Below are 56,639 nucleotides of genomic sequence, written 5' to 3' on the forward strand. Positions count from 1 at the left end.
ACTCCTGCGCCGCACCCCCCAGCACCCGCCGCGACCCGACCCCCTCATCCAGACCGAAGTCGGCCTTACCGGTGAAGGTACTGCTGTCCAGCCACGCGGCGATGTTGTCGGTGCGGGCCGCGGTGGCACTGTCGCCCTGTCCGGACTGGCCCAGGCAGCCGGTGTGGTCAGCGAGGCTCTGCACCGCCGTGATACGGCCGTTCGCGTCGAGGACCGGACCGCCCGCGTCGCCCTTGCAGATCCGGCCGCCCGTCAGCGTTACGCTCGTCGCGCTGGTGCTGCTCTGGGTGACGTTGCTGTGGTGAGGGCCGGTGGGCACCCATGCCTTGTCGGTACGACCGTATCCGGCGGCGACCAGCGCCGCTCCATCGGCGGCCGCCCCTCCGGCGAGGGTGGCGGGGGCGACGTCGGTGAGCGGAGCGGCCAACCGGGCCAGCACCACGTCACGGTCATCACGCGGCACCAGGTAGTTGATCCTCACCGGGGCCTTGCCCGCGAAGACAGCCGTGGCCTCGCGCGTCGGCTCACCCGCCGGCACGGGCTTGGCCGGGTCGTCGGAGAAGCAACTGGCCGCGGTCAGTACCCAGGTCCTGTCGACCAGGGCACCACTGCACCCCCGGCCCTCCACCTGACCGGGCCTGCCCACGACGACACGGGCCAGCCACGGACGGGCCGAGTCGCCGGTCACCACCGCGGGCTTGCCCTCACCGACGCTGAGCTCCAGCACCGTGGACGTGAGAGCGGGATCGAGCCCCTCCCCCACCGACTTCCAGGTCCCGGGCTCAAGCTCGATCTCCTCGACCTTGCTCTCGTTGGTCCTGGGATCCTCCGTGCGCACCGTCGCCGTAACGCCGTCCCGGGAATCGGACTTCGCCAGGTAGGCCTTCTCGATCTCCAGAGCCAGATAGCCCACCGGCCCGGAGACCGCGAAACACACATCGCCGCTGCTACGACTGTTGATCCGCAACAGGTCACCAGCCCCTGAGGCGCAGTCGGCCAGCATGATGTTCCCGTCACCGGAGATGAGCTTCAGGCCCTTCTCGGCCAACAGCTTGTCCCGATCCGGGTAAGCGAAATCCTCGACCAGGGAGCCCGTCCCATCACCAGGCGCCGCCTGCGAAACACCGGCCATCGGACCGGTGCTCAGGCCCGTCGCCGCGGCCAACGCCGCAAGAGTCACAGCCGTCGGCCGCCAGGGCATGCCGCGCCGCACCATAAACGAACTCCCCCCATGAATGAACATTCAACGATCAGGCATGCCGCAAAGAGGTCGGGCACGCGTTGACCGGGTGTTACCGGACGGCGGGTCAGGCCGTCTGCCACAAAGCGCCACACACTTGACAAGTCTTAGCGTGAGCAACTCAACGGAGCCTCACCCATCACTCCACAATTGTCAAAGGAAATCCACAACCTTCACTCATGCCTCAGTCGTCCGTCGGCAGCCCGAGACAACGGCCGGGCACGTACAGGGCGTGGTCTTCATGGCACCGGACGGGGACGCCGTCGGGGGCACGCAGGGGTGTTTTATTGCAGGCCGCGAGGGCCGTGCCGTGTCGCCCAGACCGTGTCGTGCGGTTCGCCGATCACGTGGAGCAGTGCCGCATGATGGAGCGGTCATGTGGCGTTGGCCACAGGGCCGGTGTCGACGGATATCCGGAGTTGATCGCGATCTTCGGCTTGCACCCGCACCCGCAGGAGTTGGGTGGTCTGGGAGCACGGGGACAGGTCCTGCGCACCCTGCCCCGCTCCAACAGCGCCGTGGTGCGGCTGGTGAGGACGGATCTGCTGACGGTGCGTGGGGATCTGGAGGACTGAGGAGGAGCTACCCAGCGAGAGGTGTCGCGGCCCGCCGGGCCGCGTGCGATGACCGCCGAGGCGTCCCGGACCACTGCCCGCTCCCCCTCCGTGAGGTCGCCGTACGCCTTCCTGGCGGGCTCGGCCTCCTCCAGCGGGACCTCACTCATCCGCCGCCACCCCCGGAGCGGGCCTCTTCGAGGGCTGCCATGATCTCCGGCGAGTTCCTGATCCGGACCCGGTGGCGACAAGCCCTGACCACGGCGGCGGCACGCTCGAAGTCGTCCGTCGGGGAGGTCCCTATGGCCGCCGCCAGTTCCTCCTCGAAGCGCTCCCGGTCGCCGGGGAACCCGTACCGGCTGAGCACGCTACGCAGGTCGTCCACGGTCCGGATCTCCGGGAGGGCATGGCTCCCCAGCCGCGCCCACGCTGTGCGCTCATGGCCTGCCCCTGGTGAACGGGCATCGCTCCACCTCCCAGCATGGTGCCGGGCGTCCACGACGGGCACCGCACGCCGTCCCCCACGATCCGCGCCGCCCCGCACTGGGCCCACAACAGCTTCCCGCCCTTGGAAGCACCCCACTCCCACCCGGCGGACACCCCCAACGAGTCCGCACACGCCCGTACGAGGTGCAGCCCGCGACCGTGTTCGGCGTCTTGTTCCGGTACGGCGACCGAGGCACCCTCCTTGAAGGCGTCCGGGACGGTCGGATCGGCGTCCCACACCGCGACCACGAGCCGGTCGGGCTCCACGGACCGGATCCGCAGGGCGTACGGCCCCTCGGTGTGAGCGTGGGCGTTGGTGAGCAGCCCGGTGGCCAACAGCTCGGCCGTGGGCGCGAGTTCGGTCATTCCGTGTGCGGCCAGGACGAGCCTGAGCGTTCCTCGGGCGACGCCGGGAGCTCTGACGTCTCGGGGAAGGTGCAGGGTGTAGTTCCAGGGTGGGGATACGGTTGCCATGAAAGTCTCCGGTTACAGAGGGGAGTTGGACGGTTGGTCTGCGTTGTCTGCGTGCAGGGGTTGCCCAGTGACCGCGTCGCTCCGTCGAGCGGGGCACTTCTGGGCGGGGCGCCTGAGTACAAAGATAGGGCGCTCACAAATAACTTTTGCCAATTCCCCGAATACTTCGACAGACTTCCCTCCTGTGAGTGACAACCCAACTCGGTCTGGGGCGAAAGGAGTTCACATGGCCCCGAAGCCCGTCGCCTCGGCACGCCGCCTTCGGCTCGCCGTGGAACTGCGCAAAATGAGGGAACGATCGGGCATGACCGCGACCGAGGCAGCACGCACCCTCGGGGTCAGCCAGGGTCAACTCAGCAACATCGAGTCGGCCAGGTTCGGCGTCAGCCCTGACCGCCTCCGCGCGATGGCCCGTGCCTACGCGTGCTCGGACCAGGCCTTCGTTGAAGCCCTGGTCGATATCACGGAGGACAAGACTCGCGGCTGGTGGGAAACGTTCCGAGACGTCCTCCCTCCCGCCCTCATCAACATCGCCGAGCTGGAGCACCACGCCACCATGCTGTGGTCGGCGAACACAGCACACGTTCCTGGACTGCTTCAGACCACGGACCATGCCCGTGAGATCTTCCGGCAGGTCGTCCCCGAGTTCTCACGAGCGGACATCGAGCACCGGGTGAGCCATCGTCTTCGGCGCCAGGCGCTGCTGGACGGAGAGGCCTCGATCCCGTACCGCGCGATCATCCACGAGGCGGCCCTCCGCGTGCCGGTCGGCGGTGTCTCCGTCGCCAGGCGCCAGTTGGAACATCTTGTGGAGCAGAGCGAACGTGAACACATCACCATCCAGGTGATCCCGTTTGCCATCGGCGCGTACCCGGGAGCAGGGCAGAACATCCTCTACGCGTACGGCCTCGTTCCTCAGCTCGACACGATCTCGCTGGACCAGTCACACGGGCCTGTACTCCTGGACGCTGCCGCCCAGTTGGAGATGTACCGCATCCTCTTGAACCGCATGGAGCACGTGGCCCTGAAGCCGTCCAAGTCTCGCGACTTCATTCACGACCTCATCCGCGACCTGTAAAGGGGTACCAATGCCGACCCACACCTGGCAGAAGTCGTCCTACTGCGGGCAGGGCGAATCCTGCGTCCACATATCCGCCACCCGCACAAGCGTCCACCTCACCGAGAGCGCCGACCCCACCCAGGCCGTGCTCTCAGCAACACCCACCGCCTTCGGCGCCCTCCTCAATACTCTGAAAGCGAGCCCGAGCCTCGGCTGACGTACCCCAGACACCTCGTAGCGCCCGGCACTGCCCCTTTCCTTGGGATCATCCCCAACAACGCCAGGTAACGAGTCCCCGACGATCTGACTGGACGAGGACAGCGGTGACCTGCTGATCCAGTCGTACAAGGCCACGAATGCTGAGGTGAAAGCGTGCCAGGAGATCGGCTCGATCCCCGGTCACGGGACGGACGTTCCGGACCACGAGACGATCATCCGGCTCCCGAAAGTCGGGTTGCAGTACATCCCCCGGCCCGAAAGCGAGGGTGAGTCGAGCAGTGTCAGGGAAGTCGCTTGAGGAAGAGTGGGCCAGCGTTAAGAGGAGCGCTGTCCACCTGGAGATGAGGGACGGCTACATGCGGGACGATCCGGGGTTCATCGCCTGGCAGCAAGGGCGATTCGCCGATGCCGCCGCTGAGTATCAGGCATGGACGAAGCTCATGAAGCAAGCGACAGTGCGCGGGGTGGTTGTGCGTCGCGCACGGATCGTCAGCGAACCGCTGTCGGACTATTGCCGGTTCGAGTACGACGTGACCCGCCCGGTGAACGTCGCTGGGGGCGAACAGGTGCGCTGGCTGCCCCGGCGACACGCCTCTGACATTGCCCTGCCCGGTAACGACTTCTGGGTCTTCGACGGAATGTACGGGAAGTTCAACCACTTCACCGGCGAAGGGGCATCGGCGGGCCCGGAAGACTTCGATGAGGCGCGCGTGGTGAAGCTGTGCGCTGACGCGTTCGAGGCCGTTTGGGAACGGGCCATCCCCCATGAGGAGTACAAGCCCGCCTGATCCATGGCAGTTTCATCATCGTCCAGCGTCCAGGCGGCCCGGCAGGCTCTTGCGGATCGTCTCCGCGAGTTGTGCCGGGACGCCGGGCTGGAAGGTAAGCAGCTCGCTGCGGCGTGCGGGTGGCACCAGCAGCTCGCTGCGGCGTGTGGGTGACCCGCTCCAAGGCGTCCCGGACAGCCACCGCGAAGGCCTCACCGTCCGCCGAGGACATCCGCGCATGGTGCCGTTCCTGCGGTGCGGAGGTCCAACCTCTGTTCAACCGCCAGCAGTCCGCCACCTCTTGGGGTTTGGCCATGCTCACTTGCCGTTTCTGCCGTTCCGGAATGCTGTCGGTCATGCGCCGGCCACGTGACCAACCCTCCATACAGTGCAGCTCAGAGTGCATCTGCCCGTGACTCACGCCCACCGTTCTATGCGACTACGTGACTAGACGGCGGGCCGCCCTTGTAACTGAGGTAACACGGTCCGTAGCTTGCTCACCACCACAGACCGAAGGGGGCTCAGTGGACGAACTACGGATCATCGCTGGTGGGCCGTGCAGGAGCGACGGCGATGACAAGTGCGGGAACGGCGACTGCCCAACCGTGTACACGACGCCGGAACCCGGCATGCTGGCCATCCAGGGCTACGACGTGGCCCACCCGACGCCGACCGGTGAGTCGGTCGTACTCATCCCGGAAGAAATCCTGAAGGAGGCCGCCCGTGCCCGAGGATGGCTCTAGCCCCGTTTATCTGGACGGGGAGGAGTGGCAAGCGTACTTCCGCACCTTCAAGCACTCCGCGTTCCGGCTGGAAGTGCACCAGACGTACACCATGCCCGGAGAGGCGGAGGCAGTCCGCGCGTTCCTCGCAGGGGAGCCGAAGCCGGAGGACTTCAACGCGCCGTGGCACGAGACCATCCGGGTTCACGCGGCAGCGGGACGAACCATGACCCGCGCCAAGATCACCCGTAGGCCGCTCACGCCCTACAGCCGCTATCTCTTCGAGTGGTGCATTCCTGGAAATGTTGCGGCTGGAGAGGACTACCAAATCGTTGATTTGACCGACCGACCGAACCCCGGACTGCCTGAGCAAGATTTCTGGCTCTTCGACGAAACAACCGTCGTTCACCTCAACTACCGCCCCAATGGAACTCAGATCAATCGAGAGCTGATCCAGGGGCCGGACATCGGTAAGTATCTCGCCTGGCGGGATATCGCACTAGAGAGCGCCGTGCCGTTCAGTGCCTATCGAACCTGAAACGCGAGCCCGGGATCGGAAGGACTTGGCGGAGGCTCTTCGGGGTCTCCGTCGCGCTTCCGGCCTCAGCGGCGAACGTCTGGCGCTTCGCTGCAACATGAGCCAAACGAAGATCAGCCGCATTGAAACAGGAAGAGCACTGCCGACAGTTATTGACGTCGAACGCATCCTCAAAGCGCTAGCTGTGCCTGACGAGGTTGCCGAAGAGCTGCTCAGTTTGGCCCGAAGGGCGAATGTTGACTATGCGTCTTGGCGCACCCACGCGCGTGTCGGCCTCCACCACAAGCAAGCCGAACTACAGGCACTTGAGTCTTCGTCGCGGGTGATGCGGCACTTCCTGCCTGCCGTCCCCACCGGGCTCCTGCATGTTCGCGAGTACGCCGTCGAGACGCTTTCACCGACGGTGGCCAGTGACCCGGCCAGGGATGTTGCACGGGCTGTCCAGGCTCGTATGGACCGTCAGGCCATCTTGGACGACAGGTCACGTTCCTTCTGGTTCCTGATGACCGAGCAGGCCGTCAGGTGGCAGCGTGCCAGTACTGAGGCCATGGCGGCGCAGTGCGCCCATATGGCCGAGGTCAACAGGAAGCCCAACGTCGAGATTGGAATAGTCCACCAGGGTGTACAGATTCCCGGCACTCCCATGAACATCTTTGTCGTCTATGACGACCGCCTTGTGACCATTGAACTGTTCTCCGGGGAAGTGGTGTTGCGCGACCCCAGGGACATAACCCAGCACCTCAATTTGTTCGATCTCTTCTGGTCGCACGCTCTCACTGGCGATGAACGCTTCCGCATTTCTGGAGGAAGTCGCAGACGGGTTTATGCGTCATCGCAACTAGCACTCCACAAGGCCGTGTTGAGGCGCGAAGATGAGGTCATGGAGAGCGAACGAAAAACCGCGGAATCAGGGGACCTGACCTCAAGAGATACTCCCCTGACCGAACTGCCGCGCGAGCCATCCGCCGTGCCGGGCTGCGCCACGTGCCTGTCACTCGTCAACGCCAGACGGAATGCGCGTTCCACCGGTGACTACAGCTCCGTGTCCGACTGCAACGTGGAGCTTCGCGAGCACCAGGCGGAGGGCCACTGATGGACATGCAAACGTGGCGGAACAGCCGTAGCCGGGCGGACGACGCCACGAACGCACTGCGTGAAGCGCTGGCCGCTCTCGGCATTCCCGAGCGCGTACAGCAGCGCCTGCGGCCGACGGTCACTCACCGGGGGACGCCCCTCGTGTACCTGGGAATGATCCACGCTGAGCACATCGAGCAGATAGCGGAAGCGCTTCGTATCGCGGCCGAGGTACGGAGCCTCACAGCCGCTGCTCAAGAAGCCGGGTCGTAGCTCCGGGCATCAGGCGCCTTCGTCTCCGCCCTCCCACGAGACTCCCGCCCTGTATGGGCGGCGGCGGTCAGCCATGACCGCGATCAGTTGAGCTGGAGGTGCAGTGATGCTGAACGGAACCGACCTGTACGCACTCGACATCGACAGGGCCTCGTTCGTGAAGGCGTGTGGCGGCCCTTGTACCGAGGGGTGTGTGACCCTGGCCCGGATCGCCGACGACGCCTGGGCCCTCGGGGACAGCAAGCGGCCGGACGCCGAGCCGCTGCGGTTCACCACGGAGGAGCTGGACGCGGCCGGTATCGATCCGGCGCGGTTCGGTCTGTCCGTCTGATCCCCCTCCCCCCACCCGCCGGTCCCGGCCCGTGCACCTGCGTGGATCGGGACCGGCCGGTCTTTCGACACCAGGACCGACACCGAACGGGAACCAGCGGTGCACCATCACGGCTACCTGTGGACGGGCCCGAAAGAGCGTTTCGACAACGAGGCCCTACGGCGGCCCCCACATCCCGACCCGCCCCCGGCCGGAAGCAAACCGGAACTGATCCAGCGTTACCGCGAGGTGGCGGCGGAGTTCCCCACCGCTGACCTGCCTCCACTGGAAACGGCCTACTGGCTCATCAAGCCGCATTCCCTGATTCGAGGCACGTGGCATGAAGCGAAGGAAGCGGCGGCGTGGGTCGGGGACCGGTTGACCGAGTACGCGCCCCGGTTCGCCTCCGAGGCACAGCGGGACATCGTCCGGCTCGCCGTTCTCGTCAACTCTGCTGCGGAGCGGCTGGAGTCCGGAACTGATGTGACGCTGGGCTTCTACCTCGAACGACCCTCGTTTCTGTCCCTCTCGGTGGTGACGTGTTCCCCGAACCGTTCGAGACCTGAACTGGCCTGTCCTCTCAAGGGATGAGGTTCCGTCCCTTCTCACCGCGTGCACGGATCGTCAAACGACTGTGGTCTCTCAGTCAACAATCGGGCCGCGCTGTCGCACATCCTGATGCCCAGCAGGGGAACAGAGGATGACCACGGAGGGGACATGAACAAGGCAACTTCGAGGTTCGCCCGCGGCGCGCTCGCCGCCGTCGCGGCAGGCGGTCTGGTGCTCGGGCTGGCCGGCTCGGCGCACGCGTCGTCGAACGCGACGGCGTACGTGTACGGCCCCAACGGCGCCCGCCTGGGCGCGGCCTACTTCCAGGCCGACCCCTATGACATCCCCGACCCCAGCAGGCCCGACTACCCGGGCGACGCGATCAGGGCCTGCGACCAGGTGCCCGGGGACGGCTACGGCGTCCAGGCCCAGCTCGACATCGGCCGTGACAACACCATCGACCGCCGCGCGAACGGGACCGGCGCACAGTGCTCCGACTGGGCGACGGGCAACCTCGGCGAGGAGACACCGGTGCGGGTTCGCGCCTGCCAGATCCTGAACGGCACCGTGCGAGAGTGCGGCTCCTGGAGCAACGGGGTGTCCTGAACGGGCGGAAATTCGGCAGACACGCCCGCCACGCGCCCGCCATGATCCGCCCATGGATCGCCGACGCATCAGCGCCCTCGCCCACGCCGACCACCCCATCGCCGCGCCCCTGAGCGACACCTCCGTGGCCCGCCTCCTCGATCGCGCCCTGCGGGACGGGACCGAGCCGGACGGGGCCGTGCCGGACGGAGCCGAGCGAGACAGGGACGTACGAGACCGGGACGTGCGGATACTCGATCTCGGGTGCGGGGAAGCGGCCTGGCTGGTACGGGCCGTGGAGGGGCGGCCTGGGGTCAGGGCCCACGGGGTCGATCTGGACGCCGGCACCGTCGCCAGGGCCCGCGACGGGATCGCCGCGCGCGGGTTCGGTGACCGGGTCACCCTGTACGCCCAGGACGCCCGCGCGTTCGTCGCCGAGGAGCCGTTCGACGTGGTGCTCTGTGTCGGCGCGGCGCATGCCTTCGGTGGTCTCCTGCCCACCCTCGAAGCGGTCCGGCGCCATCTCGCCCCGGGCGGTACGGCCCTGATCGGCGACGCCTTCTGGGAGCGTGAGCCCCGTCAGGGCACGCTCGACGCCGGGTTCGAGGCCGACGACTACACCGACCTCGGGACGACCGTCGACAGGATCGTCGCGGACGGGTGGACGCCCGTGTACGGGCACATCAGCACCACCGAGGAGTGGGACGAGTACGAGTGGTCGTGGACCGGGTCCCTCTCCCGCTGGGCCCTCGACCATCCCGACGACCCGGACAGCGGCGAGGCGCTCAGGGCCGCCGCCGAGCACCGCTCCGGCTGGCTGCACGGCTACCGCCGCACCCTCGGCTTCGTCACGCTCGTACTGCGGCGAACGCCCGGCCGCGTGCGATGAGGGCCCGGCCCCACCGCAGCCTCACCCCGGCCACACCACCGCCTGCACCTCGCTGTACGCGTGCAGCGCGTACGAGCCCACGTCCCGCCCCACCCCGCTCTTCTTGAAGCCGCCGAACGGGGCCTCCATATTGCGGCCGACCGTGTTCACGCCCACTCCGCCGGCCCGCAGGCGCCGTGCGACCCGGAAGGCGCGGGCCACGTCGCCGGACCAGACGTAGTCGATGAGGCCGTAGTCGGAGTCGTTGGCCAGGGCCACGGCCTCCTCCTCGTCCTCGAAGGGGAGGACCACCACGACCGGGCCGAAGATCTCCTCGCGGACCACCCGCATGTCCGGGGTGCAGTCCGCGAGGAGGGTGGGGGCCACGTAGAAGCCGTGGTCCAGGGGCGGGCGTTCGCCGCCCGCGACCACCCTCGCGCCCTCCTTGCGGCCCAGTTCGACGTACGACTCCACGCGGTCCCGGTGGGCGGCCGAGATCACCGGGCCGACGATCGTGCCCGGGTCGCGCGGGTCGCCCACCGGCAACCGGCCCGCGTACGCCGCGAGGTGCGCGACCAGCGCGTCGTACACCCCGCGCTGGGCGAGCACCCGCGTGGGGGCCGTGCAGATCTGGCCGCTGTAGAACGAGAACGTCGTGCCGATGCCCGCCACCGCCGAGCCGAGGTCCGCGTCGTCGAAGACGACGGCCGCGCCCTTCCCGCCCAGCTCCATCAGCTGCCGTTTCATGCCCCGCCCGCACACCTCGGCGATGCGCTGTCCGACGGCCGTCGAGCCGGTGAAGCTCACCATGTCGACGTCGGGCGAGTCGACGGCCGCCTCACCCACCTCCGCACCGGAGCCGCTGACCACGTTCACGACGCCCGGCGGGGCGCCCGCCTCCTGGAGGGCCTCGGCCAGACGGTAGACGGACAGCGGGTCCTGGGGGGCGGGCTTCACGACCACCGTGTTGCCCATGGCCAGCGCGGGGGCGATCTTGCCGGCCGGGTTCGCCCACGGGTTGTTGTAGGAAGTGATGCAGGTGACGACGCCTACGGGCTGACGTATCGCCAGGGCGCCCGTCACGGCGGCCTTGCCCAGGGGGCCCGCCTCGTTGATCTGCGGCGGCAGGGGCTGTTCGACGGGTTCCAGCGCGCCTTTCGCGTACCGCCGGAAGCGGGAGGCGCCCACCGCCACCTGCATCGCCCGCGCCGTCCCGGTCGTCGCACCGCTCTCGGCCTGCGCGAGTCCGGCGTACGGCACGAGGTGGCGCTGGATCTGCTCCGCCGTACGGGCCAGGATCACCGCCCGCTCCTCGGGGGACGTGCGCGACCACGGCCCGAACGCCTCGCGGGCCGCGGCGGCGGCCTCGTGCACCTGATCCCGCGACGCCTCCGGCGCCCACCCGACGACCCCCTCGGTCGCCGGGTCGATCACCTCGTAGTGCCCGCCGTCCGGCTCGACCCACGCGCCGCCGATGAACAGCCGCTGCGGCCCGGACGATGGGGACGCCCCCGCGGAACTCACCTCGTACTCACCGTCCGCGTGTCCCGCCCGGAGCGCAACACCCTGCCCGGTACGGCACCCGTCACCACGTCGTCCCGGATCGCCTCGACGCCGTTGACCCAGACCGCCCGTACACCGATGGCCTTGGAGTCCAGCCGCGGGCTGTCTCCCGGCAGGTCGTGCACCAGGGTGGCCTTGCCGGCGTCGATACGCTCCGGGTCGAAGAGGACCAGGTCCGCATGGAAGCCCTCCTCCACCCGGCCCCGCTCCCGCAGACCGAACAGCTGCGCCGGGTCGTCCGTCAGCATCTTCACCGCCTGCTCCAGCGGCACCAGCTTCCGCCCGCGCAGACAGTCACCGATGAAGCGCGTGGTGTACGGGGCGCCGCACATGCGGTCCAGGTGCGCGCCCGCGTCCGAGCCGCCCAGCATGACGTCCTCGTGCCGCCAGGTCTCGGAGCGCAGGGCCCAGGAGTCGGGGTCGTTGTCGGTGGGCATGGGCCACAGGACCGTACGGAGGTCGTCCGCCGCACAGATCTCCACCAGGCACTCGAAGGGTTCCTGGCCGCGTTCGGCCGCGATGTCCCGTACGACACGGCCGGTCAGGCCCTCGTTGGCCGCGCTGTAGGTGTCCCCGATGACGTACCGCCCGAAGTTGGTCAGCCGCCGCAGGACACCCGCCTCCTTGGAGTGGGCGCCCTTCAGCATCTCGGCCCGCACCTCTGGGTCGCGCAGCCTGGCGATCCTCTCCGGGACGGGCAGACTCAGGATCGGCCCCCATCCCGGGATCAGGTTCAGCGCGCAGAACGTGCCCAGCGACATGTTCATGGGCGTGAGGATCGGCATGGTCAGCGCGACGATCCGGCCGCCGGCCTTGCGGGCGCGCTCGCTGGCGAGGAGCTGCCGCGGTACGCGCTCGGGGACCGCCGCGTCGATCGTCAGCACGTTCCAGTTCAGGGGGCGGCCGGCGGCCGAGGTCATCTCCACGAAGAGGTCGATCTCCTCGTCGCTGAACTGGTCCAGGCAGCCCGCCACGATCGCCTCGATCTGGGTGCCCTCGTACTCACCGACGGCCCGCGAGAGCGCCAGCAGCTCGGCGGGCTTCGCATGCCGCGACGCGACCGGCTTCCCGTCGCCGTCGGAGTGCGAGCGCGACTGGGTGGTGGACAGCCCCCAGGCGCCCGCCTCCATCGCCTCGCCCAACAGCCGTACCATCGCGTCGAGTTGCTCCGCCGACGGCTGCCCACCCACCGCGTCCGGACCCATGACGTACCGCCGCAGCGCACAGTGCCCCACCATGAAGCCCGCGTTGACGGCGATACGGCCCTCCAGGGCGTCCAGGTAGTCCCCGAAGGTGTGCCAGCTCCAGGGCGCGCCCTCCTCCAGGGCGACCAGCGACATGCCCTCGACCTTGGACATCATGCGACGGGTGTAGTCGGCGTCCTCGGGGCGGGAGGGGTTGAGCGGGGCGAGCGTGAATCCGCAGTTCCCGCCCGCGACCGTGGTCACCCCGTGGTTCAGGGAGGGGGTGGCGTACGGGTCCCAGAACAGCTGGGCGTCGTAGTGCGTGTGCGGGTCGACGAAGCCGGGGGCGAGGACGAGACCGCTCGCGTCCTCGACCGTGCGGGACTCCTCGGTGACGGACCCGACGACGGCGATCCGCCCGTCGCGTATCCCCACGTCGGCGGTGTACGCGGGAGCGCCGGTGCCGTCGACAACGGTCGCACCTTTGATGACGTGGTCGAGCATGACGCACATACCTCCTCGGGCGCCTGATCAAAGTGCGGTGCGTGCACGCCCCTGAAAGGGGCGCGGGACTGTATCGATATGCGGCTCCGCCGCGTGGGCGCGAGCAACCACAACCAACCCGCAGCCGCCAACCAACCTCAGGCAGCCCCCCGGAACCGCGACGTCCGATGAACCGGATCCGTATCGATCTTCGGAATCACGTGCTCCCCGACCAACCTGATCGTCTGCAACGTGTCCTCCCGCGAGATCCCCACCGGCAGCCCGAAGCTCAACTGATCCGCCCCGGCCTGCTCCCACCGCTTGCACTGCGTGAGCACCTCGTCCGGATCACCGCAGATCAACAGCTCCTCGGCGATCAGCAGTTCGATGATCTCCTCGGTGTACTCGGGCAGCGTCTCGGGCCACACCGGGAAGCCCTCGGGCCGCGGGAACGTGTCGTGGTACCGGAAGACGAGCGAGGGCAGATAGTGCAGCCCCCCGCCGGCGGCGATCCGCACCGCCTCCGCGTGCGTCGGCGCGCAGATCGCGGTCGACGTCACCATGACGTTGTCGTTGACGAAGGCGCCGATCGGTTCGGCGTCCACGATCGCCGTCTTGTACTGCTCCAGCACCCACTCCATGTCGGAGACCTTCTGCACGCTGAAGCCGAGCACGCCCAGGCCCTTGCGGGCGGCCATGGCGTACGAGGGCGGGGAGCCGGCCGCGTACCACATCGCCGGGTGCGCCTTCCCGTACGGCTTCGGCAGCACCTTGCGCGGCGGGAGCGACCAGTGCTTGCCCTGGAACCCGGTGTACTCCTCCTGGAGCCACATCTTCGGGAACTCGGCGATGGTCTCTTCCCAGATCTCCTTGGTGTAGTTCATGTCGGTGACGCCGGGGATGAAGCCGAGGATCTCGTGACTGCCCGCGCCCCGCCCGCTGCCGAACTCGAAACGGTTCTCACTGAGGTGGTCCAGCATGGCCACCTTCTCGGCGACCTTCACCGGGTGGTTGACCTGGGCGAGGGGATTGAAGATGCCGGAGCCGAGGTGGATGCGCTCGGTGGCGTGCGCCAGATACCCCAGGAAGACGTCGTTGGCGGAGAGGTGGGAGTACTCCTCCAGGAAGTGGTGTTCGGACGCCCAGGCGTACTTGAAGCCGGACTTGTCCGCCTGGATGACGTACTCGGTCTCCTCCATCAGCGCCTTGTGCTCCGCGAGCGGGTCGGTCTCGGCCCGCTTGCCCACGTATCCCTGTACAAAGACCCCGAATTCCAAGGAGATTCACCGTCCCCAGTTCAGCTTCCCGTTTCCTGACACATCGTCAGGTTCAGCAGTATGCCGCCGACTGTGGCACCGCACGCACGCACCGTCAATAGCTGACGGGGTGTCAGACGACACTGACGCCGGCCAGCCAGCCCCCGTCGATCACGAACGGCTGCCCGGTGATGTAGGAGGAGTCGTCGCAGGTGAGGAAGAGCGCGAGCCGGGCCACCTCCTCGGGCTTTCCGACCCGCCCGAGCGGCACGAGCTTGCGGTAGTACTCATCGAGGGCCTTCGCCGCCTTCTCGGGGTCGGCGTCCGGGTCGAGCTGCGCCGGATTGGTCATGGCGGTGTCGATGGCGCCCGGACAGACGGCGTTGACCCGTATCCCCTTCCCGGCCAGCTCCAGCGCCGCCACCCTCGTCAGCCCGACGATCGCGTGCTTGGTCGCGCTGTAGGCGCCCACGTACGCCATGCCGGTCACTCCCGTGTACGAGGCGGTGTTGACGATCGTGCCGCCGCCCGCCGCCGCGATCTCCGGAGCGAGGGTCCTGATGCCCAGGAACACCCCCACCTGGTTCACCTGCACGACCTGCTGGAACTCCTCCAGGGGTGTGTTGACCAGCTTGTTGAAGCGCAGGATGCCGGCGTTGTTGACGAGCCCGTCGATCCGCCCGTACGCGCCCTTGGCGACGGCCACGGCGGCCCGCCAGTCGTCCTCACGACGCACATCGAGGTGCACGTACAGCGCACCCGCACCCAGCTCCTTCGCGAGCGCCTCACCCTTGTCATCGAGCACGTCGGCCACGACGACCTTCGCGCCTTCCGCCGCGAACAGGCGGGCCTCCTGCTCCCCCTGGCCGCGTGCCGCGCCGGTGACGAGGACGACACGGCCGTCCAGCTTGCCCATGGCCACTCCTTACGGATCGGATGACAGATCGGGGTACGAACCGGGTCACGGGCCGAGCAGGGGCGCCACCTCGGCACCGAACGCGGTCATCTGGTCGATGAGTTCGCCGAGGCCGCGGCTGCGGAACCGCACCTGGATCTGGTCCACGCCCATCGCCCGGTAGGCCCGCAGCGACTCGGCGAGCACGTCGGGGGTGCCCGTGAGGGTGCGCCGCCCGACGTCCCAGCCCGGCGCCCCCACGTACAGGGGTTCGGTGATGGCGCCGACGGTGAACGGGCCCTCGGCCCCCGCCTGCTCGCGCAGGTCCCGGAGCCTGGCTATCTGCCCCGGCAGCCGGTCGCGCGGGTCGCCCTGCGGGAGCCAGCCGTCCCCGCGTACGGCGGCCCGTCGCACGGCGGCCGGTGAGGAACCCCCCACCCAGACGGGCACATGGCGCTGGGCGGGCCGCGGGCGCTGGCCGAGCCCCTCGAAGTCGTACGCCTTCCCGTGGTGGGCCGGGAACTCCTCCGGGCCGAGGGCGGCCCGGAGCGCGTCGACGCACTCGTCCAGGAGGGCACCCCGGGCGGCGAAGTCGACGCCCAGCACCTCGAACTCCTCCCGTACGTGCCCGGCGCCGACGCCGAGGATCAGCCGCCCTCCGGAGAGGTGGTCGAGGGTCGCGTACTGCTTGGCGGTGAGGAGGGGGTGCCGGAGCCCGACGACCGCGACATGGCTGAGCAGCCGTACGCGCTCGGTGACCGCGGCGAGGAAGGCGAGCGTGGCGACCGGGTCGTACCAGACGGTGCTCATCGCGGCCGCGAGGCGGCGCGGGATGGCGACGTGGTCGCAGCTCGCGAGGTACGCGAAGCCGCAGCGGTCGGCGGTGCGGGCGATCTCGGCCAGGTCGTCCGGCCCGGCGCCGGCCTCCCACGGCTCGGCGTAGAGGGTGGACTGGGACTGGACGGGAAGCTGCATCCCGTACAGCAGGGGTTTACGACAGGGCCGCCGCTGTTTCGGGGCGCTCACGAGGTACCGCCCCCCGGTCCGGGCCACAGACCGTCGTCCGTCAGCCCCAGCAGGTCGATGGCGTTGCGCCGGACGATCCGGTCGACCACGTCCGGGTCCAGGTGGCCCATCTGGGACTCGCCGACCTGGCGGGACTCGGGCCAGGTGGAGTCGGAGTGGGGGTAGTCGGTCTCGTACAGCACGTTGCCGACCCCGATGGAGTCCAGGTTGCGCAGCCCGAAGGCGTCGTCGAAGAAACAGCCGTACACGTGCTCGGCGAACAGCTCGGACGGCGGCCGGTGCACCTTGTCGGCGACACCGCCCCAGCCGCGGTTCTCCTCCCAGACGACGTCCGCGCGCTCCAGGATGTACGGAATCCAGCCGATCTGGCCCTCGGCGTACATGACCTTCAGGTTCGGGAAGCGTTCGAACTTGCCGCTCATCAGCCAGTCGACCATCGAGAAGCAGCAGTTGGCGAAGGTGATGGTGGAGCCGACGGCGGGCGGCGCGTCGGCGGATGTCGACGGCATCTTGCTGCTCGAACCGATGTGCATGGCGATCACGGTGCCGGTCTCGTCGCAGGCGGCGAGGAAGGGGTCCCAGTCCTCGGTGTGCACGGAGGGCAGGCCGAGATGCGGCGGGATCTCGGAGAACGCGACGGCGCGCACCCCGCGTGCGGCGTTGCGGCGGACCTCGGCGGCGGCCAGTTCGGCGTCCCAGAGGGGGATGAGGGTGAGCGGGACGAGGCGGCCCTGGGCGTCGGGCCCACACCATTCCTCCACCATCCAGTCGTTGTAGGCCCGGACCCCGAGCAACCCCAGTTCGCGGTCCTGCGCCTCGGTGAAGGTCTGGCCGCAGAAGCGGGGGAAGGTGGGGAAGCACACGGCCGACTGCACGTGGTTGACGTCCATGTCGGCGAGGCGCTGCTTGACGTCGTACGAGCCGGGGCGCATCTGCTCGTAGGTGATGACCTCCAGCCTGATCTCGTCCCGGTCGAACCCGACGGCGGTGTCGAGGCGGGTGAGGGGCCGGTGCAGGTCCTCGTACACCCACCAGTCGCCGACGGGGCCGTCGTCGCCGGGGGCGCCCATGACCGGGGCGAACTTCCCGCCCAGGAAGGTCATTTCCCTCAGGGGCGCGCGGACTATACGGGGGCCGATGTCCCGGTACTTCCTCGGCAGGCGGTCCTGCCAGACGTTCGGGGGCTCCACCGTGTGGTCGTCGACGGAGATGATCTTCGGGAAGGGGGTGCCCATGGTGTCCATACGGGGCACGGTAGCGCTGATCTGACGATGCGTCAGCTACCGTGCCGCATGGCCGAACCCCGTCCTGGACGTGACCGGATCACGTACGACCGCACGAGGAGAGGGTGTGTAAACGTTGTGCCGTCCCGTGTGACGGCCTGTGATCAGTGCCCCCCATGGCTGACGCATCCGCCATGAACAAGGCAAACTGGCCTAGGTGTCAGGAGACCAGGGGGCAGCGATGGACGACGTTGTACCGCGAGCACCTGAGCAGCGCGGCCCTGAGGACGCACGGCAACCCGCTGCCGAGGCGTCCGCGGCGCTGCGCTTCAGCGTGCTCGGCCCGGTGCGCGCCTGGCGCGGTGCGCAGCCCCTGCCCACCGGTTCGCCACAGCAGCGCGCCCTGCTGGCTGCCCTGCTGCTGCGCGAGGGCCGTACGGCCACGGCGGGCGAGCTGATCGACGCGCTGTGGGGCGACGACCCGCCGTCCCAGGCCCTGGCCGCCGTCCGCACCTACGCCTCACGTCTGCGCAAGGTCCTCTCCCCCGGCGTACTGATCAGCGAGTCGGGCGGCTACGCCATCCGCCTCGCCGACCAGCACACCGGGTCCTCCGGTTCCTCCGACATGAGCGGTTCCCTCGACCTGTCCCTGGCCCAGGAGCTGGCGGCCGACGCGGAGAAGGCGAGGGCGACCGGAGACCTCTGCCACGCCCGCGCGCTGCTGAACAAGGCGCTGAGCCTGTGGGACGGCGAGGTCCTGGCGAGCGTCCCGGGCCCGTACGCGGAGACCCAGCGGGCACGGCTGGACGAGTGGCGCCTCCAACTCGTCGAGACCCGCATGGACATGGACCTCGAACAGGGCTACCACGCGGGGGCGGTCTCGGAGCTCACGGCCCTGACCGCGGCACACCCCCTCCGGGAACGCCTGCGCGAACTGCTCATGCTGGCCCTGTACCGCAGCGGGCGCCAGGCCGAGGCCCTCGCCGTGTACGCGGACACCCGGCGACTACTGGCGGACGAGCTGGGCGTGGACCCGCGCCCCGGGCTGAAGGAACTCCAGCAACGCATCCTCCAGGCGGACCCCGCCCTGGCGGAACCCTCGGCCCCGCTGACCCCGGAGCCCGCCGCCGCCCCCGTCCGCCCGGCCCAACTCCCCGCCACCGTCCCGGACTTCACCGGCCGGACCTCCTTCGTCTCCGAACTGAGCGAGGTCCTCGCGTCGGCATCGGCGGCCGAGGGCCGCGTCATGGCCGTGTCCGCGCTGGCGGGCATAGGTGGCGTGGGCAAGACGACGCTGGCGGTCCATGTCGCCCACCAGGCGCGGGGAGCCTTCCCCGACGGACAGCTGTACGTGGACCTCCAGGGAGCGGGCACACGGGCCGCGGAACCCGAAACAGTCCTGGGCGCCTTCCTGCGCGCCCTGGGCACCGCCGACGAGGCCATCCCGGACTCCCTGGAGGAGCGGGCGGCCCTGTACCGCTCGGTCCTGGACGGCCGCCGCGTCCTCGTCCTCCTGGACAACGCCCGGGACGCGGCCCAGGTACGGCCCCTGCTGCCCGGCACGGAGGGCTGCGCGGCGCTGGTGACCTCCCGGGTACGGATGGTGGACCTGGCCGGGGCGCAGCTGGTCGACCTGGACGTGATGTCCCCCGAAGAGGCCCTGCAACTGTTTACGAAGATCGTGGGCGAGGAGCGGGTGGCCTCGGAGCGGGAGGCGGCCCTGGACGTGGTCGCGGCGTGTGGTTTCCTCCCGCTGGCGATCCGCATCGCCGCGTCCCGCCTGGCGGCGCGCCGCACCTGGACGGTCTCGGTGCTCGCGGCGAAGCTGGCGGACGAGCGGCGCAGGCTGGACGAGCTCCAGGCCGGGGACCTGGCGGTGAAGGCGACGTTCGAGCTGGGGTACGGGGCGCTGGAGCCACCGCAGGCCCGCGCCTTCCGGCTGCTCGGCCTGGCCGACGGCCCGGACATCTCGCTGGCGGCGGCCGCGGCCGTACTGGACCTGCCGGTGAGCGAGACCGAGGACTTGCTGGAGTCCCTGGTCGACACCTCCCTGGTGGAGTCGGCGGCGCCGGGGCGCTACCGCTTCCACGATCTGGTGCGCCTCTACGCGCGTGCCTGCGCGGAGCGGGACGAGCAGCCTCCGGGTGAGCGGGATGCGGCGTTGTCGCGGTTGCTGGACTTCTATCTGGCTACGGCGGCCGGGGTGTACGCGATCGAACGGCCGGGGGATCGGCTGGTGGACGACCTGGAGGGGACGGAGTACGGGGGGCTGCGGTTCACCGTCGGTTCCGCGGCCCTGGACTGGCTGTACAGCGAGGCCGCGCCCCTGCTGGCCTGCGTACGGCAGTCGGCGGGGACGGAGCGGCTGCGGCGGGCGGTGGATCTGCTGTGGGCGTCCAAGGACCTCACCGAGTCGGGCGCCAACTCCCACCAGTACGAGACAACCGCACGGGCGATGTGCGAGGCCACGCGGGCGTCCGGGGACGCCCGGGCGGAGGGCAGGGCACGGACGGTCCTCACCGACGTCCTCCTGGTGTCCGGCCGCATCGAGCAGGCGGAGGAGGAGGCGCGGCTCGCCATGGAGCTGGCGGACTCGGCGCAGGACACGACCGCCGCCAGTTGGGGGGCCAACAACCGGGGCCTCATCTGCCTGCACCAGGGCCGGTACGCGGACGCCAAGCCCTTCTTCGACCAGGCGATCGCGGGTCTGCGGGCGGCCGGCAACCGGCCTTTCGAGGCGACCAGTCTGTGCAACCTCTCGCGTGCCCACCTGGGCATGGGGAGCATCGCGAAGGCGGTCGAGTTCGCCAAGCGTGGTGTCGCCATCCACGCCGAGTTCGGGCGCACGGTGCGCCTCGCCAACAGCCACTACGCCGTGGGCATTGCTCTGAACCGGGCCGACCGGCACACAGAGGCGCTCGGTCAGTTCTCCGAAGCCCTGGGCATCCTCAGCGACCACCGGCAACGGCTCTGGGAGGGCACGACCCACTTCCGTATCGCCGAGGTGCACCTGGCCGCCCGTCGCCCCCCGCAGGCAGCCCAGCACGCCGAGCAGGCCCTCGCCCTCGGCTGCATCGGCGGCGACCGGATGCGGGGTAACGTCCTGACGCTCCTGGGACGTGCGCTGTCCGTACTGGGTCAGGTGGACCGGGCCAGGGCCTGCTGGCGTGACGCGCTGAGCCTTTACGAACAGAACGGGGCCGAGGAGGCCGACGTGGTGCGTGCGCTGCTGACGCCCGCCAAGGCGGCGTGAACGACGCCACTCCCGGCAGTCGGTTGCGGACGTTCAGCATTCGTTTATCTCCACCTGGCACTCTCTTATCTGTCACACCGTCGCGTCGGGGGGCAGGCGGTCTGATCAGGAGCCCGACCAGTTAAGGTGCGGCTCCGAACGCCCGTCCAGCGGCCCTCGGGGGAGCTTCTGGACGGGCGTTCCTCACTCGTCACCACAGCAGAGGAAGTCAAGCGCATGACGGACAAGAAGAAGGACGTGGAGACCGCCCAGGGGGACGTCCAGACCGCGGACGAGAACATCACCACGCTCGACAACCCGATGCCCACGCCGAAGCCGACGGCGGATCCGGACGTCACCACGCTCGACAACCCGATGCCCACGCCGAAGCCGAACGTCACCACGATGGACAACCCCATGCCGGCCCCGCCCGCCCTGAAGCTGGACGGCAAGTAAAGACCTTCATCCCAACGGGGATCGGCCGCGGCGGCGCGGAGGGGGAGCCGCCGCGGCCGAGGCATGTCCGTACCCACCCTGGCGCGAGACGCTCCCGCAGGCACTGCTCTCAGACGGGTGGCCAGTTTCGCAGCGACGCGTCGGCAACCTGCTGGAGTTCGGAGCGGGTGGCGCCGCCGGCAGCCTGGACGGCGATGCCGTTTGCCACGGTCATGAGGTATCGGGCGAGCAGTTCCGGGTCCGCGCCCGGAGGCAGATCACCCTCGTCGACAGCCCGCTGGAACCGGTGGCGGAGGCGGGCGCGGGCGTCGTCGCGCCAGGCGATCAGGGCGTCCTGGGCGACCCGTCCGGAGTCGCCGGAGGCCAGCGAGCCCTGCACACCCAGGCATCCGGCGGGGCAGTCGGGGCGGGTCGTCGTGCTGACGGAGCCGGCGAGGAACGCTGTGGCCACCTCCCGGGCGCTCGGCTTCTCCAGCGCGCGGGCCGCATAGGCGGCGGGGCCTTCGGTGTAGCGCTCCAGGGCCTTGCGGAACAACTCCTCCTTGTTGCCGAAGGCCGCGTACATGCTCTTGCGGGTGATGCCCATGGCACTGGTCAGGTCGGTCAGGCTGGCGCCTTCGTAGCCCTGCTCCCAGAAGACCAACATCGCCCGCTCCAGGGCCTCGTCGGCGTCGAAGCCTCTCGGCCGGCCGATCGGCGCTTTCCGGGTGTTCTCCACGGCCCCATCCTATCGGCTCGATACCGATCGGTGCAGAAGTGCTACGGTTCTTTCTGCACCGATCGGTATCTAAGTCTCGGAGGTTCAAGCAATGGGACAGCTGGAAGGCAAGACCGCCGTCGTCACCGGCGGGAGCACAGGAATCGGCCTGGCCACCGCCGCGCGACTGGCGTCCGACGGCGCCCATGTGTTCATCACCGGCCGACGCAAGGACGCGCTCGACAGGGCCGTCGAGTCGATCGGTTCAGCAGTCACGGCGGTGCCGGGCGACATATCGGAGCCGGCTGACCTGGACCGGCTGTACGACGCGATCCGTGACCGAGGGCGGGGCCTGGACGTGCTCTTCGCCAACGCGGGTGGGGCCACGCTCGCACCACTGGCGCAGGCCACCGGGGAACAGTTCGACCAGATCTTCGGCATCAACGTCCGGGGCACACTGCTCACCGTGCAGAAGGCGCTGCCGCTGCTCAACGACGGCGCCTCGGTGATCTTCAACGACTCCATCCGCGCCGACGACGGCCGGGAGAACTTCGGCCTGTACGCGGCGTCGAAGGCCGCGGTCCGGTCCCTCGCGCGCACCTGGGCCAACGAGTTGAAGGGCAGGGGCATCCGGGTCAACACGGTCGCGCCGGGCGCGATCGACACCCCGGGAGTCGACATCGCCATCGGCGAGGAGAACGCGGCCGCCGTCAAGGCGGAACTCGCGGCGGGAGTGCCGATCGGCCGGAGGGGGCGCCCGGAGGAGGTCGCCGCCGCCGTGGCCTTCCTCGCCTCCGCGGACAGCAGCTTCATGCTCGGCACCACCTTGCACGTCAACGGCGGCGAGAACCAGTTCTGACCCCACCACGCGGAGCCCCGGCCTGTCGCGGGCGAGTCGCCGCCCGCGGCAGTCCGACGGAGCTCGCCTCTGGTGGGCCGGAGCCGACAGGCACCGTGGGGGCCGCCCGCTTCTTGGCCAGTGTCGTGCTTCCGCGACCCGAGTAAAGGGCGCTCCGCTGTCGCTCCGCGTCGCCTTCGGCGATGGCCCTGCGGGCCACCCTTGACTCGGCTCGCTCCAGCACGGGGAAGAAGCGAGCGGGCAGCCCGGAAAGGCGGGGGCCCAGCGAGTTTGCGCTTGAACTGGGGCGAGAAGTGGACCGAGGCGGACGGGCGCGACCGCGTCTCGCATGCACGCCGGGCGGGTTTGGCGGCTCACGGCCGGCGAGAGCGGGGCGCGGCAGCGGACCGGGGGCACGCCGGGCGAGTTTGGCGGCCAACGGCCGGCGAGAGCGGGGCGCGGCAGCGGACCGGGGGCACGCCGGGCGAGTTTGGCGGCCAACGGCCGGCGAGAGCGGGGCGCGGCAGCGGACCGAGGGCACGCCGGGCGAGTTTGGCGGCCAACGCCCGTCACCAAGAGGGCCACACCACCCGCCGCACAGCCGCGATCCCGTCCCCAAGGAGCACCCGCACATCCCCGCAATGGGTAATTGGCAGACTTCGGCCACCCGGAACAGGTAAGGCCAGGAGCGGGCAGTTCGGCGGTGTCTCAAAGCTGCCAATTACCCTTCCCGACACTACTCGTGAGGCTGGTGTGACTGGGGAGGTGCTCCCGCCCCACCCGCCGTACGCCGCTAAACCCGCCCGGCGTGCATGCGAGACGCGGCCGCGCCGTCAACTCCGGCCGGCAATGCAGCCCACGGTACGCGCCCACCACCCGGGGCCCCGCCTTTCCCGGGCCGCCCGCTCGCTTCTCACCCGTGCTGGAGCGGCCCGGGTCAAGGGTGGCCCGCAGGGCCATCGCCGAAGGCGACGCGGAGCGACAGCGGAGCGCCCTTGACGCGGGTCGCGGAAGCACGACACTGGCCAAGAAGCGGGCGGCCCCCTTCCCGCCCCTCCACCTCCCGGCCCCAGGCCCGGCGTTATCCACAGGGGCGAGCGGAGTCGGCGGCTCCTTCGGCACCCTGGGGGCGTGGAGCGCACGGAGCTGAAGCGGCTGGTCGAATGCGGCGTTCTGCTGACCTCCCGTGCCCTGGATGCCGGGTGGTCCCAGCGGTCGCTCAACCGGGCGCTCCGTAAGGACGGGTGGACCCAGGTCCGGGCCGGGGTCTGGGTCGAGCCCAGGCGGGAGGTGGACTGGAGGACGCGGTTGTGGGTCGTGCAGGTGCTGAAGCCGGAGTTGGTCGTCAGTCACCGCGCCGCGGCGGCCCTGTGGCGGATCGAGACGCTGAGCCCGGCACGGGGCGCGGCACGGGGCGCGGCACGGGGCGCGGCGCTGGGCGTGCCGTTGGAGTTCACCGACCCACGCCTCGGCACCCGGCGGGAGGGCGGGGGCGTACGCGTCCACCGGATCCCTCTCGCTGCCCACGAGGTCGTGGAGCGGGGCGGCCTGCGGGTCACCGCCGTCAACCGCACGCTCGCCGACCTCCTCCGGGCCGGGCCGAGGGACGAGGCGCTCGTCGCCGTGGACTCGGCGCTCTCCCGGCGTACGGTCGGACGGGTGCGGCGGGCTCCCCTCACCACGCCGGCTGCCCTCGCCGCCGCCCTGGACGCTCCCCTTCAAGGCGCGCTCAGGGCCCGCCGTTGGCTGGAGCTGGCCGACCCGCGCGCCGGATCGCCTGCCGAGACGATCGCCCGCCTCCGGATGCGGGACGCGGGCCTCCGCCCCGAGAGCCAGGCCGAGTTGCGCACCCCCGACGGGCGACTCCGCTTCCTGGACTTCCTCTTCCGTGCCGAGGGGCTCGCCGTGGAGATCGAGGGCTACGCCTACCACGGCACCCGGGAGTCCCACCGCCGGGACGTGGACCGCTTCAACCAGGTCCTCCAGTGCCCGGAGGTCCGTACGCTGTTGCGCTTCACCGCGGAGGACGTCTTCCTCCGTCCCGCGAAGATGCTCGCTGAGATCCGCGCGGCTCTCAGCCGTCGCAGAGCTGTCCTCCCGGCTTACGGAGCGAACCCCTCCGCCCTCCCCCACGTCCCAGTACCGATCCAGACGGACACGGACACAGAGCAACAGGGGGAGACTTGAGCAAGCGCAAGGTCACCAGGGGCGCCACGGGTGCCGTCGTCACCGTGCTGGCGCTCGGGGCGCTTCAGGGGGCGAGTGCCGCCGGGGACGACAGCGAGAGCAAGGAGAGGGCCGCCTCGTCCGCCTCGCCCGCCGCGCCCTCCAAGGTGTGCGTGGGGACGCAGCCCGAAGGGCGGTTGCCCAGTTGGGGGCCCAAGGGGAGCTACCCCGACGACACGCCGCTGTACCGGGTGCTGGCGTACATCGACAAGACGACCAAGGCCAAGGCCAAGGGCAACGGCAACGGCAACGGCAACGCCTACCGGGACAGCTTCACCGGGTGGTCGGTCGATGACGCGAACCAGGCCGCGAACGTCTACCGCATCCCCGGCAAGGACGCCGACCAGCTCGACGCCGACCTCTGCGGTGCCGCCGAGCAGGGCGTGACGATACGGCTGTACGACACCGACGTCACCGAGGGCGAGCTCAAGAAGCTCCACGGCCGCATCAGCGGTGACATGGGGCGCTGGAAGGGCACCTTCATGATCTGGACGGTCGGGATGACCAGCCACTCCGTGAACGTCGGCGTCTCCGACCCCGAGAAGGCCGAGCCGATCCTCCGGGAGGCCTACGGGGAGGAGGCCATGCGGCATGTCACGATCGAGCGGTCCGAGCAGCCCACCATCCTCCTCCCGGGCAAGTAACCGGACAGGTAACGGTGACAGGTCGGCGGCGCGCTCAGGCTCCGCCCCGCAGCTTCCCCTTCACCACTTTCCCGCTGGCGTTCCGCGGCAGTTCCCTCAGGAACTCCACCGACCTCGGCACCTTGTAGTTCGCCATCTCGCGGCGGGACCAGGCGATCAGGTCGTCCGCGGTGGTCGGGGACCCCGGTCGCCGGACCACGAACGCCTTGCCGACCTCGCCCAGCCGGGGGTCGGGGACACCGATCACGGCCACGTCGGCCACGTCGGGGTGGAGCATGAGGAGTTGCTCTATCTCGGCGGGGTACGCGTTGAAGCCGCCGACGATGAACATGTCCTTGATCCGGTCGGTGATGCGGAGGTTGCCCGCCTCGTCCAGCACGCCCACGTCGCCCGTCCTCAGCCAGCCGTCCGGGGTGAGCGCCCTCGCGGTCTCGGCCGGGTCCTCGAAGTAGCCCCGCATGACGTTGAAGCCGCGGACCAGGACCTCGCCGGGCACGCCCACGGGCCGCGGCGCGCCCGACGGGGCCGCCACCCTGACCTCCGTCCCCGGGATCGCCCGGCCGGACGTCGACGCGATCGCCTGGGCCTCGTCCCCGCGTCGGCACATCGTCACGATGCCGCTGGCCTCGGACAGCCCGTACGCGGTGAGGACCGTGTCGACCCTCAGTTCCGACCGCAGCCGTTCGACCAGTTGCAGGGGGACGACCGCCGCGCCCGTCACCACCAGCCGCAGCGCCGACAGGTCGTGGTCGTCACGGGACGGGTGGTCCAGGAGCGACTGGTGGAGGGTCGGGGGGCCGGGGAGGACCGAGATGCGTTCCGAGGCGATGTTCGCCAGGGCCGTGTCCACGTTGAACACCGGCTGCGGGATCATCGTCGCGCCCCGCATCAGACAGGCCAGCACGCCCGCCTTGTAGCCGAAGGTGTGGAAGAAGGGGTTCACGATGAGGTAGCGGTCGCCGTGGCGCAGGCCCGCCAGGTCGCTCCACACCTCGTACGCGCGCAGTGTCTGCGCGTGGGTGATCACCGCGCCCTTGGGCCGGCCGGTCGTGCCCGAGGTGTAGACGATGTCCGAGGGCGAGTTCCCCGAGAGGGACCTCTCGCGGTCGCGCACCCGCCCCGCCGCCACCGCGTCGCCGCTCGCCAGGAAGTCCTTCCAGGTGCGGAAGTCGGCCGGTGCGTCGTCCGCGAGGACCACCACCTGCTCCAGGTGCGGGAGCGCGGGAAGCGGGCCGGGCCCGTGCCCCTGCCGGGCGGCCCGCCGCAGCGACGCCACGTACGAGGTGCCGAGGAAGGTGCCCGTGACGAAGAGCAGCTTCGCGCGGCTGCGTTCGAGGACGTACGCCGCTTCCGTGCCCTTGAACCGTGTGTTCAGCGGGACCAGGACCGCGCCCGCCGAGACCGCGCCCAGGGCCGAGACGATCCAGTCGAGGGTGTTGGGCGCCCAGATCGCCACCCGGTCGCCGGTCCGGACACCGTTCGCGACGCAGGCCGCCGCGGCGCGTTCGACGCGGGCGCCGAGTTCCGCGTACGTCAGGCGCGTACGGCCCTCCACCACCGCCTCGGTCGGCCCGTACCGCTCGGCCGCCGACCGGACCAGTCCGGGAATGCTCCCCCACTCCACGTCACCGCGCACGACAGGCCTCCCGAAGCCGTGGCACCGAAGCCGGAACAGCCGGCCGCACCTGCTGACCGCCTATTGACCGCCTACTAGCTGACTGTCCGTCAGATTAGCTGTAACCTGACGGGCTGTCAGTACGTAGCGGCATCAGGGGCACTCAGGGCACACCCGTGGAGGTGCGTGCGCATGGCCACCCTCAAGGACGCGACCGCCGTCGTCGGGATCGGACAGACCGCCTTCGCCAAGCAACTCCCGGAGAGCGAGAAGGCGTTGGCGTGCCGCGCGATCCTCGCCGCCCTCCATGACGCCGGGATCGACCCGGGCGAGGTCGACGCGCTCGCCTCGTACACCATGGAGGAGACGGACGAGGTCGAGATCGCGAAGGCGCTGGGGCTCGGGGATCTGACCTTCTTCAGCAAGGTCGGGTACGGCGGGGGCGGTTCGTGTGCCACCGTCGCGCATCTGGCCGCCGCCGTCGCGACGGGGCAGGCGAGCGTCGGGGTCGCCTGGCGGTCTCGGAAGCGGGGGTCGGGGCCGCGCCCCTGGAAGAACACCGCCGTCCAGCTCCCCACGCCCGCCCAGTGGACACGCCCCTTCGGCCTCCTCAGGCCGGTCGACGAGATCGCCATGCTGGCCCGCCGCCATATGCACGAGTACGGCACCACACGGGACCACCTGTTCAACGTCGCGCTCGCCTGCCGCAACCGCGCCAACCAGAATCCGGCCGCCATCATGTACGAGCGTCCCCTCACCCGGGACATGTATATGACCTCCCGGTGGATCAGCGAGCCCCTCTGCCTCTTCGACAACTGCCTGGAGACGGACGGCGCGCTGGCCTGCGTCATCGTCTCCGCCGAGCGGGCGCGGGACTGCCGCCACCGGCCCGTGTACGTCCACTCCGCCGCCCAGGGCCTGCCCGCCCAACACCACGGCATGGTCAACTACTGGAACGACGACCCCCTGACCGGCCCCGCCTGGACCGCCGCCCGGCACCTGTGGAAACACGCCGACTTCGGCCCCGAGGACGTGGACGTCGCGCAGATCTACGACGCGTTCACCGCGCTGATACCGCTGTCGCTGGAGGGTTACGGATTCTGCCGGCGCGGCGAGGGCGGCGCCTTCACCGAGGGGGGCGCGCTGGAGATCGGCGGCCGGCTGCCCCTCAACACGAGTGGGGGCGGGCTGAGTGAGGCGTATGTGCACGGCTTCAACCTCATCAACGAGGGAGTGAGGCAGTTGCGGGGCGCCAGTACGGCCCAGGTCCCGGACGCCGCCACGTGCCTGGTCACGGCCGGTGAGGGAGTGCCCACCTCCGCCCTGCTGCTGCGGACCTGAGTACCTGTGGACCTGAGTACCTGAGGAGTCGAGTGATGCTGACACCTGTCGTGGACGACGACGGCGCCCCCTTCTGGGAGTACACCCGCCGGGGCGAGCTCCGGATCCAGGCGTGCGCCGACTGCGGTGAGCTCCGCTTCCCGCCGCGCCCCTGCTGCCCGCACTGCCAGTCCTTCGCGAGCGAGTGGCGCGAGGTGAGCGGGCACGGGCGCGTCTGGTCGTACGTCGTCCCTCACCCGCCCCTGCTGCCGGACTACGCGGAGCAGGCGCCCTACCCCGTGGTCCTCGTCGAACTGGCCGAGGCGCCCCGCATACGGCTCGTCGGGAACCTGGTCACCGAGGCGGGCGCGCGGCTCGACTCCGTCGAGAGGGAGCGGGTGCGGATCGGGGCGAGGGTGCAGGTGGTCTTCGACGCGGACGGTCTGCCCCAGTGGGTACTGGAGCGGGCGTGAGCGCGAGCGGCGGTCTGCGGAGAAGCGTCGACGAGGACACCGGCGTCGCCGTCCTCACCCTCGACCGGCCCGAGCGCCTCAACGCCATCGATCTGGAGATGGCGGGTGAACTGGCGGCGGCCTGGAGGGAGTTCAGGTTCGACGACAGCATACGGGCCGTGGTCCTCACGGGTGCGGGAGAGCGGGCCTTCTGTACGGGGCTCGACCGGAGCGCCGAGGTGCCGCAGCCCGGCTCGCCGTACATGGTGGACGACCCGCTCATCGCGGTCGGGCCGAAGGCGAACGACCTGTGGAAGCCGGTCGTCGTGGCCGTGGGCGGGATGGCCTGCGGTGGGGCGTTCTATCTCATCGGCGAGGCGGAGTTCGTCGTCGCGGACGAGACGGCGACCTTCTTCGACCCGCACACCACGTACGGGATGGTCAGCGCGTACGAGTCGATCTACCTGGCCCAGCGCATGCCGTTCGGGGAGGTGGCGCGGATGGCGCTCATGGGGACGGCCGAGCGGGTCTCCGCGCGGCGGGCGTACGAGGTGGGGCTGGTGTCCGAGGTGACCGCGCCCGGCGAGGCGCTCGCGGCGGCCGTGCGGTGCGCGTCCGTCATCGCCTCGTATCCGGCCGAGGCGGTGCAGGGGACGGTGCGGGCGTGCTGGGCGGCGCAGGAGGCGTCCCGCGCGCAGGCGCTCGCGCACGCGGGGCATCTCGTGGCCCTCGGCAACCTGCCCCCGCAGCGGCAGGCGGAGCTGTTCTCCGCCCGCCGCCCGGACTTCAGGACACGTTGAGACGGTGCGCGGAGCTACTCGGAGGTCCGCGTCACGCCGCTCAGCCGGCATGTGCTGCCGCTCACGTTCTCCCCGTCCGCCGGGACGTAGGCGGCGGCGACGTCCAGGGTGCCGGAGGAACCGGCGGTGACGTACGGAATGGTGGAGTTGCTGGTGCGTACGACCGAACCGCTCGGGTCCTCGAAGGTGACGTTGAACTCGTAGGTGTACGTCGTGGCCGCGCTGCTGTTGGTGGCGCGGACGCGGGCGACGATGCCACGGGCGGCGTCGAACTCGCAGGACTCGATCTTCACGTCCTTGGCGGCGCGGCCGGAGTTGCTGCCGCCCGTGGAGCCGGAGGAGAGGCCGGAGCCCGAGGTGCTCGTGCCGCCCGTCGTCGTACCGTCGCTGTAGTCGTCGTCCTTGCCGACGTCACCGGTGGTGCCCCCGGTGGAGCCGCCGCTGCTCGAACTCGACGACGAGGAACCGGAGTTGTCACAGCCACCGCCATGGGAGCCGCGGGCGCCGGTGAGGGCGATGACGGCTATGCCGAAGACGGCGACTGCCCGGACATGACGAAGTTTCACGTTCTTCAACCCCCGTTGAGAACTACGGTGAGGACCGTTGTGTTGACGTTGCTTGGCGCAGCTGGGCATTGCTCGGCGCTGCTGGGCACTGCCTGGCATTGCACCCGCATACGAGCAACTGCTGGATGACAGGTGCACGCCACCCTAGCAGCGCTCCGGAGGCGTCCCGGCCACATCCCACAACCGTCCACACGGCCTCTACGTGGTCCGAGCCGTCCCCGTCCCCTTCTCCGCGTCCAGCGCGTACACGCACCGGTCCTTGCTGCACGCGTACACGACCCCGTCCTTCACCACGGGAGGGCCCGTGATCTCGCCGCCCGTGGCCAGTTTCCAGCGGAGGCGGCCGTCGTCGGACTTGAGGGTGTAGAGGAGGTGGTCGGTGGAACCGAAGTGGATACGGCCCTCGGCGACGGCGGGGGCGCCCACGATGTCGCCGCCCGCCTGGAAGCGCCACTTGGGCGTGCCGGTGACGGCGTCCAGCGTGTAGAGGCCCTTGCCGCTGCCCACGTGGACATGGCCCGCGGCGACCAGGACCGGGTCGATGGACGAGCGCGCCTCCGTCGCGATGCGCCAGCGGTCACGGCCGTCGGCGGCGTCGAGGGCGTAGACCGTGCCCAGGTAGTCGGCGAGGTAGATGCCGCCGCCCGTGACCGCCGGTCCGGGCACGAAGGTCGGTGCGCACAGGAACACCGCCGGGGCCTCGAAGTGCCAGCGGACATGGCCGCCCGCGATGTCGATGGCCAGCACGCGCGAGCCGGCCGAGACGTAGACGTAGCCGTCCGCGACGGGCGTCAGACGCACCGGGACGCCGCCGCAGGAGGCCGCGTCGCCGATGGGGTACGACCAGCGCTCCTCACCCGTACGGGCCTCCAGGGCGCGCAGCCGGGCGTCCTTCCAGACGAAGACCGTGCCGTCCTGGACGAGGGGGCCCGCCTCAGGGGACTCGAAGTCGGTCTGAGCGCCGGTGATCTCCCACAGCTTCTGACCGTTCGCAGCATCCCAGGCCTGGACGCCGCCGCCGCGCGTGCCGGTGACGACGGTGCCCCGGTCGGCCTTCAGCGAATACACCCAGGCGTCCACCGAGAGCCGCCACAGGTCGTTGCCCTCGCGGGAGTCCAGGGCGAACAGGGTGGGTCCGTCGGAGGCGTGGATGCGGCCGTCCGCGACCGCCATCGACCAGGCCACGTCGCGTGTCTTGAAGCGGCGGCGGCCGGTCGCCACGTCGAGCGCGTGCACCTCGAAGGAGGTGACGTAGACCAGGTCGTCGGCGACTGCCGGGGTCCCCCAGACGTCGTTCGACATACGGAAACGCCAGGGGCGCCAGCCCGCCCCCGCCTCCGGGGGCACGGGTGGTGCGGTGGTCGCGTGGTGCGCGGGGTCGGCGCCGTTCACGCCGGGGCGCGGGCGCGCCCAGGAGGCCACGAGGCCCGCCTCCGGAGGGGGCGCCTTCACGGCGGCGGCGCGGGCGTCGGCCACGCGCGGGCCGGGCCCGATGGGCACCTGGGCGCCCGCGAGCCGTACGGGACCGGTGTCGGGGGCGCCGGCGGGTGCGGGCGCGGGTACGGGCACGGGTACGGGTACGGGGTCGTACGACGGCGGGGGCGGGATCTGCGGCCCGGGCCTGGCTCCCCCGCCACCGCCACCGCCGCTACCGCCTCCGACACCCGTGGTGGTTCCCGGATGCGTCACCGAGCGGCCGCCGCGGCGTGCCTCGATGAGGGTGACCGCCTTCTCGGGCAGCCACGCGGAGGCCGTACCGCTGTCGTCGGAGCCGGAGCCGAAGAGATGGGGCGCCAGCTGGGCCTGGAGGTCGGCCGGGTTGGGGCGCGCGGTCGGGTCCATCTGCATACAGGACTCGATCAGCGGCCGCAGCTCATCGGGGACCCCGGAGAGGTCCGGTCCCTCCCTGAGCAGCATGAACACGGTCTCGACGGGATTCGCGCCGTGGAAGGGCGCGTGCCCGGTCGCCGCGAAGACGAGCATCGAACCGAGCGAGAACACATCGCTCGCGCCGGTCACGCTCCGTGAGTCCTTCGCCTGTTCGGGCGACATGTAGGCGGGTGTGCCGACGGCGACGTTGGTCATGGTCAGCCGGGTGTTGGACACACCGGAGGCGATACCGAAGTCGATCACCCTCGGCCCGTCCTCGACGACGAGCACGTTGGAGGGCTTCAGGTCCCGGTGGACCAGCCCCGCCCCGTGGATCGACTGGAGGGCCTCCGCGACGCCCGCCGCGAACCAGCGCACCGCCTGGGCCGGGAGCGGCCCGCACTCGGTCACTATCTCTTCCAGCGAGGGCGCGGGCACGTACGCGGTCGCGAGCCACGGCACGGCGGCGCGCGGGTCGGCGTCGACCACGGCCGCCGTGTAGAAGCCGGAGACGGCCCGCGCCGCCTCGACCTCGCGTGTGAAACGAACCCGGAACAACTGGTCCTCGGCGAGTTCCGTCCTGACCGTCTTGATCGCCACTCGCCGGCCCGACGCCGACCGCGCGAGATAGACCAGCCCCATGCCGCCGGCACCCAGCCGTCCCAGCACCTCGAACGGCCCGATCCGCCGCGGATCGTGCTGCGTCAGCTGATCCACCACTTGCCCTGCCACCTCCCCGTACGGGCCGCGTCGCCCTCGAATGAACACGACCCCGTGCAGCGTCTCACCACGGCACCGCCGCGGCGGCACGCCCCCCGATTCTTCCTGCCCGCGCCACCGGTTGCGAACCCGGAGGCGGATCGGGGTGTCTCAGGACAAAACCACGGGATACACCCTCAGGGGAAGCCGCCGCCCGGATCCTGGGACGGGTTCTGGTGACTTCTGGGAGTTCTTGAGACTTCAGAAAGCATAGAAGGCGGCCGGGAGTGGCTGATACTGGCGGTTGGAAGGACCGGTATCAGCGGTAGCCGTAGTCAGCGCCAGCCGTAGGTAGCCTTAGGTGGCCGTAGGTGGGCCGCCTTCAGCGCTGAAGCAGCGCGAACGACGCCCCCTGGTCGTCCGTGACCACCGCCACACGCCCGTACGTGGCGTTGAACGGCGGTACCTGCACGCGTCCGCCCAGCCGCTGCACGGTTCCGAGCGTTTCCTCGGCGTCCGTCACGCCGAAGTGGACGAGGAAGTGGGGCGGCATCTCGGGCGGAAAGACCTCGACGAGTTCGGCGCGGCCGAAGTCGGGGGAGGCGCCGGGGCCGAAGAGGGCGTCGTGGAAGAGGGCGCCGTAGAAGTCGTTGGCGACCTTGGTGTCCCGGGCGTACAGCTCGGCCCAGGCGAAGGTGCCGGGTGCGTGGCGGCGGCCGAAGCCCTGGTGGGTGCCGGGTTGCCAGAGGCCGAAGACGGCGCCTTCCGGGTCGATGGCGAGGGCCGTGGCGCCGAGGGGGCCAAGGCGGGTGGGGTTGGTGATGAGACGGCCGCCGTAGGACTCGATCCGCTCGGCCAAGGCGGTGGCGTCGGGGGTCGCGAAGTGGAGGGTCCAGACGGTCGGCATGCGGCCGTTCACCTTGGGCGCCAGGGCGGCGACGGGCTCGCCCTCCTTGTACGCCCACACAGAGGTGCCGTACCCCTCGCCGTACGTCCACCCGAAGAGGCCGCCGTAGAACCGCTTGCCCGCCTCCACGTCGGGCAACTGCGCGTCCACCCAGCAGGGGACGCCCTCTGGGTACGGTCCGACGTGTGGTGCCGTATCGGCCATACGGCCAACGTAACGGGCTTTGAGGCGGGGCGCGCGAACGGGTAGCCCAACCGGTGCGCGTCGGGGAGGTCGTCGCCCCCGCCGCCCCTACCCGTCCCATCCCCAGGGGCTCCGCCCCTTCAACCCCACCCGAGGGGCCTCCGCCCCCTGCCCCCCGAACACCGAGGCTCCGCCCCGCCCCCGCACTTCAGAACCCCGCACTCCGAGGCTCCGCCCCGGGCCGTGCACTTCAGGGCTCCGCGCTCCGAGGCTGGCACCCCGGACCCCGCACTCCAGGGTGCGCCCCCCGGCCTCACGCTTCAGGGTTCCACGCTTCAGGGCTCCGCCCCAGCCCCCCGCTTCAGGGCTCCACAGCTTCAGGGCTCCACCCCGGGCCCGCGCTTCAGGGCTCCATTCCGGACCCGCCTCACGGGGCCGCACCCCCGGCAACCGCAGCTCGGGGCACCACCCCGGCCCCACGCTTCAGGTCTCCACGCTCCGAGGCCCCGCCCCAGGCCCCGCACTTCAGAGTCCGCCCCCGGCCCCACGCTTCAGGGCTCCACCCCGGACCCGCACCACAGGGCCGCACCCCCGGCCACCGCACCTTCGGGCTCCACCCCGGCCCCGCGCCCCAGGTTCCGCCCCCGCCCCGCGCCTCAGGCTCCACCCCGGACCCGCACCACAGGGCCGCACCCCCGGCCACCGCACCTTCGGGCTCCACCCCGGCCCCGCGCCTCAGGTTCCCCCCGGCCTCCCCGCTTCAAGGCTCCACCCCGCCCCCGCACCACAGGGCCGCACCCCGCCCCTGCACCTCGGGGCTCCAGCCCGCCCCCGCACCCCACGTTCCGCCCCCGCCCCGCGCCTCAGGCTCCACCCCGGACCCGCACCACAGGGCCGCACCCCCGGCCACCGCACCCCCAGCCACCGCGCCTTCGGCCCCCCGGACCGCCCCACGGGGCCGCGCACCTAGGCCCTGCACCTCGGGGCTCCGCCCCGGCCCTTCCCCTCAGCCCCCCGGCGCCATTTCCGGGGGCGCCCCCGGCTCCTCAATCGCCGGAGCGGCGGGGTTTCTGCTGGGCGGGGCTGAAAGATCCAGCTCGGCCGGCGTTTGAGGACGGGCCGTTCAGGCCGGCAGCGGGGGTCTGGGGGCGCAGCCCCCTGGGATGGGACGGGTAGGGGCGGCGGGGGCGAAAGAAACTCGCCATTCACGTCGACCCCCGCCCCACGAACCCCTTGGTGAAAGCCGTACGCCCCATTTGCAGTCGGCCGAATCGCGCTCCCATCACCCCTCGGTAAGCTGACGGCATGACAGGACAAGTGCGTACCGTCGACGGCCGCGTGGCCGGCCGACGTGGGCAGGCGACCCGGCAGAAGCTGCTCGACTGCCTCAGCGAGATGCTCAGCTCCTCCCCGTACCGGGACGTCAAGGTCATCGATGTCGCCCGGAGGGCGGGGACTTCGCCCGCGACCTTCTACCAGTACTTCCCGGACGTCGAGGGCGCCGTCCTGGAAATCGCTGATCAAATGGCCGCCGAGGGCGCCGGGTTGACCGAGTTGCTCGAAGGACGGTCCTGGGTCGGCAAGGCCGGCTGGCAGACCGCACAGGAGCTCGTCGACGGCTTCCTGGACTTCTGGCGCAGGCACGACGCGATCCTGCGCGTCGTCGACCTGGGCGCGGCCGAGGGCGACAAACGTTTCTACAAGATCCGTATGAAGATCCTGAACTCCGTGAACAACTCCCTCGCGGACGCGGTCGCCGAGCTCCAGGCGAAAGGCAGGGTCGACAAGGACGTGAACCCGGCGGCGATCGCCGGTTCGATCGTCGCCATGCTCGCCGCCGTGGCCTCGCACCAGAAGGGCTTCCAGAGCTGGGGCGTCAAACAGGCCGAACTGAAGCCGAATCTGTCCCTGTTGGTGCACCTCGGCATCACGGGCAGGAAGCCGACCAAGTAGCGAAAGATTTCGAGAGATTCGCTTCGCTTGCAAGTCCTGTCATACAGGCGGCAGTTGACCCGTTCCCCGGGAGGCTGCCGCCTGTCGACGTATGGGGGCGTCAGCGCCGTACGATCCGGAACACCCGGATCTCCCGCTCCACCCTCCCCTGGTACGTCGCGTACGGCGGCCAGAACGCCAGCAGCGCCTGCCACGCGGCCGCCCGCTCCTCCCCCTCCAGCAGCCGCGCCCTGACCGGTATGTCCTCGCCCTTCCAGCTGATCTCGGCGTCGGGGTGGGCGAGGAGGTTGGCGGTCCAGGCGGGGTGGCTGGTGCGTCCGAAGTTCGAGCCTATGAGGAGCCAGCTCGCGGGGCGCCCGCCGGACACGGACTCCGGCATGCAGGCCAGTGGCGTACGGCGAGGCTGACCGCTTCTCGCCCCGGTGGCCGTCAGGATCGCACCGGGCAGCAGCTGCGCGCTGAGCAGCACCCTCCCGCGGGTCAGCCGGTGGGTCGCGCGGTCGAGCGCGGGGATGACGTGCGGCGCGATCCGCGCGAACGTCCGCGTGGACGACATCCTCTGCACCAGCCGGACACCCAGATCGCTCCCTTTCCTCATGGCTTTCCTCGGGGCTTTCCTCGGGGCCGCCATCAGACCGCCACCTCCCCGTCCTCGAAGAGCCTGGCCGCGTCGGCCGCGTGTGAGCGCAGCCGGTGCACGGGGCCGAAGAGCAGCTCGTCCCCGGCGGCCCGTTTGAAGGACAGGTGCGCGTCGTGTTCCCAGGTGAACCCGATACCCCCATGCAACTGGATGCCCTCGGCCGCCGCCACCCGCAGCGCCTCCAGCGCCTGGGCGAGCGCGAGCCCGCCCACCCGCTCCCCAGGGGGGACGGTGTGGGCCCTGCGGGCCGTCGCCCAGGCCGCGTAGTACGCCGCCGACCGCGCCGCCTGCACCCGTACGTACACGTCCGCCAGCCGGTGCTTGACCGCCTGGAAGGACCCGATCGGCCGCCCGAACTGCTCCCGCTGCCGTACGTGGGCGACCGTTCGCTCCAGCGCCCGGCCGGCCACGCCCACGGCCTCGGCGGCCAGGACGGCGGCGACGGTGTCCCCGGTGCCGGCCAGCGCCTGGAGTACGTCGTCCGTCTCCTCTCCGGGACCGAGTAACTCCGCGGCCACGTCTCGCAGTTCCAGGCGGGCCCGCGGCCGTGTCTCGTCCAGGGCCGTCTGCCGTACGCGCGTCAGGCCGTCCGCCGGGGCGCGTACGGTGAACAGCAGCGTGCGCGACCGCGCGTACCCTCCGGTGTGCGCGGCCACCACCAGCAGCTCCGCGCTGTGCCCGTCGAGCACCTGGTCCACCTGCCCGTACAGCCGCCACCCGCCGTCGACGCGCCTCGCCTGCACTCCGCCCGCGCGCCCGCCCCCGGCCCAGTCCCCGTGGTTGTCGCCGGTCAGTCCGAGGGCGGCCCCAAGGCGCGGACCCGGCACGGCCAGGGCAGCGGTCGCCCTGCCACCGGCCAGGCGCGGCAGCAGGTCGGCGCGCTGCTCCCGCGTGCCGAGCGCGAGAAGCAGCGGGGCGACCACGACACAGGTCGCGAGGAACGGGCTGGGGGCCAGCGCGCGACCCAGCTCCTCCCCCGCCAGTGCCAGTTCGGTCGCCGAGCACCCGATCCCGCCGTACGCCTCGGGCACGGCCAGTCCGGGCAGGCCCAGTTGGTCGGCGAAGGTGGTCCACAGCCCGCCGTCGTACCCCTCCTCGGTCCGCAGGGCCGCGCGCACCTCCTCCGGGCCGCAGCGCTTGAGGAGCACCTCCCGTACCGTGCGCCGGATGTCTTCCTGTTCGGCGGTGAAGCGGGCGTCCATGGGCGGTCCCCTCTTCCTCACTGAGGCCTGACCTGACGCTCCGTCATATTAGGCCCGGCGCACCCGGCTGCACACCCCCACCCCTCCCCCGGCGCACACTGATCTGATGTACCGTCAGATTCATGACTGCTGCTGTGACCGGTCGAAGGGTCGCGATCGTCGGCGTCTCCCTCTCCGACTGCGGCCGCGTGGACGACGCGACGCCGTACGCTCTGCACGCCCAGGCCGCCCGCCGGGCCCTGACCGACTCGGGTCTCGGCCGCGAGGTCGTCGACGGCTTCGCGTCGGCGGGGCTGGGCACACTGGCCCCCGCGGAGGTAGCCGAGTACCTGGGGCTGCGGCCGACGTGGATGGACTCCACCTCCGTGGGCGGCTCCACCTGGGAGGTCATGGCGGCCCACGCGGCGGACGCGATCGCGGCGGGCCACGCGAACGCGGTGCTGCTCGTGTACGGCTCGACGGCCCGCGCGGACATCAAGGCGGGACGCAGGACGGGCAACCTGTCCTTCGGAGCCCGCGGCCCTCTCCAGTTCGAGGTCCCCTACGGCCACACCCTCATCGCCAAGTACGCCATGGCCGCCCGCCGCCACATGCACCAGTACGGCACCACGCTGGAGCAGCTCGCCTCCGTCGCCGTCCAGGCCCGCGCGAACGCCGGGCCCAACCCCGAGGCCATGTTCCGCGAACCGATCACCGTGGACGACGTCCTGTCCGGCCCGATGATCGCGGACCCCTTCACCAAGCTGCACTGCTGCATACGGTCCGACGGCGGGGCGGCGGTGCTGCTGGCGGCCGAGGAGTACGTACGGGACTGCCGCCCGACCCCGGTGTGGATCCTCGGCACCGGGGAGCATGTCTCGCACACCACCATGTCCGAGTGGGCCGACTTCACCGTCTCCCCGGCGGCGGTGAGCGGGCGCCTCGCCTTCGAGCGGGCGGGGGTGCGCCCGCAGGAGATCGACTTCGCCGAGATCTACGACGCCTTCACGTACATGACGCTGGTGACGCTGGAGGACCTCGGCTTCTGCGGGAAGGGCGAGGGCGGGGCGTTCGTGGAGGAGGGGCGGCTGACGCTGACCGGCGACCTGCCGGTGAACACCGACGGGGGTGGCCTGTCGGCCCAGCACCCGGGGATGCGGGGACTGTTCCTGCTCGTGGAGGCCGTACGGCAGTTGCGCGGGGAGGCCGGCGAGGGACGGCAGGTCCGCGCGGCGGACGGCGGCACGCCCCGGCTGGCCGTCGCGTCCGGGACGGGCGGCTGGTTCTGCTCGTCGGGGACGGTGGTGCTCGGCCGGGGCTGAGTCCGCTACGGCGACGTCGTTGATCGGGGTACGACAGTGCGCCGGGACTGCGACCGCTTGTCGGCGACCACGACAGCGTGTCGGGACTACAACAGCGTGTCGGGACTACGACAGCTTGTCGGCGACCACGGAGGCCGCTTCCGCGATCAGTTTGTTGTCGTGGGTGTCGTCCGCCTTGCCGCGGTTCGTCAGGATCGCCATGACGATGGGGGCCGAGTCGGGGGGCCACACGACGGCGATGTCGTTGCGGGCGCCGTAGCCGTTGCCGCTTCCGGTCTTGTCGCCGACCACCCAGCCCTCGGGCACCCCGGCCCGGATGACCTCGTTCCCGGTGGTGTTGGTCTTCAGCCACGTGGTGAGCTGGGCGCGCTCCCGCTTGCGGAGGACGTCCCCGAGAACGTACGCCCGCAGGTCCTTGGCGAGTGCCCGCGGGGTGGTCGTGTCCCGGGTCTCGCCCGGCACCCAGTTGCTCAGGTCGGGTTCGATGCGATCCATCGAGGTGACCTGGTCGCCCAGCTTCCTGAGCTCCGCTTCGAGAGCCTTGGGGCCGCCGAGCTCCTCGTACAGCAGGTTTGCCGCGGTGTTGTCGCTGTACCGGACGGCGGCGTCGCACAGCTCGCTCAGCGTCATCCCGGTCTCGACGTGCTCCTCGGTGATCGGGGAGTTGGCGACCAGGTCGTCCTCGGAGTACCTGACCACCTTGTCCATACCGCTCAGGGAGTACTTCCGCAGAACGGCGCCGGCTTCGAGCGCCTTGAACGTGGAGTGGTAGCCGAACCGCTCGCCGTCCCGGTAGGCCACCTCGCGTCCGGTGCCGGTGTCGATCGCGTAGACGCCGAGCCGGGCGTCGAACTTGCGCTCCAGTTCCTCCAGTTCGTTCAGTTCGTTCAGTTCATTTGACGCGCCGGTGATCGGCCTCGCCGCCGCGACCGGGGACGCCGACGCGGCCGACGAGGTCGCGGAGCCCTCCTGGCCGCAGGCGACGAGCGGCACGACGAGCGCGAGCGCGGCGAGCGCGCCGCGCAGACCTCGGCGGGCAGGGGTGTGGCGGGCAGGGGTGTGGCGTGTGATCCGCATGGTCCAGCCTCCTGGGTGTCATGAGTGCGGAGATCCGGAGATCCCGAGATCCGGAGATCCCAAGGCCCCGAGATCGCAAGACCCCGAGATCCGGAGATCCGGTGATCACCCTCACCGCCGTGCCGCCATGCGGTCCAATACCCGAACGCTCCGTTCCATGCTGATTCAGCATGGGGCCGAGCCGTGGATCTGGCATAAGGTTCCGGCCGTGGACTTGGTGGCAGCGTGTCGTGCGTTCGTCAGCGTCAGCGAGCACGGCAGTTTCACGGTCGGCGCGGCCGCCGCCCGGATGTCGCAGTCCGTGGCCAGCCGTCGCGTCGCCGCGCTGGAGGAACGCTTCGGCGAGCCGTTGTTCGAGCGCACGTCACGGCGGGCCGTCCTCACCCCCTTCGGCCGGGAGATGCTGCCGACGGCCAGACAGCTCGTGCAGGCGGCCGACGTGCTGCTGCACGAGGCGGAGGCCGCCAAGCGCAAGCCGTGGCGGCTCGCGGTGCCCGGCATCTGCTCCACGGCCGGTCTCGCCCGCCTCGTCGCGGAGGCACGCGGGCACGGCGTCACCCTCGATCTGCGCGTCGCGGGACCGGCGCAGCGCAGGGAACTCCTCCACGCGCAACAGGTGCGGGCCGCCCTGCTCGCGGTGCCCGCCGACGACGCGAGGTGGTCCGTGCCGCTCGGCCTCGCCGGTGCCCGGGATCCGGGCGTGAACCGCGTCTACCTCGAAACACTGCGGGTCGGACGAGCCTCCTCCGGCCCCGCCCGCCGCGTCTGGATCCAGCCCGAGGACGACGTGCCGCACATCCGCGACCCACTGACACGACTACGCGACGCGGTCGGTCTGCGGCCCGCACAGCTCGTCGCCGCGCCCGACCTGACGACCGCCGCGGCGGAAGTCCTGTGCTCACGCGACCTGTTGCTGTGCTCGCCCGTCCAGGCCGAGGAACTCGCCCTGGCCTGGCGGCCCGTCGGCGAGATCACGCTCGGCCGGGGCTTCGCCCTGGCCGCCGTCGGCGACGGCAATCCACAGATCGTCGAGGCGCGCCTGGGCGACGCCGTCGCCCGCTGTCTGGGCGCGGCAACCCCGGGAGGGCCAGGGGCAGGACCAGGGGCAGGACCAGGGCCAGGGCCAGGGGCAGGGGCAGGAGAAGAGGCAGGGGCAGGAGGGGCGGGGACTTGAGCACCGAGGCGTTGTTGCACGACCTGCGCGGGCAACTGCGCGACGGGGGCCTGCACGGCTGCCTGCTCGTGCGGGATCTGCACACGGGAGAAGAGCTGGGGATCGAGCCGGACACCCCGCTGCCGTCCGCGTCGCTGGTCAAGGTCCCGCTCGCGATGGCGACGCTCGAACGCATCCGGCGGGGCGAGCTCGACGGAGCGACGGCCCTCGACGTGCCGCCGGGGCGGATCACCACGGCCGGCCCCATCGGGCTGAGCCGTTTCCGCCACCCCGCACGGATCGCGGTCGACGACCTGCTCTACCTGAGCACCTGCCTGAGTGACAGCCACGCCGCCGACGCCCTGTTCGGCCTCACCCCGCCCGCCCGGGTCGCCGAGATCCTCCACGAGCTCGACCTGCGCGACATCACCGTCCGGCACACGATGAACGAGCTGATGGACACCCCCGTCGAACGCCTCGACGCCAGTGAGGTCCACCTCGCCCACTCCCTCGCCATCGACGCCGGCACCAGCGGCCGCGGCCACCGGGTGCCCCAACTCGACACCACCCGCGCCAACACCGGCAGCGCACGCGCCTGGGTCGAACTGCTCCAGGCCCTGTGGACACCGTCGAAGATCCACCCCGAGGTGGCCGAACGCGTACGTGACCTCATGGCCCACAACGTGCTCCGGCACCGGCTCGCCCCGGACTTCACCTCCGACGCCACCACCTGGTCCTCCAAGACCGGCTCGCTCCTGAACCTGCGCCACGAGATCGGCGTCGTCGAGCACGCCGACGGCCAGGCCTTCGCCATCGCCGCCCTCACGGAATCACTCGTCCCGGCCGGCAGCCAGCCGGGGGCCGAGGCCCTCATGGCACAGGTCGCACGCGAACTCCGGGACCACCTACGGCAACTGTGGTAGCGGCCCCGGCCCACGTCGTTCAGGTCGCCGACGTCACCCAGATCGTCCAGATCCCCCAGTTGGCCTACGGCCGAACCCTGATCGTGGCCTCGTCGTTGGCGGGGTCCGGGTCGCGGCGATCGGTGTCGTCCCGGTCCAGGATGCTCGCCGTGCCCTCTCCCGGTTCGCCGAGGCGCAGGGTGAACTCGAAGGTGCGGGAGTCGCCCGGCTCCAGCCGGCGGACGTCGCAGGTGTACGCGAAGCCGTTGCTGTCGCAGTAGGGCTCGTAGACGTCTTCGTCGATCGCCGACATGGGCTGCTTCAGTACGGTCACACCGAACGGCGGGCTGAACACCAGCTCCGCGGCGGGGCCGGGGTCGCCGGGCCCGTTGTTGCGGACGGTGAGGCGGACCTTGCGCTCGGCGCCGGGGGCGCCCTTCAGGTCGACGTCGGAGATCTCGTAGTCGGCGTGGCTGTCGAGGGTGACGCCGGTGCGGGCGCCGCCCTTGACGAACGTCCCCTTCGTGTCCGCGCCGTCCACGCGCTCGGCTTCGAGGGCCGGGCCGTCACCGCGGTCGCCGCCCTCCGGCGCGACACCGTACTGTCCCGGGCCCATGTCCAGCGCCCACGCGTCCTGCCCGAAGGAGCCGTACATCGTCGTCTCGGAGGCGCGCAGCCGCACGGCGGGCCGGAACACGACCGTCTCCCCGGGGCCGATCCTCAGGTCCGGGAACCGGCAGATCGCCATGTGGCCCCGCTGGGGCTCCGGGTAACGGCAGTTCGCGTACCGCCGCGTGAAGTCCAGATCTCCGTCGACGAGTTTGAGGCCGAGGCCTTCGACGGGTACCTCACCGTTGTTGCGGACGACGACGGGCGCGGTGATCGCGGTGCCGGGGCGGACGTCCTTGAACGGCTTGATCGCGCGCACCTCGACCACGGGCTCTCCGACGACGACCCGGGTCCTGGCGGTCAGCTTCCCGCCGTCCCTGGTGGTGTACGTGAACCGTACGACGCCCTCGTCCCCGGGTTCGGCGCCCTTCGCGGGCACGGGGAGGACGCGGTCGAGGTCCTCCCAGTTGTTGTACGTACCGTCGACCTCGCAGCTCACGCGCACGGTGTCGCCCGTGCACCGGGCCCCGCTCTTGCGCAGGCCGACGGTCTTGAGCCGTATGACGTCCTCGGAGCCGCGCACGTCGGCGGTGAGCCGGTGGTCGCGCTGACCGTTCCGGGTGGGCGCCTTGGTGTCCTCCGCCTGGAGGTGGAAGGGCTCCTTGTCGTGGGGGCCGGACTTGTCGTCCTGGGGGCGCAGGTAGAAGACCTCGGGCGCGGAGATCCAGGGCTCCTCGCCGCCGACGCCTGCGCCTGCTCCCGCGCATGCGGTGAGGGCGAGGAGGAGGGCCGTGGTGGCGGCGGCGAGGGCGGCGCCCGGTAAGCGTCTCACCCGCCTCAACCTACTGCCGCCCGGGTGATTCGAGCCATGTGGTCGCGCGTCGGAACACCCGGTGGTCCGAGGCTCGCTGACGGAGAGGTAGAAGACGGAGAGGCAGAAGAACCAGACATGACGACGACGTCCCCGCCGCACCCGTTGGAGGAGATCGACATGGCCCTGACCCGCGAAGAGCGAGAGCAGTTCCTTGCCGAGCCGCACATCGCGGCGTTCGCCGTGGACGGAGGTCCGGGCCGGGCCCCGCTCACCGTACCGATCTGGTACCAGTACGCCCCCGGCGGCGAGATCTGGATCATGACCGGGCTCGACAGCCGCAAGTACCAGCGGATCAAGGCCGCGGGCCGGTTCTCCCTGATGGTCGACCGGACCGAACCCACCATCCGGTACGTGTCGGTCGAGGGCCCGGTGACCGACACGATCCCCGCGACCATCGACAAGCTCCGCGAGATCTCCGCCCGCTACCTCCCTGCCGGGAAGGTGGACGCGTACGTGGAGTTCGCCTCGAAGAGCCACGGCGAGCAGGTCATCATCCACATGCGACCGGAGAAGTGGGTCTCGTCCGACCTGGGTTCCCTTTGAGGCGGCCCTGAGCACGTGGCCCTCGGGGCCGGTGACAATCGGGGCATGGGAACGGATCTTGACGAGCTGCTGAGGTCGCTGCGGGTGTGGGACCCGGAGATCACCGAACTGCGCTCCTTCGACACGGCCACCGCACCCGCCGCACCACTGCCCCTGTTCACCGCGTGGTTCGCGGAGGCGGTGGCGGCGGGGCAGCCTGAGCCGCACACGATGTCCCTCGCCACGGCGGACGCGGAGGGCACGCCGGACGTACGGACGGTCATGCTGCACGGTGCGGACGAGCACGGCTGGCACTTCGCCTCGCACGCGGGCAGCCGGAAGGGCCGGCACCTGGCCGCCCGGCCGTACGCGGCGCTCGGCTTCTACTGGCCCGCCCTGGGCCGCCAGGTGCGGGTGCGCGGCCGGGTGACGGTCGCGCCCGCCGAGGTCGCGGACGCCGATCTGCACGCCCGTTCCACGGGGGCGCTCGCCGCCGCCCTCGTGGGGCACCAGAGCGAAGTGCTGTCCGGCCACGAGGAGTTGGAGCGGGCCTCGGAGGCCGCGTGGGAGCGCGCACAACGCGAGCCGGACGCGTCGGTTCCGTCGTGGACGGTGTACGTGCTCGCACCGGACGAGGTGGAGTTCTTCCAGGGCGACGCACGGCGACGGCACGTACGACTCGACTACCGACGTGACGAGGACGGCGGCTGGGTCAGGGGGTTGCTGTGGCCGTGAGCGACGTCGTGGCCGTGCGGGTGGCCGGGGCGGTGCGGGTGGTCGGGGCGGTGCGTGGGGCCGGGGCCGTGAAGTCACGGGTGGCGAAGTCCTGGACCGGGCGGTAGCCGATGCGCTGGTAGAGCCCGTTGCTGGTCGGGTTGGACAGGTCGGTGAAGAGCAGCACCTCGTCGGCGCCCTTGGCGAGCGCGGCACGGCTCACCTCAGCCGTGACCGCGCCCGCGTACCCGCGCCCCCGCAGCTCGGCCGGGGTGAAGACGGACACCACGCGCACCTGCCCGGCGATCTCGGGCATGGCTCCCGCCATGGCGACGGGCGTGCCGTCCGGCAGCTCCCACACCATGAGCCCGCCGTACGCGAGCCGCGCCGCGACCCACGCGTCCGGGTCCTGCCGTGGTGCCCCCACATCCGCGCAGAACTCTCCGTACCACCGGACGAGCAGATCGTGGTCGTCCCCGCCCGCGGGCCGCGCCTCGCCGGGCGGGGCTGGTTCGGGCACCGTGAGCGCCCCGAGCCGGTACAGCCGCTGCCGCGTCGCGAGCCGGGCGACGGCGCCCGTACGGCGCTCCCACGCGGCCGCGAACTCCGCCGCCGTCCGACTCGGGCCCATCACCCCCGGCAACGCCCCGCCCGTCTCCGCGAACCGCCCTGCGAGCGCGTCGGCGGCCTCGGGGGTCGCGGCGGTGAGGTTCAGTGGGTACGGCGGTGTCCGCAGGGCGGTGGCGCGTACGGCGCCCTCCGGGTCCGTGAGCCACGCGAAGCGAGGTGCCTCTTCGCCGTACACCCGCATGCCCTGCGTACGCAGTGCGGCGGTGACCGTCAACTGCACGGTGTGCAGCGCGGGTTCGGAAGCCAGGAAGGCCCCGGCACGGTCGAGGAAGACATCGAGGTCCCGCGTGATCTGCCAGTCGTGCGGGTGGGAGGCGGAGGGCATGCGGCCATGGTCCCGCGAGCCCCGGCACCGCGCCCGGTATTTACACCCGCCCGCCCGGTCGCTACGCCTCACCCGGCTCCGGGTTCGGGTCCGGGTTCGGGTCCGGGGCGTCCCGGCCTCCGTCCGAGTCCGGGTCCGGGTCCGTTGCCAGGCGGGCGTGCAGGTGGATGTCGCGGAAGGCGTCGTGGCGGCCCTCCTCGAACAGGGCGCCCCGGAGCGTGCCCTCGTACGGGAAGCCGCAGCGCTCGGCGATCCGGCACGAGGCGTCGTGTCCGAGGGCGTGCCCCAGCTCCAGGCGGTGCATGCCCAGGTCGGTGAAGGCCCAGCGTGCGGTCAGGCGAAGGGCGCGGGTGGCTGTGCGGCGGCCGCGGGCCTCGGGCAGGACCCAGTAGCCGACGCGGGCGTTTCGCATGAAGTGGTCGATCGCGTTGACACCCATGTGCCCGAGTGGCGACCCGGTCGCGGCGTCCGTGACGCAGAAGGACACGCACTTGCCCTCCGCCTCCCACTCGGCACGCAGCCGCAGCGACTCCCGTGCGTCCTCCATCGTGTCGACCGGCTTCACCGGGGTGTTCCACCGCTGGAACTCCGGGTCCGAGTACCCGCGCAGCCACGCCTGGACGTCGGAGTCGCTCTCCGCGTCCCAGGGCCTCAACCGCAGGCCCTCCCCGTGCAGTTCGGGGGCCGGGATCGAGGGTGTGGGGTGCGTCCGAGAGCGCGGCCGGTTCCGGGACTCGTGCTCATGCGCGTTCTGCCTGTGGAGATCCGCCATCCGCCCATTGAAACTCCCATGAGAACCGGACCGCCGCCCGGCCCCCACCCGGGGGCCACCTCACGCGCGGGGCCGGAAAACGGGAACGGCCACATCCCCGCCCTCCACGTTCTCCCCTCCCCGGAACGTCACCTCCAGCTCCATCCCCACCCGCAGCTCGCCCTCCCCGCACTCCACGACCTCGGTCATCATCCGGGGCCCCTCAGCGAGGTCGACCACGGCGGCGACGTACGGGGTGCGCTCACCGAAGGGCGGGAGGTCGTTGCGGTGGACGACGGACCAGGTGTAGAGGGTGGCCCGGCCGCTCACGGGCTCCCACGTCACGTCCTCGCTCCAGCAGTGGGGGCAGAACTCGCGAGGGTAGTGGTGGGCACGCCCGCAGTCCCCGCAACGGCGCAGGAGCAGGTGGCCCTCGGCGGCGGCGTCCCAGTACGGGCGGGTGAAGGCGTCAACCTCAGGTACGTCGAAGCGCGCGCTTGTCGGACCGCTCACTGGAACAGCCCCAGCGCGTCGTCGAGCGACCAGGTCTGCCACGACATCGCGAACAGTCCGACCACCGAGATCAGCGCCATCATCGAGTTCTGCCCCTGCTCGGCCCAGTCGTGGATCATGAGGACGAAGTAGATGAGGTTGAGCAGCATGCCTGCGACCAGCGCGACCGGCGTCAGGAAGCCGAGGATCAGGCCCAGGCCGAGGGCGAGTTCCGCGTACGCGACGACGTAGGCCATCGTGCGCGGGCGGGGTGCGACGACGACGTCGAAGCCGCCGCGCACCACGTTCCACCGGTGCTTCGCCGCGATGCCCGCCGCCCAGGTGATACCGCCGCCCTCGAACCACTTCTTCTTGTCCTTGTGCCGCCAGCTCTCCAGCCACCACAGCCCCAGCCCGACGCGCAGCACGGCGAGCCATTCGGCACCGGTGAGCCAGATCGTGTCCATGGAGCCCCCTGCCTACGGGCGATTGTCTGACGGGTCGTCAGTTCGCCAGTTCACCGCACGGGGCATGAACACGCAAGGGGACTGAAGGGGACTGAAGGGGGCCGAAGGGGACTGCACCCGGACCCACCCCCCTCACTGTCCCCGCACATTTGGAGACTCCCAAGTCACGCGTCCCGCCCACTTCCCCCACAGCCGTGATCAATCCGCAACCAATTCCGGGCTTGACCGAGACCCATCAAATGAACGGGCGCATAACCTCGGCACATGGCCGACTCCCCCACGCACACCGAGCCCGCCGACTCCGCCGGGTCCACCGACCCCGCCGGGTCCAGCGACTCCGTCAGCCGCGCGGAGCGGGCCCGTACCGATCGTCCCGTGTACGTCATCGGCGGTGGCCCGGGCGGGCTGGCCGTGGCGTACGCGCTGCGGGCCCGGGGCGTACGCGCCGTCGTGCTGGAGAAGTCCGACCGGGTCGGGGCGTCGTGGCGCAAGCACTACGACCGCCTGCATCTGCACACGACCCGGCGCCTGTCGGGGCTGCCCGGCCTGCCGATGCCGCGCCGGTTCGGCCGCTGGGTGTCGCGGGACAACGTGGTGCGGTACCTGGAGAAGTACGCCGAGTACCACGAGCTGGAGATCGTCACCGGCGTCGAGGTCTCGCGCGTGGAGCCGGCCGCCGACGGCAGCGGCTGGCTGCTGCACGCCACCGGCGGACGTGAGCTGACCGGCAGCGCGGTCGTCGTCGCCACCGGCTACAACCACACACCCCGCCTCCCCGACTGGCCCGGCCGCGACGGCTACACCGGCGAACTGCTCCACGCCGGCGAGTACCGCAACGCCACTCCCTTCGCCGACCGCGACGTCCTCGTCGTCGGCATCGGCAACACCGGGGCCGAGATCGCCGTCGACCTGCTGGAGGGCGGGGCCTCGCGCGTACGGCTCGCGGTGCGCACCGCCCCGCACCTCGTGCGCCGCTCGACGGCCGGCTGGCCGGCCCAGTTCAGCGCCATCGCCGTACGGCGCCTGCCGGTCGCCCTCGTCGACCGCCTCGCCAAGCCGGTGGCCAGGCTCAGCGTGCCCGACCTGTCCGCGCACGGGCTGCCCCGGCCCGACACCGGGCTGTACTCGCGCGTCAACGCGGGCTCCATCCCCGTCCAGGACGTCGGCCTCATCGACGCCGTACGAAACGGCCGGGTCGAGATCGTGGCCGCGGTGGAGGGCTTCGAGGGCGGCAAGGTGGTCCTCGCCGACGGCGACCGCATCGAGCCCGAGGCCGTGGTGGCCGCCACCGGGTACCGCCGCGCCCTGGAAGGACTCGTCGGCCACCTCGGCGTCCTCGACGAGCGTGGGAAGCCGGTCGTCCACGGCGCCCGCACCCCCAAGAACGCCCCCGGCCTGTACTTCACCGGCTTCACCAACCCCATCAGCGGCATGCTGCGCGAACTCGCCCTGGACGCCCAGAAGATCGCCAAGGCGGTCGCCCGCCAGGGCGGGGCGGAGCGCAGGCCGCCCCGCACCTGACCGCCGAGGTTCGGCCGCTCCGTGAGTCACCTCCGTCGCGTTCGCATTACCTGCGTCGCGTCACCTCCGTCGCATTGCCTACGTCGAGTCACCTCCGCCGCGTTACCTCCGTCCGGTGTTCCAGCGGCGCCTGTGGCGGGTACGAAGCCTGTGCCGTGCCCGTCATGCACATGCCCCTCTCCCGCCGCGGTGGCGGTGGGGCTCCTCGCACCTCTCGCGTGCACGACTGTTCCTGACATGCGGTCAGTTCAGTAACCTGTGAGTAATCTGACACTACGTCAGCTACTTGGCTGTCACACAGGAGCGGGCGGACCGATGCTTGGATCAACCCACGGCACCCTCACCACCGACTCCCGCCGGGCCAGGGTCATCGCCTGCGGCGAGCACCCCTCACCCGTCGTGCACGGCAGGCCCGCCACGACCGACGACCTCGACGTCAGCGGGCGCCCGCTGTACGCCGACGTCCCCGATCTCGACCGCTTCTTCCGCCCCGCCTCCGTGGCCGTGGTCGGCGCCTCGGACACGGAGGGACGGCCGAACAGCGGTATCACTCGGCAGTTACTCACCTGGGCCGAACGGGTCGGCGCCCGGCTGCATCCGGTGCACCCCACGCGTCAGTCCGTCTTCGGCATCCCCTGTTCTCCTTCCGTCGCCGACCTGCCCGAGCAGGTGGATCTCGCCGTGCTGCTGGTCTCCGACCCCCTTCCCGTGATCGAGGAACTCGCCGAGACCAAGGTGAAGTTCGCGGTCGCCTTCGCCTCCGGGTTCGCGGAGACGGGCGCGGAGGGCGCGGCCGCGCAGGAGCGGCTCGCGGCCGCCGTGGCCCGCTCCGGACTGCGGCTGCTGGGCCCGAACACCAACCTCAACGCCTTCGAGCGGTTCCGGGACGACCTGGACGGGCCGGCCATCGCGCTCATCACCCAGTCCGGCCACCAGGGCCGCCCCGTCTTCGCCCTCCAGGAACTCGGCATCCGCCTCTCCCACTGGGCACCCACGGGCAACGAGGCCGATCTGGAGACCGCCGACTTCATCTCCTACTTCGCCGAGCAGCCCGAGGTGGGTGCCATCGCCGCCTACGTGGAGGGTCTGAAGGACGGCCGCTCCTTTCTGCTCGCCGCCGACCGGGCCGCTCGGCGCGGGGTGCCCGTCGTCGCCGTCAAGGTCGGCCGCACCGAGACCGGCGCCCGTACCGCCGCCTCACACACCGGCAAGCTGACCGGCGCCGACGCGGTGGTGGACGCGGCCATGCGGCAGTACGGAGTGATACGGGTCGACGGGCTGGACGAACTCCAGGACACCGCGGCCCTGTTGGCTCGGGCACGTCGGCGACCGGCCCCGGACACCGAAGGCGGTCGGCCCCGGACCGCCGACGGGGTCGTCGTGTATTCGATCTCGGGCGGCACGGGCGCGCACTTCACCGACCTGGCGGCCGAGGCGGGGCTCCACCTTCCGGTGCTGTCGGAGGACAAGCAGACCGAACTGCACCAGTGGATACCCGAGTACCTCAACGTGGCCAACCCCGTCGACAACGGCGGGCACCCGGTGGGCGACTGGCGCGGGCGGAAGATCATCGACGCGATCCTCGACGACCCGGACGTGGGCGTACTGATCTGTCCCATCACCGGGCCCTTCCCGCCCATGAGCGACAAGCTCGCGCAGGACCTCGTGGACGCGGCGGAGCAGACGGACAAGCTGGTGTGCGTGGTGTGGGGCTCGCCGGTGGGCACCGAGTCCGCGTACCGGGAGACGCTGCTCGGCTCGTCCCGGGTCGTGACCTTCCGCACCTTCGCCAACTGCATCACGGCCGTCCGCGCCCACCTCGACCACCAGCGGTTCACCGCCGCGTACCGTTCCCCCTTCGATGAGGCGCCCCGCAGCCCGTCGCCCTCCTTCCGCAAGGCCCAGGCACTGATGCGACCCGGGCAGCAGCTGAGCGAGCACGCGGCGAAGCAGCTGCTGCGGGCGTACGGGATCCGTGTGCCGCGCGAGCAGTTGGTGACCAGCGCCGCCGCGGCCGTACGCGCGGCGAGCCTGGTCGGCTACCCCGTGGTGATGAAGGCGTCCGGAGCGCGGATCGCGCACAAGACGGAGCTCGGACTGGTGAAGATCGGGCTGACATCGGCCAGCCAGGTCCGCGACGCTTATCGCGAGCTCACCGACATCGCGCGCTACGAGGGCATCTCGCTCGACGGGGTGCTGGTGTGCCAGATGGTCGAGCGGGGCGTGGAGATGGTCGTGGGCGTCACCCACGACCCGCTCTTCGGGCCGACGGTCACGGTGGGGCTCGGCGGAGTGCTGGTGGAGGTCCTGCGCGACTCCGCCGTGCGCGTGCCCCCCTTCGGCGAGGACCAGGCCCGCGCCATGCTCACCGAACTGCGCGGGCGGGCCCTGCTGGACGGGGTACGCGGGGCTCCCCCGGCCGACGTGGACGCCCTCGTCGAGGTCGTGCTCCGGGTGCAGCGCATGGCGCTGGAGCTCGGGGGCGACCTCGCCGAGCTGGACATCAACCCGCTGATGGTGCTCCCACGCGGGCAGGGGGCGGTGGCGCTGGACGCGCTGGCGGTCTGCCGCTGAGCGCGTCCCCCATGTCCGCATCGCGCCCATCAGACCCACCAGACCCACCAGACCCAGCAGACCCAGCAGACCCACCAGACCCACCAGGCCCATCACGCCCGTCACTCCCCGTACCCAACGGAGCATCCACATGTCCGGCTCCCCCCTCGAACCTCCCGAAAAATCCCGTGACTCATTGATACTGCACGCCACTGACAACGCCGTCTCGTGGATCACTCTCAACCGCCCCGAGGCGATGAACGCCATCACCCCCGACCAGCGGGAACGGATCATCCAGCTGCTCGCGGAGGCATCTGCGGACCCGGCCGTGCGCGCCGTCGTCATCACCGCGACCGGCCGCGGCTTCTGCGCGGGCGCGGACCTGCGCGGTGCCTCCGCCTCGCTCTCCGAACGCGTTCCCGGCGACGTCGCCCGCACCCTCCGGCTCGGCGCCCAGCGCCTGATCGCCGCCGTGCTCGACTGCGAGAAGCCGGTGATCGCGGCGGTGAACGGCACGGCGGCCGGTATCGGCGCGCACCTCGCGTTCGCCTGCGACCTGGTACTGGCGGCCGAACCCGCGCGTTTCATCGAGGTGTTCGTACGGCGCGGCCTCGTCCCGGACGGCGGCGGCGCGTACCTCCTCCCCCGTTTGATCGGACCCCAGCGGGCGAAGGAACTGATGTTCTTCGGCGACGCGCTGTCGGCGGCGGACGCGGAACGGCTCGGGCTCGTCAACCGCGTGGTTCCGCCGGAGGAGCTGGAGAAGACGGCCCGTGAGTGGGCCGAACGCCTCGCCACCGGCCCCACTCGCGCCCTCGCCCTCACCAAGCAACTCGTGAACGCGTCCCTCGACACCGACCGCGCCACCGCCTTCGCCGCCGAGGCCGCCGCCCAGGAGATCAACATGACGACGGCGGACGCGAACGAAGGTGTGACGAGCTTCGTGGAGCGTCGAACACCACGGTACGAGGGGCGCTGACCCGCTCTTCGCGCCCCACCTCTTCACCCCTCACCTCCTCACGCCTCGTACCTTCACGCCCCGCCCCTTCACTTCTGACGGCCCGTCAAGTTCAATGGCGGTGTGATGGGAAGCGCAGGGATGGCGGCCGCCGCCGTCCGGTACCTGAGGTCGGCGGGGGCTCGTACGGCCGTGGAGCCCGTCGATGCGCTGCCGCGCCCGGAGTTGCGGAGCGTCGGGGAGGACGAGCGGGCGCCGGTGGAGCAGGCGGAGTTCCGGCGGGTGCTGGGGAACTTCGCGACGGGGGTGACCGTTGTCACCGCACCGGCAACCACTGACGACGGCCCCGCGGGCTTCGCCTGCCAGTCCTTCTCCTCCCTCTCCCTGGACCCGCCGCTGGTCGCGTTCATGGTCGGCCGTACGTCGACGACGTGGCCGCGCATCGCCCGCGCGGGCGTCTTCTGCGTGAACGTACTGGCCGCCGACCAGGCCGAGTTGTGCCGTGGGTTCGCGGTGAGCGGGGCCGACAAGTTCGCGGGGGTCTCCTACGACGCGTCCCCCGCCACCGGTTCCCCTCGTCTCACCGGCGCCGCCGCCTGGATCGACTGCACGATCCACGCGGTGCACACGGGCGGGGATCACCTGATCGTGGTCGGACGGGTGGAGACCCTCGGCGCGGCCGACGCGACGGAGGTACCTCCGCTGCTGTTCCACCGCGGGCGGTTCGGGGAGTTCACGGGTATCTGACGGTGTGGGTGCCGGAGGATGTCACCCATGGACGTGGACGAGACGCGGGACGAGTACGTCGAGCGCTTCAGCGCCCTCGTGGGCAAGGGGCTCGACGAGCTGTTCGTAGCGGATCGGCTGCCGGGCCTCGTCGGCGGGCGGCTGGAGCACTTCGCCGTCGTGGACAGGGTCGTGGACAAGGTCGTGGGCAAGGGAGTGTCCGTCCACGCGGAGACCCGCTTCTCCTTCCGCGGCCACCGCTTCCGCTACGAGCGACAGATCTGGCCGCCCGGCTTCCCGCTGGAGATCCAGACCGCCCTCTACATCGAACACCTGAGGGAACGGGTCCTCACCCGCCGCTACCGGGAAGAGACGGACCCGGAGGCGGTCATCGAGATCTAGCGCAGACCGGCCGTGCCCCTGTGCCCCTGTGCCCCTGTGCCCCTGTGCCCCTGTGCCCCTGTGTCAGGCCACCGCCGCCCGCCCCGCCGGCCGCCGCCGGATCACCAGGGACATCAGCGCCGCCGCCGCGCACAGCGCGCCCGCGGCGTACCAGACGACGTCGTAGGAGCCGAAGGTGTCCCGGGCGACGCCGCCGAGGAAGGCGACGAGGGCGGCGCCGACCTGGTGGGAGGCGAGGACCCAGCCGAAGACGATGGCGCTGTCGTCGCCGTACTGCTCGCGGCACAGCGCCAGGGTCGGCGGGACCGTAGCGACCCAGTCGAGGCCGTAGAAGACGATGAAGAAGACCATCGGCAGTTGGACGCTCGGGGCGAGCAGCATCGGCAGGAACAGCAGCGAGATGCCGCGGAAGGCGTAGTACACCGCCAGAAGGCGCCGCGGCTCGTAACGGTCCGTGAACCAGCCGGAGGCGATGGTGCCGAGGACGTCGAACACGCCGATGACCGCGAGGAGCGAGGCCGCCGCCGTGATGGGCATGCCGTGGTCGTGGGCGGCGGGCACGAAGTGGGTCTGGATGAGACCGTTCGTCGAGGCGCCGCAGATCGCGAAGGTGCCGGCCAGCAGCCAGAACGGCCCGGTGCGCATGGCGGAGAACAGGACGGTGACCGCGCGCCGGGCGGCCCCCCGCACGGGCGCGGGCTTCTCCACGAACTCCTTCGCCCCGTACGGCTTCAGGCCCACGTCGGCCGGGTGGTCCCGCAGGAGCAGCCAGACGAAGGGGACGACGGCCAGGGCGGCGAGGGCCACCGTGACGGCGGCGGGGCGCCAGTCGTACTCCGAGACGATCCACGACAGCAGTGGCAGGAAGATCAGCTGGCCGGAGGCGGAGGCCGCGGTGAGGATGCCGGTGACCAGGCCGCGCCGCTCGGTGAACCAGCGGTTGGTGACCGTGGCGGCGAAGGCCAGCGCCATCGAGCCGGAACCGAGGCCCACCAGCAGCCCCCAGCAGAGCATGAGCTGCCAGGCCTCGGTCATCCACACCGTGACGCCGGACCCGATCGCGATCACCGTCAGCGCGACCGCGACGACCCGGCGGATGCCGAACCGGTCCATCAGCGCGGCGGCGAACGGCGCCGTCAGCCCGTAGAGCGCCAGGTTGATCGAGACGGCCGCGCCGATCGTGCCACGCGACCAGTCGAACTCCTGGTGCAGGGGATCGATGAGCAGGCCCGGCAGGGAGCGGAAGGCCGCGGCGCCGATGATCGTCACGAAGGTCACGGCCGCGACGAACCACGCGCGGTGGACGCGGACGCCCGACGGCCGGGTGGGCCGGGTGCCCTCGGGGCTGGCGGTGGTCTCGGTTGTCTGGGTCACGCCATAGAGCTTCCGTCCTGCGATGACGCCCATCGAGTGGCCGGAGAGACAGTATTCGCTAGGATCGGGCCATGCGCAGCGCACAGGGGTTCCGTCCGCACCGGGTCGTCGTCCTCGCCCTCGACGGACTGCTGCCCTTCGAGCTGGGCATCCCGCACCGGATCTTCGGCCGCCCGAAGGACGCCACGGGACGGCACCTGTACGAGGTCGTGACCTGCTCGATCCGGCCGCCCGGCCCGGTGCGGACCGATGCCGACTTCGCGATCCAGGTCGAGCACGGGCCCGAGGCGCTGGCCACCGCGGACACGGTCATCGTCCCGGCGTCGTACGAACTCGGGCCGGTCTTCAAGGAGGGCGTGCTCACCGACGAGCTGGCCGCCGCCCTCGCGCACATCAGGCCCGGCACCCGGCTCGCCTCCATCTGCACCGGCGTGTACGTCCTCGCCGCCGCCGGCCTCCTCGACGGCCGCCCCGCCACCACGCACTGGGCCGACGCCGAGCGCCTGCAACGGCTGTTCCCCCGGATCGAGGTCGACCCCGATGTGCTGTTCATCGACGACGGAGACGTGCTGACCTCCGCGGGCGTCGCGGCCGGCATCGACCTGTGCCTGCACATGGTGCGCCGCGACCACGGCGCGGCGGTGGCCAACGAGGTGGCCCGGCGCACGGTCGTTCCGCCGCACCGTGACGGCGGGCAGGCGCAGTACATCGAACGGCCGGTGCCCGACCCGCAGGCGGCGACCACGACCACCGCCCGCGCCTGGGCGCTGGGCCGTCTGCACCAACCGATCCAGCTGCGGGACATGGCCGCGCGGGAGTCCATGTCGGTACGGACCTTCACCCGCCGCTTCCGGGAGGAGACCGGCGTCAGCCCCGGTCAGTGGCTCACCCAGCAGCGCGTCGAGCGGGCCCGTCACCTGCTGGAGTCCAGCGACCTGTCCATCGACCAGGTGGCCCACGACGCGGGCTTCGGCACGGCCCAGTCGATGCGGCAACACCTCCAGGCGGCGCTAGGTGTCACTCCGACCGCGTATCGGCGGACGTTCCGCGCCGGGAGCGGCCACGACCGGGCCGCCAGCAGCGGAGCTGTCAACGGAGCCGACAGCGGGACCGTCGACGGGGCCCTCAACAGCGGAACCGGCCGCGACGGAACCAGCGGCGATGGAACCCGCCGCGACGGAACCAGCCGCAACGGAACCAGCCGTCTCAGCACCAGCCGTATCAGCACCGCGAGTTGAGCGTGCGGCGGAGGTCGTCGCGAGCCTGCGCTCGCCCAGCGCGCCGATCGCCGTGAGCAGCAGCGTCAGGCCGACGCCCGCGAGGATCGCCGTCGACGGTGCGACGAAGTTCAGCAGGGCGCCCGCGAGGGAGCCCGTCGCCGCATAGCCCGCGCCGGCGGCCGCGTACATCACCGAGTACCCGGCGGCCAGGGCGCTCGACGGGAGCGCCTCGCCCAGGGAGAGGTTGCGGGTGACGAACGCACCGGCCTGGAGGACTCCGGCGAGGACCAGCGCGGCGGCCAGCCACGCCGTGTGAGGTATGAGGGCGACCAGCGTCACGCACGCCGAGACACCGCACATCAGCACCGTGCTCCGGGTACGCAGTTGGCCCGGCCAGGAGCGCAGACCGTAGAGGAACGC

General features: G+C 71.0%; 54 protein-coding genes and 1 pseudogene (1 of these 55 running past the window's edge). 32 read left to right on the forward strand and 23 right to left on the reverse strand.

Features of this window, described 5'->3' with window-relative positions; genetic code table 11:
- Positions 1 to 1,165, reverse strand: a 1,165-nt coding sequence (locus IE262_RS23400; RefSeq protein ID WP_189876265.1) for a trypsin-like serine protease, incomplete at its 3' end; no start/stop codon positions are given.
- A 494-nt stretch (positions 1,166 to 1,659) separates the two neighbouring features.
- Between IE262_RS23400 and IE262_RS23405 the strand changes: the two genes are divergently transcribed.
- Entirely contained in the window at positions 1,660 to 1,815 is a 156-nt protein-coding gene (locus IE262_RS23405; RefSeq protein ID WP_189876268.1) for a hypothetical protein, read from the forward strand.
- Positions 1,816 to 2,094: 279 nt separating this feature from the next.
- On the opposite strand, the gene IE262_RS39585 is transcribed toward IE262_RS23405, so the two are convergent.
- Positions 2,095 to 2,754 (reverse strand): ATP-binding protein, encoded by a 660-nt coding sequence (locus IE262_RS39585; RefSeq protein ID WP_229877418.1) that lies wholly within the window; start codon positions 2,752 to 2,754, stop codon positions 2,095 to 2,097.
- A gap of 226 nt (positions 2,755 to 2,980) precedes the next feature.
- On the opposite strand from IE262_RS39585, the gene IE262_RS23415 reads away from it, so the two are divergent.
- The 11 genes from IE262_RS23415 to IE262_RS23465 all read left to right on the forward strand — a co-directional run bounded on the left by IE262_RS23415 (position 2,981) and on the right by IE262_RS23465 (position 9,740).
- On the forward strand, positions 2,981 to 3,832 hold the full coding sequence (locus tag IE262_RS23415) for a helix-turn-helix domain-containing protein (RefSeq protein WP_189876270.1): 852 nt from the start codon (positions 2,981 to 2,983) through the stop codon (positions 3,830 to 3,832).
- 10 nt (positions 3,833 to 3,842) lie between these two features.
- A complete protein-coding gene (locus IE262_RS23420) occupies positions 3,843 to 4,031 on the forward strand; it encodes a DUF397 domain-containing protein (protein ID WP_189876272.1) in 189 nt (62 codons plus the stop codon).
- Positions 4,032 to 4,311: 280 nt separating this feature from the next.
- A complete protein-coding gene (locus tag IE262_RS23425) occupies positions 4,312 to 4,821 on the forward strand; it encodes a DUF6879 family protein (protein WP_189876274.1) in 510 nt (169 codons plus the stop codon).
- Positions 4,822 to 5,405: 584 nt separating this feature from the next.
- On the forward strand, positions 5,406 to 5,543 hold the full coding sequence (locus tag IE262_RS23430; RefSeq protein ID WP_229877420.1) for a hypothetical protein: 138 nt from the start codon (positions 5,406 to 5,408) through the stop codon (positions 5,541 to 5,543).
- Positions 5,524 to 6,060: a DUF6879 family protein gene (locus IE262_RS23435; protein ID WP_134033876.1), complete on the forward strand. Its 537-nt coding sequence runs from the start codon at positions 5,524 to 5,526 to the stop codon at positions 6,058 to 6,060. The genes IE262_RS23430 and IE262_RS23435 overlap by 20 nt, the downstream gene beginning before the upstream one ends.
- Positions 6,044 to 7,153, forward strand: a complete 1,110-nt coding sequence (locus tag IE262_RS23440) for a helix-turn-helix domain-containing protein (RefSeq protein ID WP_229877421.1) — start codon at positions 6,044 to 6,046, stop codon at positions 7,151 to 7,153. The genes IE262_RS23435 and IE262_RS23440 overlap by 17 nt, the downstream gene beginning before the upstream one ends.
- Positions 7,153 to 7,407, forward strand: coding sequence for a hypothetical protein (locus IE262_RS23445; protein ID WP_189876276.1), 255 nt, complete (start codon positions 7,153 to 7,155; stop codon positions 7,405 to 7,407). The genes IE262_RS23440 and IE262_RS23445 overlap by 1 nt, the downstream gene beginning before the upstream one ends.
- A 106-nt stretch (positions 7,408 to 7,513) precedes the next feature.
- Positions 7,514 to 7,738, forward strand: coding sequence for a DUF397 domain-containing protein (locus IE262_RS23450; RefSeq protein ID WP_189876278.1), 225 nt, complete (start codon positions 7,514 to 7,516; stop codon positions 7,736 to 7,738).
- Between the two features lie 99 nt (positions 7,739 to 7,837).
- A complete protein-coding gene (locus IE262_RS23455) occupies positions 7,838 to 8,308 on the forward strand; it encodes a hypothetical protein (protein WP_189876280.1) in 471 nt (156 codons plus the stop codon).
- A 126-nt stretch (positions 8,309 to 8,434) separates the two neighbouring features.
- Positions 8,435 to 8,872 carry a hypothetical protein gene (locus IE262_RS23460; RefSeq protein ID WP_189876282.1) on the forward strand — a complete coding sequence of 146 codons (438 nt, stop codon included), beginning with the start codon at positions 8,435 to 8,437 and terminating at the stop codon, positions 8,870 to 8,872.
- 52 nt (positions 8,873 to 8,924) lie between these two features.
- The gene (locus IE262_RS23465; protein WP_189876284.1) at positions 8,925 to 9,740 is read left to right on the forward strand and encodes an SAM-dependent methyltransferase; all 816 of its coding nucleotides are present in this window, start codon (positions 8,925 to 8,927) and stop codon (positions 9,738 to 9,740) included.
- A 21-nt stretch (positions 9,741 to 9,761) separates the two neighbouring features.
- Here the strand turns inward: IE262_RS23465 and IE262_RS23470 are convergent, their stop codons facing one another.
- From IE262_RS23470 to IE262_RS23495, 6 genes are all read right to left on the reverse strand, one after another.
- Positions 9,762 to 11,243: an aldehyde dehydrogenase family protein gene (locus tag IE262_RS23470; RefSeq protein WP_189876286.1), complete on the reverse strand. Its 1,482-nt coding sequence runs from the start codon at positions 11,241 to 11,243 to the stop codon at positions 9,762 to 9,764.
- Complete coding sequence (locus tag IE262_RS23475) at positions 11,240 to 12,970, reverse strand: N-acyl-D-amino-acid deacylase family protein (RefSeq protein ID WP_134033850.1); 1,731 nt, start codon at positions 12,968 to 12,970, stop codon at positions 11,240 to 11,242. The genes IE262_RS23470 and IE262_RS23475 overlap by 4 nt, the downstream gene beginning before the upstream one ends.
- Before the next feature lie 137 nt (positions 12,971 to 13,107).
- Complete coding sequence (locus tag IE262_RS23480; RefSeq protein ID WP_134033847.1) at positions 13,108 to 14,226, reverse strand: LLM class flavin-dependent oxidoreductase; 1,119 nt, start codon at positions 14,224 to 14,226, stop codon at positions 13,108 to 13,110.
- Positions 14,227 to 14,338: 112 nt separating this feature from the next.
- Positions 14,339 to 15,121, reverse strand: coding sequence for an SDR family NAD(P)-dependent oxidoreductase (locus IE262_RS23485; protein ID WP_134033844.1), 783 nt, complete (start codon positions 15,119 to 15,121; stop codon positions 14,339 to 14,341).
- Between the two features lie 45 nt (positions 15,122 to 15,166).
- Positions 15,167 to 16,075 (reverse strand): LLM class F420-dependent oxidoreductase, encoded by a 909-nt coding sequence (locus tag IE262_RS23490; protein ID WP_134033841.1) that lies wholly within the window; start codon positions 16,073 to 16,075, stop codon positions 15,167 to 15,169.
- 47 nt (positions 16,076 to 16,122) lie between these two features.
- Complete coding sequence (locus IE262_RS23495; RefSeq protein WP_189876288.1) at positions 16,123 to 17,370, reverse strand: amidohydrolase family protein; 1,248 nt, start codon at positions 17,368 to 17,370, stop codon at positions 16,123 to 16,125.
- 220 nt (positions 17,371 to 17,590) lie between these two features.
- On the opposite strand from IE262_RS23495, the gene afsR reads away from it, so the two are divergent.
- Together afsR and IE262_RS23505 are read left to right on the forward strand one after the other, a co-directional pair.
- A complete protein-coding gene (gene afsR, locus IE262_RS23500) occupies positions 17,591 to 20,602 on the forward strand; it encodes an SARP-family global regulator AfsR (protein WP_189876290.1) in 3,012 nt (1,003 codons plus the stop codon).
- A gap of 216 nt (positions 20,603 to 20,818) precedes the next feature.
- Complete coding sequence (locus tag IE262_RS23505; RefSeq protein ID WP_134033833.1) at positions 20,819 to 21,037, forward strand: hypothetical protein; 219 nt, start codon at positions 20,819 to 20,821, stop codon at positions 21,035 to 21,037.
- A gap of 109 nt (positions 21,038 to 21,146) precedes the next feature.
- On the opposite strand, the gene IE262_RS23510 is transcribed toward IE262_RS23505, so the two are convergent.
- Positions 21,147 to 21,755, reverse strand: coding sequence for a TetR/AcrR family transcriptional regulator (locus tag IE262_RS23510; protein ID WP_189876292.1), 609 nt, complete (start codon positions 21,753 to 21,755; stop codon positions 21,147 to 21,149).
- A gap of 91 nt (positions 21,756 to 21,846) precedes the next feature.
- Between IE262_RS23510 and IE262_RS23515 the strand changes: the two genes are divergently transcribed.
- The 3 genes from IE262_RS23515 (at position 21,847) to IE262_RS23525 (ending at position 25,442) form a co-directional block, all read left to right on the forward strand.
- On the forward strand, positions 21,847 to 22,593 hold the full coding sequence (locus tag IE262_RS23515) for an SDR family NAD(P)-dependent oxidoreductase (protein ID WP_134033825.1): 747 nt from the start codon (positions 21,847 to 21,849) through the stop codon (positions 22,591 to 22,593).
- 1,110 nt (positions 22,594 to 23,703) lie between these two features.
- Positions 23,704 to 24,759, forward strand: a complete 1,056-nt coding sequence (locus IE262_RS23520; RefSeq protein WP_189876294.1) for a hypothetical protein — start codon at positions 23,704 to 23,706, stop codon at positions 24,757 to 24,759.
- Positions 24,756 to 25,442 carry a hypothetical protein gene (locus tag IE262_RS23525; protein ID WP_189876296.1) on the forward strand — a complete coding sequence of 229 codons (687 nt, stop codon included), beginning with the start codon at positions 24,756 to 24,758 and terminating at the stop codon, positions 25,440 to 25,442. Before IE262_RS23520 ends, IE262_RS23525 begins: the two co-directional genes overlap by 4 nt.
- Before the next feature lie 34 nt (positions 25,443 to 25,476).
- On the opposite strand, the gene IE262_RS23530 is transcribed toward IE262_RS23525, so the two are convergent.
- Positions 25,477 to 27,078 carry a FadD3 family acyl-CoA ligase gene (locus tag IE262_RS23530; protein ID WP_189876298.1) on the reverse strand — a complete coding sequence of 534 codons (1,602 nt, stop codon included), beginning with the start codon at positions 27,076 to 27,078 and terminating at the stop codon, positions 25,477 to 25,479.
- A gap of 171 nt (positions 27,079 to 27,249) precedes the next feature.
- Here IE262_RS23530 and IE262_RS23535 point away from each other — a divergent pair, with 171 nt between their 5' ends.
- From IE262_RS23535 to IE262_RS23545, 3 genes are read left to right on the forward strand one after another with little or no spacing between them, the layout of a single operon-like run.
- Complete coding sequence (locus IE262_RS23535; protein WP_134033817.1) at positions 27,250 to 28,398, forward strand: lipid-transfer protein; 1,149 nt, start codon at positions 27,250 to 27,252, stop codon at positions 28,396 to 28,398.
- Positions 28,399 to 28,433: 35 nt separating this feature from the next.
- On the forward strand, positions 28,434 to 28,850 hold the full coding sequence (locus IE262_RS23540; protein WP_134033814.1) for a Zn-ribbon domain-containing OB-fold protein: 417 nt from the start codon (positions 28,434 to 28,436) through the stop codon (positions 28,848 to 28,850).
- Positions 28,847 to 29,629: an enoyl-CoA hydratase/isomerase family protein gene (locus IE262_RS23545; RefSeq protein WP_229877423.1), complete on the forward strand. Its 783-nt coding sequence runs from the start codon at positions 28,847 to 28,849 to the stop codon at positions 29,627 to 29,629. The genes IE262_RS23540 and IE262_RS23545 overlap by 4 nt, the downstream gene beginning before the upstream one ends.
- A 14-nt stretch (positions 29,630 to 29,643) precedes the next feature.
- Here the strand turns inward: IE262_RS23545 and IE262_RS23550 are convergent, their stop codons facing one another.
- The 3 genes from IE262_RS23550 to kbpA all read right to left on the reverse strand — a co-directional run bounded on the left by IE262_RS23550 (position 29,644) and on the right by kbpA (position 33,874).
- Positions 29,644 to 30,195: a hypothetical protein gene (locus tag IE262_RS23550; protein WP_134033808.1), complete on the reverse strand. Its 552-nt coding sequence runs from the start codon at positions 30,193 to 30,195 to the stop codon at positions 29,644 to 29,646.
- A 198-nt stretch (positions 30,196 to 30,393) separates the two neighbouring features.
- A complete protein-coding gene (gene afsK / locus IE262_RS23555; protein ID WP_189876302.1) occupies positions 30,394 to 32,784 on the reverse strand; it encodes a protein serine/threonine kinase AfsK in 2,391 nt (796 codons plus the stop codon).
- A gap of 361 nt (positions 32,785 to 33,145) precedes the next feature.
- Positions 33,146 to 33,874, reverse strand: coding sequence for an AfsK-binding protein KbpA (gene kbpA / locus IE262_RS23560; protein ID WP_189876304.1), 729 nt, complete (start codon positions 33,872 to 33,874; stop codon positions 33,146 to 33,148).
- Positions 33,875 to 35,170: 1,296 nt separating this feature from the next.
- On the opposite strand from kbpA, the gene IE262_RS23565 reads away from it, so the two are divergent.
- Positions 35,171 to 35,806 (forward strand): TetR/AcrR family transcriptional regulator, encoded by a 636-nt coding sequence (locus IE262_RS23565; RefSeq protein WP_134034131.1) that lies wholly within the window; start codon positions 35,171 to 35,173, stop codon positions 35,804 to 35,806.
- 100 nt (positions 35,807 to 35,906) lie between these two features.
- Here the strand turns inward: IE262_RS23565 and IE262_RS23570 are convergent, their stop codons facing one another.
- Complete coding sequence (locus IE262_RS23570) at positions 35,907 to 36,404, reverse strand: nitroreductase family deazaflavin-dependent oxidoreductase (RefSeq protein ID WP_134033799.1); 498 nt, start codon at positions 36,402 to 36,404, stop codon at positions 35,907 to 35,909.
- A gap of 32 nt (positions 36,405 to 36,436) precedes the next feature.
- Positions 36,437 to 37,648, reverse strand: a complete 1,212-nt coding sequence (locus IE262_RS23575) for an acyl-CoA dehydrogenase family protein (RefSeq protein WP_189876306.1) — start codon at positions 37,646 to 37,648, stop codon at positions 36,437 to 36,439.
- A gap of 122 nt (positions 37,649 to 37,770) precedes the next feature.
- Here IE262_RS23575 and IE262_RS23580 point away from each other — a divergent pair, with 122 nt between their 5' ends.
- A complete protein-coding gene (locus IE262_RS23580) occupies positions 37,771 to 38,949 on the forward strand; it encodes a thiolase C-terminal domain-containing protein (RefSeq protein ID WP_189876308.1) in 1,179 nt (392 codons plus the stop codon).
- Positions 38,950 to 39,054: 105 nt separating this feature from the next.
- Here the strand turns inward: IE262_RS23580 and bla are convergent, their stop codons facing one another.
- Positions 39,055 to 40,026, reverse strand: coding sequence for a class A beta-lactamase (gene bla, locus IE262_RS23585; RefSeq protein WP_189876310.1), 972 nt, complete (start codon positions 40,024 to 40,026; stop codon positions 39,055 to 39,057).
- A 208-nt stretch (positions 40,027 to 40,234) separates the two neighbouring features.
- On the opposite strand from bla, the gene IE262_RS23590 reads away from it, so the two are divergent.
- Together IE262_RS23590 and IE262_RS23595 are read left to right on the forward strand one after the other, a co-directional pair.
- A complete protein-coding gene (locus tag IE262_RS23590) occupies positions 40,235 to 41,200 on the forward strand; it encodes a LysR family transcriptional regulator (protein ID WP_229877424.1) in 966 nt (321 codons plus the stop codon).
- Complete coding sequence (locus IE262_RS23595; protein ID WP_189876314.1) at positions 41,197 to 42,102, forward strand: serine hydrolase; 906 nt, start codon at positions 41,197 to 41,199, stop codon at positions 42,100 to 42,102. Before IE262_RS23590 ends, IE262_RS23595 begins: the two co-directional genes overlap by 4 nt.
- A gap of 64 nt (positions 42,103 to 42,166) precedes the next feature.
- Here the strand turns inward: IE262_RS23595 and IE262_RS23600 are convergent, their stop codons facing one another.
- Positions 42,167 to 43,522 (reverse strand): COG1361 family protein, encoded by a 1,356-nt coding sequence (locus IE262_RS23600; RefSeq protein ID WP_229877425.1) that lies wholly within the window; start codon positions 43,520 to 43,522, stop codon positions 42,167 to 42,169.
- A gap of 159 nt (positions 43,523 to 43,681) precedes the next feature.
- Between IE262_RS23600 and IE262_RS23605 the strand changes: the two genes are divergently transcribed.
- Together IE262_RS23605 and IE262_RS23610 are read left to right on the forward strand one after the other, a co-directional pair.
- On the forward strand, positions 43,682 to 44,107 hold the full coding sequence (locus tag IE262_RS23605) for a pyridoxamine 5'-phosphate oxidase family protein (RefSeq protein WP_189876619.1): 426 nt from the start codon (positions 43,682 to 43,684) through the stop codon (positions 44,105 to 44,107).
- 45 nt (positions 44,108 to 44,152) lie between these two features.
- Positions 44,153 to 44,821, forward strand: coding sequence for a pyridoxine/pyridoxamine 5'-phosphate oxidase (locus tag IE262_RS23610; protein WP_189876316.1), 669 nt, complete (start codon positions 44,153 to 44,155; stop codon positions 44,819 to 44,821).
- On the opposite strand, the gene IE262_RS23615 is transcribed toward IE262_RS23610, so the two are convergent.
- The 4 genes from IE262_RS23615 to IE262_RS23630 all read right to left on the reverse strand — a co-directional run bounded on the left by IE262_RS23615 (position 44,799) and on the right by IE262_RS23630 (position 47,465).
- Positions 44,799 to 45,755, reverse strand: a complete 957-nt coding sequence (locus IE262_RS23615; RefSeq protein ID WP_189876318.1) for a GNAT family N-acetyltransferase — start codon at positions 45,753 to 45,755, stop codon at positions 44,799 to 44,801. The genes IE262_RS23610 and IE262_RS23615 overlap by 23 nt on opposite strands.
- 61 nt (positions 45,756 to 45,816) lie before the next feature.
- The gene (locus IE262_RS23620; RefSeq protein WP_189876320.1) at positions 45,817 to 46,527 is read right to left on the reverse strand and encodes a GNAT family N-acetyltransferase; all 711 of its coding nucleotides are present in this window, start codon (positions 46,525 to 46,527) and stop codon (positions 45,817 to 45,819) included.
- A 60-nt stretch (positions 46,528 to 46,587) separates the two neighbouring features.
- Positions 46,588 to 47,019 carry a Zn-ribbon domain-containing OB-fold protein gene (locus IE262_RS23625; RefSeq protein ID WP_189876322.1) on the reverse strand — a complete coding sequence of 144 codons (432 nt, stop codon included), beginning with the start codon at positions 47,017 to 47,019 and terminating at the stop codon, positions 46,588 to 46,590.
- Positions 47,016 to 47,465, reverse strand: coding sequence for a DoxX family membrane protein (locus IE262_RS23630; protein WP_189876324.1), 450 nt, complete (start codon positions 47,463 to 47,465; stop codon positions 47,016 to 47,018). The genes IE262_RS23625 and IE262_RS23630 overlap by 4 nt, the downstream gene beginning before the upstream one ends.
- A 264-nt stretch (positions 47,466 to 47,729) precedes the next feature.
- Between IE262_RS23630 and IE262_RS23635 the strand changes: the two genes are divergently transcribed.
- The 5 genes from IE262_RS23635 to IE262_RS23655 all read left to right on the forward strand — a co-directional run bounded on the left by IE262_RS23635 (position 47,730) and on the right by IE262_RS23655 (position 53,625).
- Positions 47,730 to 48,986, forward strand: a complete 1,257-nt coding sequence (locus IE262_RS23635; protein ID WP_189876326.1) for a flavin-containing monooxygenase — start codon at positions 47,730 to 47,732, stop codon at positions 48,984 to 48,986.
- Positions 48,987 to 49,301: 315 nt separating this feature from the next.
- Complete coding sequence (locus IE262_RS23640; RefSeq protein ID WP_189876328.1) at positions 49,302 to 51,560, forward strand: acetate--CoA ligase family protein; 2,259 nt, start codon at positions 49,302 to 49,304, stop codon at positions 51,558 to 51,560.
- A gap of 130 nt (positions 51,561 to 51,690) precedes the next feature.
- Positions 51,691 to 52,518, forward strand: coding sequence for an enoyl-CoA hydratase/isomerase family protein (locus IE262_RS23645; protein ID WP_189876330.1), 828 nt, complete (start codon positions 51,691 to 51,693; stop codon positions 52,516 to 52,518).
- 105 nt (positions 52,519 to 52,623) lie between these two features.
- A complete protein-coding gene (locus IE262_RS23650) occupies positions 52,624 to 53,244 on the forward strand; it encodes a flavin reductase family protein (protein WP_134034125.1) in 621 nt (206 codons plus the stop codon).
- A 27-nt stretch (positions 53,245 to 53,271) separates the two neighbouring features.
- On the forward strand, positions 53,272 to 53,625 hold the full coding sequence (locus tag IE262_RS23655) for a hypothetical protein (protein WP_189876333.1): 354 nt from the start codon (positions 53,272 to 53,274) through the stop codon (positions 53,623 to 53,625).
- A 63-nt stretch (positions 53,626 to 53,688) separates the two neighbouring features.
- Here the strand turns inward: IE262_RS23655 and IE262_RS23660 are convergent, their stop codons facing one another.
- Positions 53,689 to 54,999 (reverse strand): MFS transporter, encoded by a 1,311-nt coding sequence (locus tag IE262_RS23660; RefSeq protein ID WP_189876335.1) that lies wholly within the window; start codon positions 54,997 to 54,999, stop codon positions 53,689 to 53,691.
- Between the two features lie 71 nt (positions 55,000 to 55,070).
- Between IE262_RS23660 and IE262_RS23665 the strand changes: the two genes are divergently transcribed.
- Positions 55,071 to 56,237, forward strand: a complete 1,167-nt coding sequence (locus tag IE262_RS23665; RefSeq protein ID WP_229877426.1) for a GlxA family transcriptional regulator — start codon at positions 55,071 to 55,073, stop codon at positions 56,235 to 56,237.
- Here the strand turns inward: IE262_RS23665 and IE262_RS23670 are convergent.
- Positions 56,196 to 56,639 (reverse strand): annotated as a pseudogene (locus IE262_RS23670) (MFS transporter); its annotated part runs 771 nt beyond the window's last position; the annotation flags it as partial. The gene IE262_RS23665 and the pseudogene IE262_RS23670 sit on opposite strands and share 42 nt — an antisense overlap.

The sequence above is a fragment of the Streptomyces bluensis genome (genome assembly GCF_014650715.1).
In the GTDB taxonomy this organism is placed as follows: Bacteria; Actinomycetota; Actinomycetes; order Streptomycetales; family Streptomycetaceae; genus Streptomyces; species Streptomyces bluensis.

Bases quoted from the DNA above. Each gene is read 5' to 3' on its own strand.
- IE262_RS39585 (WP_229877418.1), bottom strand. From the start codon at position 2,754: ATGGCAACCGTATCCCCACCCTGGAACTACACCCTGCACCTTCCCCGA.
- IE262_RS23415 (WP_189876270.1), top strand. From the start codon at position 2,981: ATGGCCCCGAAGCCCGTCGCCTCGGCACGCCGCCTTCGGCTCGCCGTG.
- IE262_RS23420 (WP_189876272.1), top strand. From the start codon at position 3,843: ATGCCGACCCACACCTGGCAGAAGTCGTCCTACTGCGGGCAGGGCGAA.
- IE262_RS23445 (WP_189876276.1), top strand. From the start codon at position 7,153: ATGGACATGCAAACGTGGCGGAACAGCCGTAGCCGGGCGGACGACGCC.
- IE262_RS23450 (WP_189876278.1), top strand. From the start codon at position 7,514: ATGCTGAACGGAACCGACCTGTACGCACTCGACATCGACAGGGCCTCG.
- IE262_RS23460 (WP_189876282.1), top strand. From the start codon at position 8,435: ATGAACAAGGCAACTTCGAGGTTCGCCCGCGGCGCGCTCGCCGCCGTC.
- IE262_RS23465 (WP_189876284.1), top strand. From the start codon at position 8,925: ATGGATCGCCGACGCATCAGCGCCCTCGCCCACGCCGACCACCCCATC.
- IE262_RS23475 (WP_134033850.1), bottom strand. From the start codon at position 12,970: ATGCTCGACCACGTCATCAAAGGTGCGACCGTTGTCGACGGCACCGGC.
- IE262_RS23485 (WP_134033844.1), bottom strand. From the start codon at position 15,121: ATGGGCAAGCTGGACGGCCGTGTCGTCCTCGTCACCGGCGCGGCACGC.
- IE262_RS23490 (WP_134033841.1), bottom strand. From the start codon at position 16,075: ATGCAGCTTCCCGTCCAGTCCCAGTCCACCCTCTACGCCGAGCCGTGG.
- IE262_RS23495 (WP_189876288.1), bottom strand. From the start codon at position 17,370: ATGGACACCATGGGCACCCCCTTCCCGAAGATCATCTCCGTCGACGAC.
- afsR (WP_189876290.1), top strand. From the start codon at position 17,591: ATGGACGACGTTGTACCGCGAGCACCTGAGCAGCGCGGCCCTGAGGAC.
- IE262_RS23505 (WP_134033833.1), top strand. From the start codon at position 20,819: ATGACGGACAAGAAGAAGGACGTGGAGACCGCCCAGGGGGACGTCCAG.
- IE262_RS23515 (WP_134033825.1), top strand. From the start codon at position 21,847: ATGGGACAGCTGGAAGGCAAGACCGCCGTCGTCACCGGCGGGAGCACA.
- IE262_RS23535 (WP_134033817.1), top strand. From the start codon at position 27,250: ATGGCCACCCTCAAGGACGCGACCGCCGTCGTCGGGATCGGACAGACC.
- IE262_RS23540 (WP_134033814.1), top strand. From the start codon at position 28,434: ATGCTGACACCTGTCGTGGACGACGACGGCGCCCCCTTCTGGGAGTAC.
- kbpA (WP_189876304.1), bottom strand. From the start codon at position 33,874: ATGGCCGATACGGCACCACACGTCGGACCGTACCCAGAGGGCGTCCCC.
- IE262_RS23570 (WP_134033799.1), bottom strand. From the start codon at position 36,404: ATGAGGAAAGGGAGCGATCTGGGTGTCCGGCTGGTGCAGAGGATGTCG.
- IE262_RS23575 (WP_189876306.1), bottom strand. From the start codon at position 37,648: ATGGACGCCCGCTTCACCGCCGAACAGGAAGACATCCGGCGCACGGTA.
- IE262_RS23580 (WP_189876308.1), top strand. From the start codon at position 37,771: ATGACTGCTGCTGTGACCGGTCGAAGGGTCGCGATCGTCGGCGTCTCC.
- bla (WP_189876310.1), bottom strand. From the start codon at position 40,026: ATGCGGATCACACGCCACACCCCTGCCCGCCACACCCCTGCCCGCCGA.
- IE262_RS23605 (WP_189876619.1), top strand. From the start codon at position 43,682: ATGGCCCTGACCCGCGAAGAGCGAGAGCAGTTCCTTGCCGAGCCGCAC.
- IE262_RS23610 (WP_189876316.1), top strand. From the start codon at position 44,153: ATGGGAACGGATCTTGACGAGCTGCTGAGGTCGCTGCGGGTGTGGGAC.
- IE262_RS23615 (WP_189876318.1), bottom strand. From the start codon at position 45,755: ATGCCCTCCGCCTCCCACCCGCACGACTGGCAGATCACGCGGGACCTC.
- IE262_RS23620 (WP_189876320.1), bottom strand. From the start codon at position 46,527: ATGGCGGATCTCCACAGGCAGAACGCGCATGAGCACGAGTCCCGGAAC.
- IE262_RS23630 (WP_189876324.1), bottom strand. From the start codon at position 47,465: ATGGACACGATCTGGCTCACCGGTGCCGAATGGCTCGCCGTGCTGCGC.
- IE262_RS23635 (WP_189876326.1), top strand. From the start codon at position 47,730: ATGGCCGACTCCCCCACGCACACCGAGCCCGCCGACTCCGCCGGGTCC.
- IE262_RS23640 (WP_189876328.1), top strand. From the start codon at position 49,302: ATGCTTGGATCAACCCACGGCACCCTCACCACCGACTCCCGCCGGGCC.
- IE262_RS23645 (WP_189876330.1), top strand. From the start codon at position 51,691: ATGTCCGGCTCCCCCCTCGAACCTCCCGAAAAATCCCGTGACTCATTG.
- IE262_RS23650 (WP_134034125.1), top strand. From the start codon at position 52,624: ATGGGAAGCGCAGGGATGGCGGCCGCCGCCGTCCGGTACCTGAGGTCG.
- IE262_RS23655 (WP_189876333.1), top strand. From the start codon at position 53,272: ATGGACGTGGACGAGACGCGGGACGAGTACGTCGAGCGCTTCAGCGCC.
- IE262_RS23665 (WP_229877426.1), top strand. From the start codon at position 55,071: ATGCGCAGCGCACAGGGGTTCCGTCCGCACCGGGTCGTCGTCCTCGCC.